The sequence below is a fragment of the Streptomyces sp. NPDC059534 genome (genome assembly GCF_042743475.1).
GTDB lineage: Bacteria > Actinomycetota > Actinomycetes > Streptomycetales > Streptomycetaceae > Streptomyces.
In genome coordinates, this window is the sequence record NZ_JBHWAQ010000007.1 from 56,832 (window position 1) to 104,367 (window position 47,536).

A 47,536-nucleotide genomic window follows, 5' to 3' on the forward strand; every position below is an offset into this window, starting at 1 on the left:
CGCCCGTGGCGACACCCGGGCAGGCAGCCGGTTCCCCGGGGGTGTCCTGGCGGTCAGGCCGCTTCGTCCCGCACGGCCGGCTGCCGGCCCTCCTCGGCCCATGTGCTCTCCTCGGCCTCGGCCGGCGGAGTCGAGAGCGCCCGGGCGGCCGCGCAGGACGCCAGCAGCTCACTCATCGAGACGTGGTCCCGGCTGGGTTCCGCGCGCTCCGGCGTCGCCATGCATGCCTCCCGTAGGTTAGGTGCACCTAACCAGCTCGTGCATCCATGTGACCACGGCTCGTACGACCCACGCAACACCTTGCCGACACGTTGTCGGAACCTACGGGCGGCCCCCGGCCGTACGGCCCACGCCGTTCAGAGCGCGGCCAGCTCCTCGCCGGCCCAGCGCGCGCCGATCCCGCGCAGCACGACCGTGCGCCGGTCGTCGTCGGTGTCGCCGGTCACCCGGTGGATGAGGAGGTGCAGCCGGTCGTCGGTGAGGTCCTCGACCTTGCCGTCGCCCCATTCGACGACCACCACGGACTCGGGCAGCGAGACGTCGAGGTCGAGGTCCTCCATCTCGTCCAGTCCGCCGCCGAGGCGGTACGCGTCCACGTGCACCAGGGCCGGGCCGCCGACCAGGGACGGGTGGACGCGGGCGATGACGAAGGTCGGGGAGGTGACGGCGCCGCGCACCCCCAGCCCCTCGCCGAGGCCGCGGGTCAGCGTGGTCTTCCCGGCGCCGAGCTCGCCGGTGAGCATGACGAGGTCGCCGGGACGGAGGATCTTCGCGAGCCGGCGGCCGAGCTCCTGCATCCGCTGGGGGGAGTCGACGGAGAGAGTGGCGCCGGAGACGGGCGGGTGCGCTGCTTCCATACCCGCCAACCTAGCTGTTGCGGCCGTCCGTCCTCACCGCGGCCGTCGCCGTCTCCGGGACCGCGCCCGCCCGTACGAGGAGGTCGGCCAGCCGGTCGGTGACCGCCTCGGGGTGCTCCAGCATCACCAGATGACCGCCGTCGGGGACGATGACCAGCTCCGCGTCCGGGAGCAGGTCGCCGATGGCCTCGGTGTGGGAGCTGGGGGTCACCAGATCGTTGTCGCCGGCGAGCGCGAGCACCGGCAGGCCGTGGAAGGCGGCGAGGGCGGCGGCCTTGTCGTGCTCGGCGAAGGCCGGGTAGAACGCGGCGACCACGTCGATCGGGGTCGACTCGATCATCCGCTCGGCGAACCGGGCCACCGCCGGATCCACGTCCTTCGAGGAGAACGAGTACTTCTTGATCAGCCCGGCGAAGAGGTCGGCGGTCGCCCGCCGACCTCGCTCGACCAGCTCCGCCTGGGACCCCAGCGCCCGCAGGACCCCCGGCAGGACCCGCCGGACGGCGTTGACCCCGGCGATCGGCAGCCCGTACGAGACCTCGGCCAGGTTCCCGGCCGAGGTGCCGACGAAGGCGACGCCGGCCACCCGGTCGCGGATCAGTTCCGGATACCGCTCGGCGAGCGCCATCACCGTCATGCCGCCCATCGAGTGCCCGACCAGGACGAGCGGGCCCTCGGGAGCGGCCGCGTCGAGGACGGCCCTGAGGTCGCGGCCCAGCTGGTCGATGGAGACGGGCACCGCGTCGGGACCCGTCTGGGCCACTCCCTGGCCCGAGCGGCCGTGGCTGCGCTGGTCCCAGTGGACGCTCCGGACGAGACCGCGCAGCGCGGCCCGCTGGAAGTGCCAGGAGTCCTGGTTGAGGCAGTAGCCGTGGCTGAAGACGACGGTGACGGGGGCGGGTTCCTTCCGGCCGAAGAGCCGCCGGCGGCGGCCGGCCGGCGCGTCCGGCTCGACCTCGTCCACCTCGTAGTACAGGACGGTCCCGTCGTCGGCGGTCGCCCGTCCCGGGGTGCCGCGCAGACCGCCGTACGGGCCGGTGGCGTCCAGGGCGAGCCGCGCCTTCTGCCGTACGGAACGGCCGACGGTGAGCCGCTCGACCGCGACCCCGGCGGCCGCGCCGGCGGCCAGGACGCCTAGCGCGGCACCGGCGAACCCGGCCCGCCGCCAGCTGCTGGACTCGCCCACGCCTTCCCCCTTGTGCGTCTCTACACGTCCAGATAGACGCGCGGGACGCGCGCGCCGATCCGGGTGACGATCTCGTACGCGATGGTGTCGGCGGCCACCGCCCAGTCCTCGGCGGTGGGCTCGCCCCGCTCCCCGGAGCCGAAGAGCACGGCCTCGGTGCCCGGCTCGGGGGTGTCGCCGCCGAGGTCGACGACGAACTGGTCCATGGCGACCCGCCCGGCGACCATGCGGACCGTGTCGCCGACGAGGACGGGCCCGCGGCCCGACGCGTGCCGGGGGACGCCGTCGGCGTACCCGAGCGGAACGAGACCCAGGGTGGTCTCGTGCTCGGTGACGTAGTGGTGCCCGTAGCTCACCCCGTGCCCGGCCGGCACTTCCTTGACCAGCGCGATGCTGCCCTTCAGCGACATGACCGGCCGCAGGCCCAGCTCGGCGGAGGTGCCGAGCTCCGGGCTGGGCGACACGCCGTACAGGGCGATGCCGGGCCGGACCAGGTCGAAGTGGGCCTCGGGCAGGGTGAGGGTGGCCGGCGAGTTGGCGATGTGCCGGACCTCGGGCTCGACGCCCGCCTTCTCCGCGTGGTCCAGCATCGACCGGAAGACGTCGAGCTGGGCGGCGATCGACGGGTGGTGGGGCTCGTCGGCGCACGCGAAGTGCGACCAGAGCCCCGTGACCTTGACGAGGCCCTGCGCCTCGGCCTTGAGGGCCTCGGTGACGAGCTCGGGCCAGTCGGCGGGCTGGCACCCGTTGCGCCCGAGCCCGGTGTCGGCCTTGAGCTGGATCCGCGCGCGCCTGCCGGTCGCCTCCGCGGCGGCGACGACCTCCCGCAGGGCCCACATGCCGCTCACGGACATGTCCAGACCCGCCTCGATGCCCTGGTCCCAGGGGTCGCCGGGCGTCCAGAGCCAGCACATCACCGGCACGTCCGTGATCCCGGCGGCGCGCAGCGCCAGCGCCTCCTGCGGGGTGGCCGTACCCAGCCAGTCCGCCCCCGCCTCCAGCGCGGCCCGGGCGCAGGGCACGGCGCCGTGTCCGTACGCGTCGGCCTTGACCACGGCCATGATCCGGACGTGGGGGGCGACGCGGGCGCGCAGCGTGCGGACGTTCGCACGCAGCGCACCGAGGTCGATCTCGGCGCGGGCTCTGCGGGGCGGCGGTGTCTCAGTCATCGCGCCCAGTCTCTCAGGTGTCAGCTCCCGGGCCGCTTTCCCCAGATGTAGACCCGGTCACCCTTCCGAAGGACGCCCCAGAGTTTCTCCGCGTTCCGGTAGCTCAGATTCACACATCCGCGGCTGCCGGTCGGCGTGGCGAGCTGCCCGTAGACGGCGTGGAACGCCTGGCCCCCGTCGAAGAACTGCGCGAACGGCATAGGGCTGTTGTAGATGGACGACCAGTGGTTCTTGTGACGCCAGTAGACGGTGTGCCAGCCGGTCCGGGTGGCGTAACCGGCGCGCCCGCTCCGCATGTTCACCACCGCATACGTCACTTTCCTCCCCTTCTGCACCCACATCAGCTGCCGGTCCAGATCCACACACGCCACCGGGTACTTCTTCACCGGGCACCGCTTCCCCGGATCCAGCGTCTTCCGCGCCGCCAGCAGCTCGGCCCTCGCCCACGTCACCGGCCCCGCATACCCGTTCGCGGGCTTGATCTTCTGCTTCACCTGGAACGCCCGGATCGCCGTGCAGTCGGCCACCGACTGCTTCCCGTCCGCCTTCAGTCCCAGCAGCTTCTCCACCCGCCGCTGGTACCTCCCCGTGCTCGCCGTACAGGCCGCCCCCACCGCACTGCGCGGCATGTACTCCACCTCCCCCTCGGCGGTCACCTCGGGCTCCGGTACCGGCACCTCCCCCTCCGGCTGCAACGGCGGCAGCACCTGATCCGGGGTGTCCATCGGATACTCCGGACGCCCTCCCCCCACCACCCCGGGCACCAACGGCTCCACGGGCCCGGGCCCCTCCCCCTCGGGCCCGACGGCCACCGGCGCCGCCGCGACGGCCCCCGCGGGCCCCAGGGCCAGAACAGCGGCCAGGACGGACAGCATCGGCGCTCTACGACTTCTCGCATTGATCACCCCACCCACCCAATCCCCGCCCCGCCGTCCCTGCGCGCCGGACCCCACCACTGGCCCAACGACTTCCCCCAACCGGGCCCCACCCCCCGAGGGGTGGGGGTCGTCGGACGGCGTCACGCCGGCGACGACACGTCCCGCCAGGCGGCCCGCAGCGAGTCGGCGACCTCGGTCGCGGTGACGGGAGCGGAGCCGGAGGCCGCCCGGCGGGCGGCGAGACCGTGGAGGTAGGCGCCGCAGGAGCCCGCGTCGAGGGCGGGGAGCCCGGCCGCCAGGAGCGAGCCGGAGAGGCCGGACAGGACGTCACCGCTGCCGGCGGTGGCGAGCCAGGAGGTGCCGGTCGGGTTGACCCGTACGGGACCGGCGGCCGGCCCGCACACCAGCGTCGTCGAACCCTTCAGGAGGACCGTCGCCCCGAAGCGGGCCGCCAGCGCGCGGACCGCGTCGAGCCGCCCCGCCTCCACCGTCTCCCGCGAGACACCGAGCAGCGCCGCCGCCTCGCCCGCGTGCGGGGTGAGGAGGGTGGGCGCGGTGCGGGCCCGTACGGCGGCGGGGTCCAGGCCCCGCAGCCCGTCGGCGTCGACGAGGACCGGGACGTCGGCGGCGAGGACCTCGGCGACGACGCCGGTGTCGTCGCCGATGCCGGGGCCGACGACCCATGCCTGGACCCGCCCGGCCTTCGCCGGCGGCCCCGGGTGGACCAGGGTCTCGGGGTGCGCGGCGATCACCGCGCCGTCGGCGGGCCCGACGTACCGGACGGCCCCCGCGCCGCCCCGCAGCGCCCCCGCCACGGCGAGGACGGCCGCGCCGGGATAGCGGGCGGAGCCGGCGACGACACCCAGGACACCGCGCCGGTACTTGTCGCTCCCGGCGCCCGGCACCGGCAGCAGCCGGGCGACGTCCTGGTGCTGGAGCGCCTCCAGGTCGGGGACGCCGGGAAGGACCGGACCGAGGCCGATGTCCACGAGCCGCAGCGCCCCCGCGTACTCCCGTGCGGGGTCGACGAGCAGCCCGGGCTTGTACGTGCCGAAGGTGATCGTCGCGTCGGCCCGCAGCGCCTCCCCCGTGACCTCGCCCGTGTCGGCGTCGACGCCGCTGGGAAGGTCGACGGCGACGACGACCGCGCCGGAGCCGCGCGCGGCCCGGGCGACGGGGACGGCGTCGGGGCGCAGCCCGCCGCGTCCGCCGATGCCGGTGATGCCGTCGAGGACGAGGTCGGCGACGGCGAGCGCGTCGAAGGGGTCGTCGGTGATCCGGCCGCCCGCCGCGCGGAAGGCCGCCAGGCCGCCCGGGTGGGCCCGCGCCCCGAGCAGTACGGCCGTGACGCCCGCGCCGCGCCGGGCGAGCCGCGCCCCGGCGTACAGCGCGTCGCCGCCGTTGTCGCCGCTGCCGACCAGGAGCACGACCCGCGCCCCGTACACCCGCCCCTTCCCGAGGAGCGAGCAGCAGGCGGCGGCGAGCCCGGCGGCGGCCCGCTGCATGAGGGCGCCTTCGGGCAGGCGGGCCATGAGGGCGGCTTCGGCGGCCCGTACGGTCTCGACGCGGTGAGCGGTTCGCATGTCCGCAGTCTGCCGCAGCCCCCCTGCACCCGCCCGGAAGCGAACCCCGACACCGCCCCGCCGGGTTGGCCACGTCCCGCAGTGCCCCGCCGGAACGCCCACGCCCAGGGGCCCGCCCCGCCGGGACGCCCACGCCCAGGGGCCCGGCCGTCCTGTGGCGGCCGGGCCCCTGGGGGTCGTGCGTCGGGCTCGCCGCCGCCGTCACGCCTCGGCGATCACCACGGCGGAGGCCACCCCCGCGTCGTGGCTCAGCGAGACGTGCCAGTGCTTCACGCCGAGTTCCGCGGCGCGGGCGGCCACGGTCCCCCGGACGCGCAGCCGCGGCTGACCGGTCCCCTCGACGTACACCTCGGCGTCCGTCCACAGCAGCCCGCCGGGCGCGCCGAGCGCCTTCGCGAGCGCCTCCTTCGCGGCGAACCGCACCGCGAGCGACGCCGGCCCGCGCCGCTCGCCGCTCGCGAGCAGCAGCTCGCTCTCGACGAAGAGGCGCTGGAGCAGCCCCGGCGTCCGCTCGATCGACACGGCGAAACGGTCGATCTCCGCCACGTCGATCCCCACCCCGATGATCATCTGTTACCTCACTCCACGGTCACGGATTTGGCCAGGTTGCGCGGCTGGTCCACCTCGTTGCCCCGCGCGGTGGCGAGCTCGCAGGCGAAGACCTGGAGCGGCACCGTGGAGACCAGCGGCTGGAGCAGCGTAGGCGTGGCCGGGATCCGGACGAGGTGGTCGGCGTACGGGACGACGGTCTCGTCGCCCTCCTCCGCGATCACGATGGTGCGCGCACCGCGGGCCCGGATCTCCTGGATGTTGGAGACGATCTTGTCGTGGAGGACGGAACGGCCCTTGGGCGAGGGGACGACCACGACGACGGGCAGGTCCTCCTCGATGAGCGCGATCGGCCCGTGCTTGAGCTCTCCCGCGGCGAAGCCCTCGGCGTGCATGTACGCGAGTTCCTTGAGCTTCAGGGCACCCTCCAGCGCCACCGGGTATCCGACGTGCCGGCCGAGGAAGAGGACGGTGTCCTTGTGGGCGAGGGAGCGGGCGAGGGCCCGGACGGGCTCCATCGTCTCCAGGACCCGTTCGACCTCGTCGCCGATCCGGGCGAGCTCGCGGACGACGGCGTGGATCTCGTCGCCCCACTTGGTGCCGCGCACCTGTCCGAGGTAGAGGGCGAGCAGGTAGCAGGCGACGAGCTGGGTGAGGAACGCCTTCGTGGAGGCGACGGCGACCTCGGGCCCGGCGTGGGTGTACAGCACGGCGTCCGATTCCCTGGGGATCGTCGAGCCGTTGGTGTTGCAGACGGCGAGCACCTTGGCGCCCTGCTCGCGGGCGTGCCGGAGCGCCATCAGGGTGTCCATGGTCTCGCCGGACTGGGAGATGGCGATGACCAGGGTGCGCCGGCCGAGGATCGGGTCCCGGTAGCGGAACTCGCTGGCGAGCTCGACCTCGCAGGGGATGCGGGTCCAGTGCTCGATGGCGTACTTGGCGATCATCCCGGCGTGGAAGGCGGTGCCGCACGCGATGATGACGATCTTGTCGGCCTCGCGGAGCACGGTGTCCGGGATGCGCACCTCGTCGAGGGTGAGCCGGCCGGCGCCGTCGATCCGGCCGAGGAGGGTGTCGGCGACGGCCCGGGGCTGCTCGGCGATCTCCTTGAGCATGAAGTAGTCGTAGCCGCCCTTCTCGGCGGCGGAGGCGTCCCAGTCCACGTGGTAGGCCCGTACGTCGGCGGGCGCCCCGTCGAAGTCGGTGACGGTGACGCCGTCCCGGGTGAGCTCGACGACCTGGTCCTGGCCGAGTTCGATCGCCGACCGGGTGTGGGCGATGAAGGCGGACACGTCGGAGGCGAGGAAGTTCTCGCCCTCGCCGACGCCGACGACGAGCGGCGAGTTCCGGCGGGCGCCGACGACCACGTCCGGCTGGTCGGCGTGGACCGCGACGAGCGTGAACGCCCCGTCGAGCCGACGGCACACCAGGCGCATGGCCTCGGCCAGGTCCCCGGCGGAGGAGAACTCCTCGGCGAGGAGGTGGGCGACGACCTCGGTGTCCGTCTCGGAGAGGAGGTCGTGGCCGCGGTCGGCGAGCTCCTCGCGCAGGGCGGCGAAGTTCTCGATGATGCCGTTGTGGACGACGGCGACGCGCCCCGCGTTGTCGAGGTGCGGGTGCGCGTTGGCGTCGGTCGGCCCGCCGTGGGTGGCCCAGCGGGTGTGCCCGATGCCCACGGAGCCGCCGGCCAGCGGCCGGTCCACGAGCTCCTTCTCCAGGTTGACGAGCTTGCCCGCCCTCTTGGCCGCGGCGATCCCTCCGTCGGAGAGCACCGCGACACCGGCCGAGTCGTAACCCCGGTATTCGAGCCGCTTGAGGCCCGCGACCACTACGTCAAGTGCCGACTGCCCGCCGGCATATCCCACGATTCCGCACATGGCGGCAGCCTAGGACGGAAGCCGGCCGGAGGGCCGGAGTCAGCCCGGTTCGACGGCCGCGCGTCGGCGCGCGCCGGGCCCGGGTCCCCAGCTCCCCCCGGGGCGACACCACCTAGCCCAGCTTGGCGGCCTGCGCCGTGACGACGGGCGTCGGCAGCTCCTTGACGCCGCCGGGCGCGAAGCTGATGGTCGAGAACGAGGCGAGCGCGTTGCCCTGACGGAAGACGACGAGCTTGCTGACGAACGGCTCGCCCTCCATGTCGGTGGTGACGGTGAAGGCGACGGCCTCGTCCCCGGCGGTGACGCTCTCGGGGGCGACCTTGTCGATCCTGGTCTTCTCGGCGCCCTGGACCACGGTGAAACCGCCGGCGCACCCGGTGCCGGCCGCCTTCACCGAGGCGAAGGCGTCCTGGGCGCCCTGTCCGTCGTACGAACCGAGCGTCACCGCCGTCATCTGGACGCCGAGCGCCCCCAGGAGCGCGTCCTCCGGGGCGGTCGACGCGCCCTTCTTCGGCTCGGCGAGCACCTGGCGCTGCGCCGACGCGGCGGGCGAACCGGGCGAGACGGAGGACATGGCGTGGGCGATCGGCGCGCAGGCGGCCTTGTCGGCGGTGACCTGGTCCGCCGTCACGATGTCCTCGGCCTTCTGCACCTGGTAGCCCTTGAGGTCGGCCGTTCCGACGATCAGCTTGTCCAGCTCGGCGGCGGACAGCGCCCGGGCCGGGGGCGCGGCGGCGGTGGAGGCGGCGGCGCTGGGCGCGGCGGTCTTCCCGGCCTCCTTGCCGTCGCTCTTCCCGCCGCCGCAGGCGGTGGCGAGCAGGGCGACGGAGACGGCGGTGGCGGCGACGGCGGCGCTTCTCATGGACGTACGCATCTGAGGTGGCTCTCTGTTTCTCTTCGTGTTCCCTGCGTGCCGCCGACGGCGGCTCCCCCCGCGTGAAGGGCGGAAGGCCACGCGGCACCAGCATGATCGCCCCGGGGCGGGGGCCGGGCAACGGCTTTTGTCACGTGACCGACCCCACCACCCACGGAGGCCGCCGACCCCCGACAATGGCGGGGTGATCACTTCGCCGCCACGAAGCTCCAACGGAGACGGTCGCCGCAACGGCGCCGGGAACGGCACCGGCCACCGCCGGCCGTCCGAGGCAACGCCGTACGTCGACTTCACCCGGGCCGAGTGGAGCGCCCTGCGTGACAAGACGCCGCTGCCGCTCACCGCCGACGAGGTCGAGCGGCTGCGCGGCCTGGGCGACGTCATCGACCTCGACGAGGTCCGTGACGTCTATCTGCCGCTGTCCCGGCTGCTCAACCTGTACGTCCAGGCCACCAGCGGTCTGCGCGGCGCCCTCAACACCTTCCTCGGCGAGAGCGCCGAGCAGCGCGGCACGCCGTTCGTCATAGGGGTCGCCGGTTCGGTGGCCGTCGGCAAGTCGACGGTCTCCCGGCTCCTCCAGGCGCTGCTCGCCCGCTGGCCGGAGCACCCCCGGGTGGAGCTGGTGACCACGGACGCCTTCCTCTATCCGATGGAGGAGCTGAAGGCGCGCGGCCTGATGTCCCGGAAGGGTTTCCCCGAGTCGTACGACCGCCGGGCGCTGACCCGGTTCGTCGCGGACATCAAGGCGGGCAAGGAGGAGGTCACGGCACCGGTCTACTCGCACCTGATCTACGACCGGGTGCCCGACGAGCGGCTCGTCGTGCGCCGCCCCGACATCCTCATCGTGGAGGGCCTGAACGTCCTCCAGCCGGCGCTGCCCGGCAAGGACGGCCGCACCCGGGTGGGCCTGGCCGACTACTTCGACTTCTCGGTGTACGTGGACGCGCGGGCGGAGGACATCGAGCGGTGGTACCTCAACCGCTTCCGCAAGCTCCGTGACACCGCCTTCCAGAACCCGTCCTCGTACTTCCAGCGCTACACCCAGGTCTCCGAGGAGGAGGCCCTCGACTACGCCCGCACCATGTGGCGGACCATCAACAAGGTGAACCTGCTGGAGAACGTGGCCCCGACCCGGGGCCGCGCGACGCTCGTCGTCCGCAAGGGCTCCGACCACAAGGTGCAGCGGCTGAGCCTCCGCAAGCTCTGACCTCCGTAAGCTCGGGGGATGCTGCACTTGCGGATGATCGTCCCGCCGGACCGCACCGCGGCCGCGGTCGCGCTGATCGAGTCGACGGTCGGCACCACGCACCTCGTCGTGCTGCCGGGCGCCGCCAGGGAACCCGTCGGCGACCTGGTCCTGTGCGACACGGCCCGCGAGGCGGCCGACGAACTGCTGCACGGACTGCGGGACATGAGGATCGATCAGGACGGGTCGATCGCGGTGGAGAACATCGACCTGTCGATGTCCACGCGGGCGGACACGGCCGAGGAGGAGGCTCCGGGCGAGGGCGCGGACGCCGTGATCTGGGAGCAGCTGGCGGAGGCGACCCACGAGGAGTCGACGCTCTCCTTCACGTATCTCTCCTTCATGGGCCTCGCGACGATGATCGCGGCCTGCGGTGTCGTCCTGGACAACGCGATCCTGATCGTGGGCGCCATGGCGGTCGGCCCGGAGTTCGGCCCGCTCGCCGGGGTGTGCACGGCGATCGTGCAGCGGGCGCCGAAGCTGGCGGCCCGTTCGCTGACCGCGCTGCTGATCGGCTTCGCGTCGGCGATCCTGGCGACGACCCTGTTCAGCCTGGTCATGGACTTGCTGGGCCTGTTCCACGATTCCATGCTGGAGGCGGAGCGGCCGCAGACCGACTTCATCTGGCAGCCGGACCCGTTCTCCTTCGTGGTGGCGCTCCTCGCGGGCGCGGCCGGCACCCTCTCCCTGACGTCGTCCAAGTCGGGTGCCCTGGTGGGCGTGGCGATCTCGGTGACCACGGTCCCGGCGGCGGCGAACGCGGCGGTGGCGCTCAGCTACGGCGAGTTCGCACAGATGGGGGGATCGATCGGGCAGCTGCTGCTCAACCTGCTGGGGATCATGCTGGCGGGTACGGCGACCCTGATGCTCCAGCAGCGACTGTGGCGGACCCAGCGCGGGCGTCTGAAGCGCCGGCTGCGGAGGGGCTGACCCCTCCGGGGGCGCCGAGGCCCCCTCGTACGAAAGGGCCCGCCGCACCGGAATCCGGTGCGGCGGGCCCTCACGCGTCTGCATGACGATGCCTCAGAAAGGCTATCCCAGCGCGGACTTCACGGCGTCCGCGAGGCGCTGCGCGACGGCGCGGGCCTGCTCGATGTCGGCGGCCTCGACCATGACGCGGACGAGCGGCTCGGTGCCGGAGGGGCGCAGCAGGACGCGGCCGGTGGCGCCGAGCTCCTGCTCGGCGGCGGTGACGGCGGCGGCGAGGTCCCCGGAGGTCCTGACCCGGGACTTGTCCACGTCGGGGACGTTGATGAGGATCTGCGGCAGCCGCTCCATCACGCCGGCGAGGTCCGCGAGGGACTTGCCGGTGGCCGCGATGCGGGCGGCCAGCATGAGGCCGGTGAGGGTGCCGTCGCCGGTGGTGGCGTGGTCGAGCACGATGACGTGCCCGGACTGCTCGCCGCCGAGCGCGTAGCCGTGCTCCTTCATGGACTCCAGGACGTAGCGGTCGCCGACCGCGGTCTGGACGAGGGTGAGGCCCTCGCGCTCCATGGCGAGCTTGAAGCCCAGGTTCGACATGACGGTCGCGACGACGGTGTCGCCGCGCAGCGTGCCGGCCTCGCGCATGGCGAGCGAGAGGACGGCGAGGATCTGGTCGCCGTCGACCTCGTTGCCCGCGGCGTCCACGGCGAGGCAGCGGTCGGCGTCGCCGTCGTGGGCGATGCCCAGGTCGGCGCCGTGCTCGATGACGGCGGCCCGGAGCAGCCCGAGGTGGGTGGAGCCGCAGCCGTCGTTGATGTTGAGGCCGTCCGGCTCGGCGCCGATGGTGACGACCTGGGCGCCGGCCCGGACGAACGCCTCGGGCGAGACGCGGGCGGCGGCGCCGTGGGCCTCGTCGAGGACGATCTTGAGGCCGTCGAGCCGGTTGGGGAGGACGGACATCAGGTGGGAGACGTACGTCTCGAAGCCCTCGTCGTAGTCGCGCACGCGGCCGACGCCGGCACCGGTCGGGCGCTCCCAGGGGGCGCCGGTGCGGTGCTCCTCGTACACGCCCTCGATCTTGTCCTCCAGTTCGTCGGCCAGCTTGTGGCCGCCGCGCGCGAAGAACTTGATGCCGTTGTCGGGCATGGCGTTGTGGCTGGCGGAGAGCATCACGCCGAGGTCGGCGCCGAGGACGCCGGTGAGGTGGGCGACGGCCGGGGTGGGCAGCACTCCGACGCGCAGCACGTCGACTCCGGCGCTGGCGAGACCCGCCACGACGGCCGCCTCCAGGAACTCTCCGGAGGCGCGGGGGTCACGCCCGACCACGGCGGTCGGCCGGTGCCCCTCGAAGGTGCCCGCCTCGGCCAGCACGTGCGCCGCCGCGACCGACAGGCCGAGCGCGAGCTCCGCCGTCAGGTCCGCGTTGGCAACGCCGCGTACGCCGTCCGTGCCGAAGAGTCGTCCCACAGCTGTCCTCCGAGAAATACGTGCCCAAGCTGATGAAAGAGGTTATGAAAAAACGTACGCCCCGACGGCACGTGCAGTGCCGCCGGGGCGTACGACAAACAGTCCGAGCAGGCGATTAACGCTTGCTGTACTGCGGGGCCTTACGGGCCTTCTTGAGACCGGCCTTCTTGCGCTCGACCGCACGGTCGTCGCGGGAGAGGAAGCCGGCCTTCTTCAGCGCCGGGCGGTTGTTCTCGACGTCCGCCTCGTTCAGCGCACGGGCCACACCGAGGCGCAGGGCGCCGGCCTGGCCGGAGACACCGCCACCCGCGATGCGGGCGATGACGTCGTAGCGGTTGTCGAGCTCGAGCACCTTGAAGGGCTCGTTGACTTCCTGCTGGTGCACCTTGTTGGGGAAGTAGTCCTCAAGGGTGCGACCGTTGATCTTCCACTTGCCGGTGCCCGGAACGATCCGGACGCGGGCGATGGCGTTCTTGCGACGGCCCAGGCCGGCGGCCGGCTGCGGGTCGCCGAAGCGGGACGCGAGCGACTCGGAGGTGTACTCACCCTCGACGAGCTCGGTCTCGGTGGTGTACTCCTCAACGCCCTCGAACTCGTCGACGGGGGTTTCGGGGGTGGTCTCGGCCACGATTCTCCTCAGATTTCTTTCGTTCTTAGGGGGTGTGGCCGGAACTACTGCGCGACCTGGGTGATCTCGAACGGAACCGGCTGCTGCGCAGCGTGCGGGTGGTTCTCGCCCGCGTAGACCTTCAGCTTCGAGATCATCTGACGGCCCAGGGTGTTCTTGGGGATCATGCCCTTGATGGCCTTCTCGACGGCCTTCTCGGGGTTCTTGGCCAGCAGCTCGTCGTAACGGACGGAGCGCAGACCACCCGGGAAGCCGGAGTGGCGGTACGCCAGCTTCTGGGTCTTCTTGTTGCCGGACAGGTGCACCTTGTCAGCGTTGATGATGATGACAAAGTCGCCCATGTCCATGTGCGGGGCGTAGACGGGCTTGTGCTTGCCTCGGAGGAGGTTCGCAGCCGTGGTCGCCAGACGGCCCAGGACGATGTCCTGCGCGTCGATGATGTGCCACTGGCGAGTGACATCGCCGGGCTTGGGGCTGTACGTACGCACTTCGTAGCCTTCGCTTCTTCAGTGGATGGAGTCCAGACACACCTGAAGCGATCATGCAGCTGGGGCCGCACTGCCGGGAACACCGCCCGTATGCGAGCCACTGGTAACTGCTCCAGGGAACCTGCGTAAAGGCCCTTCGCGTGAAAACGACGAAGCCAAGACGCATAACAAACCGCAACACTACCCGCGCCGCCCCCGACGGGTCAAAACGCCGCGGGACACCAGGTCAGCGCGCCCGCTCCACCCGCCGCTCGTCCCACACCGGCTCGGTCGTCTCGCGCACCACGCCGTCGGAGCCGAACACCAGGAACCGGTCGAAGCTCTTCGCGAACCAGCGGTCGTGCGTGACCGCCATCACGGTCCCGTCGTACGACTCCAGCCCGTCCTGGAGGGCCTCGGCCGACTCCAGGTCCAGGTTGTCCGTCGGCTCGTCCAGCAGCAGCGCCGTGGTGCCGGCGAGCTCCAGGAGCAGGATCTGGAAACGGGCCTGCTGACCGCCCGAGAGCTTGTCGAAGGGCTGGTCGCCCTGGCGCTCCAGCTCGTAGCGGCGCAGCACGGACATCGCCTGGCCGCGGTCCCTGGCGTGCTCCGTCCACAGGATGTCGACGAGCGGCCGCCCCGCCAGCTCCGGGTGCGCGTGGGTCTGCGCGAAGTGCCCCGGCACGACCCGTGCGCCGAGCTTCCAGTCGCCCGTGTGGGCGACCGACGGGTCCCCCGCCAGAAGCCGCAGGAAGTGTGACTTACCCGACCCGTTCGAGCCGAGGACGGCGACCCGCTCCCCGTAGAAGATCTCCAGCGAGAACGGCTTCATCAGACCGGTCAGCTCAAGGTTCTCGCAGGTCACGGCACGCACACCGGTCCGGCCGCCGCGCAGCCGCATCCGGATGTCCTGCTCGCGCGGCGGCTCCGGCGGCGGCCCCGCCTCCTCGTACTTCCGCAGCCGGGTCTGCGCCGCCGCGTACCGGGAGGCCATGTCGTGGCTGACCGCCGCCGCCTGCCGCAGGGTGAGGACCAGCTTCTTCAGCTGGGCGTGCTTCTCCTCCCAGCGCCGCTTCAGCTCCTCGAAGCGCGCGAAACGCTCCCGCCGCGCCTCGTGGAAGGTGTCGAAGCCGCCACCGTGCACCCACACGTCCGAACCGGCGGGGCCGGGCTCGACCGCGACGATCTTCTGCGCGCCCCGGGAGAGCAGCTCCCGGTCGTGAGAGATGAACAACACGGTCTTACGGGTCTCCCGCAGCCGCTCCTCCAGCCACCGCTTGCCGGGCACGTCGAGGTAGTTGTCCGGCTCGTCGAGGAGCAGCACCTCGTCGGGGCCGCGCAGCAGCGACTCCAGGACCAGCCGCTTCTGCTCGCCGCCGGACAGCGTCCGCACCTGCCGGAACTGCGCCTTCTCGTACGGGACGCCGAGCGCGGCCATGGTGCAGATGTCCCAGACGGTCTCCGCCTCGTACCCCTGCACCTCGGCCCAGTCGCTGAGGGCCTGCGCGTACTTCATCTGCGCGGCCTCGTCGTCGACCGTCATGATCAGGTGCTCGGCCGCGTCGACCGCCTTCGCGGCCTCCCGGATCCGCGGCTGGGCCACCGAGACCAGCAGGTCGCGGACGGTGGACTCGTCCCGTACGGAACCGACGAACTGCGGCATCACGCCCAGGCCGCCGCTCACCTTGACGGTGCCGCCGTGCGGCTGGAGCTCCCCGGAGATCAGCCGGAGCAGTGTGGTCTTGCCGGCGCCGTTGGCCCCGACGAGAGCGACGACGGCCCCCTCCCCGACCCGGAAGGAGGCGTCCCCGAGCAGGACCCTCCCGTCGGGAAGGTAGTACTCAAGATGCGCGGCCTCGACATGTCCCATGGGGTGCATTGTCACCGCACGCGTCCCCTCCGCCCAACCGGATTAGGATGCGCGGCATGAGCTTTGGGGGACCGCAGTGGCCGCAGGAGCCGCAGCAGCAGGGGCAGCAGGGGTACGGACAGCAGCCCGGACACGGACAGCAGCAGGGGTACGGGCAGCAGCAGCCGTACGGCGGGCAGCAGGGCTTCGGGCAGCCGAACCCCTTCCCGGGCGCGCAGGAGCCCTTCCCGGGCGCCCAGGGCGGCGGTCAGACCCCTGACTGGGGCGCCCTCGCCGCCGCCTCCGCGAACAGGAGCCGCCGCAAGCGCTGGCTGCTGATCGGCGGCGGGGTCCTGGCCACCCTGGCGGTCGGCGCGATCGTCGCCACCGCCGTCGTGGCCACGAACAAGAACAACGACGAGTCGAAGAACGGCGGCGGGACCCCCACCGGCACGGTCTCCCCCACCGGCACGCCCACCCCCGAGCCGACCTTCTCCTCGGTGGCGCCGCCGCCCCCGCCGAACCCGATGGACTACATCTCGGACCCGAGGAAGGACAAGGCCCCGCTCTCCGCCGAGGGCCTCTTCCCGGGCAAGCAGCTGACCATGAACAAGCGCCCCTACAAGAAGGGCGCGACCTCCGCGACGAACAACTGCGCGTCCGTCACCCAAGGCGGCCTCGGCGCCGTCCTGAAGAAGAACGGCTGCCAGCGGGTCCTGCGCGCCACCTACGTGAAGGACGGCGTGGCGATCACCGTCGGCGTCGCCGTCTTCCCGTCCGAGGCCGCGGCCCTCAAGGCGAAGACCCAGGCCACCGGCGGCATCGCCCCCCTCGTCGGCGCGGGCGTGGGCGACTTCTGCCACGCCACGGTCTGCCTGCGCCGCTCGAACTCGATCGGCCGGTACGCGTACTTCACCCAGGCCGGGTTCGCCAACGGCAAGAAGGTCACCAAGGCCGACCAGGCCGTCTTCCAGGGCAGCGACGACCTCGGCACCTTCGCCTTCAACCAGATCTACGCCCGCGGCCGCGCCCAGGCGTCAGCAGCAGCCGGAGCTCCCGGGGAGTGACCGCTTGTTCCTGGCCTCCACGCTGCGGGCGGCCAGGAGCTCGTCGGCCGGGTAGCCGACCTCTTCGAGGGTGAGGCCGTGCGGCCGTACGACGTGCACGGCCGAGTCCCGGACCCCGGCGGCGAGCACCTTGCCCGGCCAGTCCACCGGCCGGTGGCCGTCGCCGACGAACAGCATCGCGCCGACCAGCGAGCGGACCATGTTGTGGCAGAAGGCGTCCGCCTTCACGGTCGCTTCGAGGACGCCGTCGGACCGCCGCTCCCAGCGCAGCTGCTGCAGGGTCCGGATGGTCGTCGCCCCCTCGCGGCGCTTGCAGTACGCGGCGAAGTCGTGCTCCCCCACCAGCGCGGCCGCCGCCTCGTTCATGGCGTCCATGTCGAGGGCCCAGTCGTGCCAGAGGACATGCCCGCGCAGCAGCGGGTCGACCCCGCCGGGGTTGTCGGTGACCCGGTAGGCGTACCGGCGCCAGATCGCGGAGAAGCGGGCGTTGAAGCCGGCGGGCGCCTCCTCCACCTTCCACACCCGGACATCGTGGGAGAGCCGCCCCGCCAGCCGCCGCAGCAGCTTGTCGTGGTGCTCGGCCCACAGCTCCGCGGGCAGGTCGACGTGGGCGACCTGGCCGCGCGCGTGCACCCCGGAGTCGGTCCGGCCGGCGACGGTCAGCTCGTACGTCTCCTTGGAGCGGGTCACGGTCCGCAGGGCGTCCTCGATGTCCCCCTGCACGGTCCGCCGCCCCTGCGCCTGCTTGGCCCAGCCGGAGAAGTCCTTGCCGTCGTACGAAAGGTCCAGCCGTACCCGTACGAATCCGTCCTGCACGTCGTCGCTCACGCGGAAATCCTCTCAAACACACGGGAGCGGGCCCGCACCCCAGGGGGTACGGGCCCGCACACGAGAACAGTCGGCGAGAACGCTTACGCGTCCTTCGACTCCTCGGCCGGAGCCTCGGCGGCCGCGTCGGCCTCCTTGACGGCGCGCACGGTGGCGGCCTCGGCCTCGGCGACGGTCGCCTTCTTGGCGATCTCGCCCTCGACCAGCTCGATCACGGCCATCGGGGCGTTGTCGCCACGACGGTTGCCGATCTTGGTGATACGGGTGTAGCCACCGGGACGCTCCGAGTAACGCGGGGCGATCTCGGTGAAGAGGGTGTGGACGATCCCCTTGTCGGTGATCGACTGCAGCACCAGGCGACGGTTGTGGATGTCGCCCTTCTTCGCCTTGGTGATCAGGCGCTCGGCGACCGGACGCAGGCGACGGGCCTTGGCCTCGGTCGTGGTGATGCGGCCGTGCTCGAAGAGCGACTTCGCCAGGTTGGCGAGGAGCAGCTTCTCGTGCGCGGCGGAACCGCCGAGGCGGGCACCCTTCGCGGGACGCGGCATGGTGTTTCTCCTTGATGTCTGCACCGGCCGTATGAGGTACCGATGTCAGTGTCCGAGCGGGCGGTCACCCGTCGAAGACCCCGCGCCCCCTGAGGGACGCGGGGAACTGCACGACCGGCCGGAACCGGTCTGCAGACGATCTACTAGTACTGCTCGGTCTCGACGAAGCCCGCGTCCGCGTCGTCGTCGGCGCCGAAGGCGTCGGCGGCGGCGGTCGGGTCGAATCCGGGCGGGCTGTCCTTGAGGGCCAGGCCCATGCCGGCCAGCTTCGCCTTGACCTCGTCGATCGACTTCGCACCGAAGTTGCGGATGTCGAGCAGGTCGGCCTCGGAACGCGCCACGAGCTCACCCACGGAGTGGATGCCCTCGCGCTTGAGGCAGTTGTACGAACGAACGGTGAGCTCGAGCTCCTCGATCGGCAGCGCCAGGTCGGCGGCAAGGGCGGCGTCCGTCGGGGACGGGCCCATGTCGATGCCCTCGGCGTCGATGTTGAGCTCGCGCGCCAGACCGAACAGCTCGACCAGGGTCTTGCCGGCGGACGCCATGGCGTCACGCGGGCGCATGGCCTGCTTGGTCTCGACGTCGACGATCAGCTTGTCGAAGTCGGTGCGCTGCTCGACACGGGTCGCCTCGACCTTGTACGTGACCTTGAGCACCGGCGAGTAGATGGAGTCGACCGGGATACGGCCGATCTCCTGGCCCACCTGCTTGTTCTGCACGGCGGAGACGTAGCCGCGACCGCGCTCGACGGTCAGCTCCATCTCCAGCTTGCCCTTGCCGTTGAGCGTGGCGAGGACGAGGTCGGGGTTGTGCACCTCGACACCGGCCGGGGGCGCGATGTCGGCGGCGGTGACCAGACCCGGGCCCTGCTTGCGCAGGTACATCACGACCGGCTCGTCGTGCTCCGAGGAGACGACCAGCTGCTTGATGTTGAGGATGAGGTCGGTGACGTCCTCCTTGACGCCCGGCACGGTGGTGAACTCGTGCAGGACACCGTCGATGCGGATGCTGGTGACAGCGGCACCCGGGATCGAGGAGAGGAGGGTACGGCGGAGGGAGTTGCCGAGGGTGTAGCCGAAGCCCGGCTCCAGCGGCTCGATCACGAACCGGGAGCGGAACTCGTCGACGACCTCTTCGGTCAGCGACGGACGCTGAGCGATCAGCATGTCTCTTTGTCCTTCAGTCGTGGACGCCCACTATTTGACGCCCTACGGATCACTTCTGTACTGCAAGGGTACGGGCGGCACGGTCCGAAGAGCCGTACCGCCCGAAGTCCTGAACAAGCAGCCGTGCGTCAGACGCGGCGGCGCTTGGGGGGACGGCAGCCGTTGTGCGGCGTGGGGGTGACGTCCTGGATCGAACCGACCTCGAGGCCCGTGGCCTGGAGGGAGCGGATCGCGGTCTCGCGGCCGGAGCCCGGACCCTTCACGAAGACGTCGACCTTGCGCATGCCGTGCTCCTGCGCGCGACGGGCAGCCGACTCGGCGGCCATCTGCGCGGCGAACGGAGTGGACTTGCGCGAGCCCTTGAAGCCGACGTGGCCGGCGGAGGCCCAGGAGATCACGTTGCCCGAGGGGTCCGTGATCGAGACGATCGTGTTGTTGAACGTGCTCTTGATGTGCGCGTGGCCGTGAGCGACGTTCTTCTTTTCCTTGCGGCGCACCTTCTTGGCAGCGCCCTGACGACCCTTGGGGGGCATCTATATCTCCTACGGGAGGTGGTCGGTCCTACAGCGAAGACCGCTTGGTCAAGCGTCCGCTGAGGACTACTTCTTGCCCGGCTTCTTCTTGCCGGCGATGGCGCGACGCGGGCCCTTGCGGGTACGAGCGTTCGTGCTGGTGCGCTGGCCGCGGACGGGCAGGCCACGACGGTGGCGGAGGCCCTGGTAGCAGCCGATCTCGACCTTGCGGCGGATGTCGGCGGCGATCTCGCGACGGAGGTCACCCTCGGTCTGGAGGTTGGCGTCCACGTACTCGCGGATCTTGACGAGGTCTTCCTCGGCAAGGTCGCGGACACGGGTGGACGGGTTCACGCCGGTCGAGGCGAGGATCTCCTCGGACCGGGTACGCCCGATGCCGAAGACGTAGGTGAGTGCGACCACCACACGCTTTTCGCGCGGGATGTCAACACCGGAAACGCGTGCCATTCAATGGCTCCTGTGTTCTCGGGGGTCTGCTGCAGAACCGCTCCCGACCGCCGACCGCTCCAGTCGGAGCAGTGGTACGTCCGGGTCCCCGGCCCCCGCCGGAGGTGCCGTCAACCGTGGATCACGGCCCGACGGGCTCTGCGTATGTACGTATTGCTATGCGTCGCGCGAAGAACTGCGAAATGCAGGTCGGTCGGCGTGCGTCAGCCCTGGCGCTGCTTGTGGCGCAGGTTGTCGCAGATGACCATGACCCGGCCGTGACGGCGGATCACCTTGCACTTGTCGCAGATCTTCTTGACGCTCGGCTTGACCTTCATGGGATGTGAGGTTCTCCGGGTCAGTGCCACCACCCGCGCGCGAAGGCGGGGTGCGGGCAAGATCTACTTGTACCGGTAGACGATCCGGCCACGCGTCAGGTCGTACGGAGAGAGCTCCACGACGACCCGGTCGTCCGGAAGGATTCGGATGTAGTGCATCCGCATCTTGCCGGAGATGTGCGCGAGGACCTTGTGACCGTTCTGGAGTTCCACCTTGAACATGGCGTTCGGGAGGGACTCGATCACGGTGCCCTCGATTTCGATGGCACCTTGCTTCTTGGCCACGCTTCGCCTTTCGAATCGGCTACCTTGATCGACTCTCGGCGCCGCATGCGGACACACGGGTACACGAGAGCCGACGCATCAGTCTACGTCAGGCCCCAGGAAAAGACGAATCGGGAAAGTGTGCCCACCCCGAAAGATCCTTACGCAAGCAGCCACGCCGCAGAATCGCCTGCTCCGCAGGCCCCGTCCGCCGCGGCGGACGGGCTACGCCAGCGGGTCCTGCGCCCCCGGCCGACCGCTACGCCAGCGGGTCCGGCGCCGCCGTGACGCCCAGCTCCGCCAGCTTCGCCTTGCCGCCGTCGACCGCGGTCAGGACCAGGGGGCCCTCCTCCGTCAGCGCGATGGAGTGCTCCCAGTGGGAGGACCAGGTGTTGTCGGTGGTGATGACGGTCCAGTCGTCCTTGAGGACCTCGGTGTGCGGGGTGCCGAGGGAGACCATGGGCTCGATGGCGAGGCAGAGGCCGGGGACCAGCTTGGGGCCCTTGCCGCGCTTGCGCGAGACGTAGTTCAGCAGGTGCGGGTCCATGTGCATCTCGGTGCCGATGCCGTGGCCGCCGTAGTCCTCGATGATCCCGTACCGGCCGAGGCTGTGGTCGCCGACCGCGGGGCGGGGCTGACGCTTGATGTACGTCTCGATCGCCTTGGAGATGTCGACGAGGCGGTTGCCGAGCTTCATGGCCGCGATGCCGGCCCACATCGACTCCTCGGTCACCCGGGAGAGCTCGACGAGCTCGGGCGCGTGCCCGGTGCCCACGAAGGCCGTGTAGGCCGCGTCGCCGTGCCAGCCGTCCACGATCGCGCCGGCGTCGATGGAGATGATGTCGCCGTCCTTGAGGACGGTCTTGTCGTCGGGGATGCCGTGGACGACGACCTCGTTCACCGAGGTGCAGATCGTCGCGGGGAAGCCGCCGTAGCCGAGGAAGTTCGACTTCGCCCCGTGGTCGGCGATGACCTTCCGCGCGACCTCGTCCAGGTCCTTGGTCGTGGCGCCCGGCACGGCCGCCTCGCGGGTCGCCGCGTGGATGGCGGCGACGACCAGGCCCGCCTCGCGCATCTTCGCGATCTGCTCGGGGGTCTTGATCTGCACCATCTGGCCGCGGCCTTTCCATCGAGAACGGGGAACAGAACAACGATACGGCCGCGGCGCCCCTGAGGGGCACCGCGGCCGTATCGAACGAACCAGGGTTACTTCTTGAGCGCGGCCATCGCCTTCGCCGTGACCTCGTCCACCTTGCCGAGCGCCGAGATCGTCACGACCAGGTTCTGCGCCCGGTAGTAATCGATGATCGGCTCGGTCTGCGTGTGGTAGACCTCCAGGCGCTTGCGGACCGTCTCCTCGGAGTCGTCCGCACGCTGGTACAGCTCGCCGCCGCAGGCGTCGCAGACACCCTCGGCCTTCGGCGCGTTGTACTCCACGTGGAAGACGTGCGCGCTGTCGTTGCGGCAGATGCGGCGACCCGCGATCCGCTTCACGACCTCGTCCTCGGGGACCTCCAGGTCCAGCACCGCGTCGAGCTGCATGTCCTCGGCCTTCAGGACCACGTCCAGGGCCTCGGCCTGAGCCACGTTGCGGGGGAACCCGTCCAGCAGGAAGCCGTTGGCGGCGTCCGGCTGCTCCATCCGGTCCTTGGCCATCCCGATGGTCACCTCGTCGGGCACCAGGTCGCCGGCGTCCATGAACGCCTTGGCCTTGAGACCCAGCTCCGTGCCCTGAGAGATGTTGGCGCGGAACAGGTCGCCCGTGGAGATGTGCGGGATGTCCAGGTTCTTGGCAAGGAACGCAGCCTGCGTTCCCTTGCCGGCACCGGGCGGTCCGACGAGGACGATTCGCATCAGCGGAGGAACCCTTCGTAATTGCGCTGCTGGAGCTGGCTCTCGATCTGCTTCACGGTCTCCAGCCCCACACCCACGATGATGAGGATGCTCGTCCCACCGAAGGGGAAGTTGGCATTGGCGCCACCGAAGCCTGCCAACGCCATCGTCGGCACAAGAGCGATCAGACCCAAGTACAGCGAGCCCGGCCAAGTGATCCGGTTGAGCACGTAGCTCAGATACTCGGCAGTAGGTCGACCAGCCCGGATACCCGGGATGAAGCCACCATACTTCTTCATGTTGTCGGCGACTTCCTCGGGGTTGAACGAGATCGCCACGTAGAAGAAGGCGAAGAACACGATCAGGAGGAAGTACGCGGCGATGTAGTAGGGGTGGTCACCCTTGACGAAGTGGGCTTCGATCCAGGTCTTCCACCCTGCGGTGGAGTTCGAGAACTGCGCGATCAAGGCCGGGATGTACAGCAGCGACGACGCGAAGATGACAGGAATCACACCCGCCTGGTTCACCTTCAGCGGGATGTACGTGGACGTACCGCCGTAGGAGCGCCGGCCGATCATGCGCTTCGCGTACTGCACCGGGATGCGGCGCTGGGCCTGCTCGACGAAGACGACGAGCGCCACCATGACGAAGCCGATGAGGATGACGGTGCCGAACTCGATCCAGCCCTTGGCGAGCTTGCCGCTCTCCTTGATGGCCCACAGGGCACCCGGGAAGCCGGCGGCGATCGAGATGAACATCAGGATCGACATGCCGTTGCCGATGCCGCGGTCGGTGATGATCTCACCGAGCCACATGACGATGCAGGTACCGGCGGTCATCGTGATGACCATCGTGGCGATGGTGAAGATCGACGGGTCCGGGACGACCTGATCGGCCACCGAGCAGCCGCTGAAGAGCGCGCCGCTCTTGGCGGTGGCGACGAGACCGGTGCCCTGGAGGACGGCGAGGGCGACCGTCAGGTACCGGGTGTACTGCGTGATCTTGGCGGTACCGGACTGACCCTCCTTCTTCAGGGCCTCGAGGCGCGGGATCACGACGGTCAGCAGCTGCAGGATGATGCTCGCCGTGATGTACGGCATGATGCCGAGCGCGAAGATGGTGATCTGCAGCAGCGCCCCGCCACTGAACATGTTGACCAGGCCGAACAGGCTGTTGTTGCCCTCGCTGGCCTGCTTGACACACTGCTGGACGGCCTCGTAGCTGACGCCGGGGACCGGGATGTGGGCCCCGAGGCGGTACAGCACGATGATGCCGAGCGTGAAGAGCAGCTTCTTGCGCAGGTCGGGCGTCTTGAACGCCCGGGCGAACGCGGTGAGCACGGTGCCTCCTGCGACCCCCGCGCTATGCGTCAAGGGTGACGGTCTTGAGGTTCGACGATTGGGTATCGGTCATCAATTCCGTGCGGGCATACCGCACGGAGCCTAGACAGTGCACGCCACCTTACCGGCGACCGTGCCCCCCTAGGAACGACCAATCGGGGATGCCCCTTTTGAGAGGCATCCCCGATCGGATGTTCAAGCCATCGAGTCGTCTTAGACGAGCTCGGTGACGGTGCCGCCGGCAGCGGCGATCTTCTCCTTGGCGGAGCCGGAGACGGCGTCAACCGAAACCTGCAGCGCCACGGTGATCTCGCCGGTGCCGAGCACCTTGACGAGCTGGTTCTTGCGAACCGCGCCCTTGGCGACCAGGTCGGCCACCGTGACCTCTCCACCCTCGGGGTAGAGAGCGCCGAGCTTGTCCAGGTTCACGACCTGGAACTCGGTGCGGAACGGGTTCTTGAAGCCCTTGAGCTTCGGCAGACGCATGTGGAGGGGCATCTGCCCACCCTCGAAGCGCTGCGGAACCTGGTAACGGGCCTTCGTGCCCTTGGTACCACGACCGGCCGTCTTACCCTTCGACGCCTCACCGCGACCCACACGGGTCTTCGCGGTCTTGGCACCGGGGGCGGGACGGAGGTTGTGGGCCTTCAGCGGGTTGTTCTCCGCCATGTCAGTCAACCTCCTCGACCGTCACGAGGTGGCGGACGGTGTGCACCATGCCGCGGAACTCGGGGCGGTCCTCCTTGACAACCACGTCGTTGACCTTCTTGAGGCCAAGCGAGCGCAGGGTGTCGCGGTGGTTCTGCTTGCTGCCGATGTACGACTTCGTCTGCGTGACCTTGAGGCGAGCCATTAGGCACCCGCCCCAGCACGCGCACGGAGAAGAGCCGCGGGGGCGACGTCCTCGAGGGGCAGACCACGGCGAGCCGCGATCTCCTCGGGACGCTGCAGGCCCTTGAGGGCCGCCACGGTCGCGTGCACGATGTTGATCGCGTTGTCGGAGCCGAGCGACTTCGACAGGATGTCGTGAACGCCGGCGCACTCGAGCACGGCGCGCACCGGGCCACCGGCGATAACGCCGGTACCGGGGGAAGCCGGCTTGAGCAGGACGACGCCCGCGGCCTTCTCGCCCTGGATCGGGTGAGGGATGGTGCCCTGGATGCGGGGAACCTTGAAGAAGTTCTTCTTGGCTTCCTCGACACCCTTGGCGATGGCCGCGGGAACTTCCTTGGCCTTGCCGTAACCGACACCTACGGTGCCGTCACCGTCGCCCACCACGACCAGCGCGGTGAAGCTGAAGCGACGACCACCCTTGACAACCTTGGCGACGCGGTTGATCGCGACAACGCGCTCAACGTACGCGGTCTTCTCGGCGGCAGGGCCACCGTCGCGGCCCTTCCGGTCCCGCCGCTCGCCGCCACCGGCACCGCTTCCGCGGCGCTGGGGTCCAGCCATTGGATTACCTCTCTCTGTTACGTCCGTTAGTCCCGGAACCGGGGCTTAGAACTTCAGCCCGGCTTCGCGGGCGGCGTCAGCCAGAGCGGCAATGCGCCCGGCGTACCTGTTGCCACCACGGTCGAACACGACAGCCTCGACACCGGCGGCCTTGGCGCGCTCGGCGACGAGAGCGCCGACCTGCTTGGCCTGCGCGGACTTGTCACCCTCGCCGCCACGGATCGACGCGTCCAGGTTCGACGCGGACGCAAGGGTGTGACCCTTGAGGTCGTCGATGACCTGAGCGGTGATACCGCGGTTCGAACGCGTCACGACGAGGCGCGGACGCTCCGCCGTACCCGACACGTTCTTGCGGATGCGGATGTGGCGGCGCGCCTTGGCGGCACGCTTGTAAGCGTCGCCCTTGGCGATCTTCACACCGTATGCCATGGCTTACTTACCAGCCTTTCCGACCTTGCGGCGGATGACCTCGCCGGCGTACTTGACGCCCTTGGCCTTGTACGGGTCGGGCTTCCGCAGCTTGCGGATGTTCGCCGCGACCTCGCCGACCTTCTGCTTGTCGATGCCCTCGACCGAGAACTTGGTCGGGGACTCGACCTTGAACGAGATGCCCTCGGGCGCCTCGATCAGGATCGGGTGGCTGTAGCCGAGCTGGAACTCCAGGCTGGAGCCCTTCGCGGCCACGCGGTAACCGACACCGCTGATCTCGAGCGCCTTCACGTAACCCTGGGTCACACCGGTGATCATGTTGGCCACCAGCGTGCGGGACAGGCCGTGAAGGGCCTTGTTCTGACGCTCGTCGTTCGGACGGTTGACGTTCAGAACGCCATCCTCGCCCTTAACGATCTCGATCGGCGCGGCGACGGTGTGGCTCAGGGTGCCCTTGGAACCCTTCACCGTGACCGTGCGGCCCTCGATGGTGACGTCCACGCCGGCGGGAACCTGGATAGGCAGCTTGCCAATACGCGACATTAGCTATTCCTCCGTTCCCGACTACCAGACGTAGGCGAGGACTTCCCCACCTACGCCCTTCTTGCCTGCCTGCTGGCCGGTCAGGAGGCCGTGGGACGTGGAGATGATCGCCACGCCCAGGCCGCCGAGAACCTTCGGCAGGTTGGTGGACTTCGCGTAAACCCGGAGACCGGGCTTCGAGATCCGCTTGATGCCCGCGATGGAGCGCTCACGGTTCGGACCGAACTTGAGCTCGAGGACGAGGTTCTTGCCGACCTCGGCGTCCTCGACCTTCCAGCCCGTGATGAAGCCCTCCTGCTGGAGGATTTCCGCGATGTGAGACTTGATCTTGCTGTGCGGCATCGTCACGGAGTCGTGGTATGCCGAGTTCGCGTTACGCAGACGAGTCAGCATGTCCGCGATCGGATCAGTCATGGTCATGAATTGGCCTTCGGCCTCTCTCGCCGGGGTTTCCAGTGCGCCATCCCTCTCCCCACACAGGGGCGGGACGGGTGCGGCGCGGGGACCTACGGCGTAGTAAGTCGTACGGGCGTCGGACGCCCAACCCTCCTAGCCTAAGCCATGAAGGGATGGGCGACCGACAACCCAGTGCTTACCGAGAGACTCCGGTCATCCCAACTAAGGGATTACCAGGAGCTCTTGGTCACGCCCGGCAGCTCGCCACGGTGAGCCATCTCACGAAGGCACACGCGGCACAGGCCGAACTTGCGGTACACGGAGTGGGGACGACCACAACGCTGGCAGCGCGTGTAGCCACGCACGCCGAACTTGGGCTTGCGGGCAGCCTTCGCGATGAGAGCCTTCTTCGCCATCTCGCTTACGCCTCCTTGAAGGGGAAGCCGAGGTGACGCAGAAGGGCTCGGCCCTCGTCGTCGTTGGTCGCCGTGGTCACCACGGTGATGTCCATACCCCGGACACGGTCGATCTTGTCCTGGTCGATCTCGTGGAACATGACCTGCTCCGTGAGACCGAAGGTGTAGTTGCCACGCCCGTCGAACTGCTTGGGGGACAGACCACGGAAGTCGCGGATGCGCGGAAGCGCGAGCGACAGGGTGCGGTCCAGGAACTCCCACATGCGGTCGCCACGGAGGGTGACGTGCGCACCGATCGGCTGGCCCTCACGCAGCTTGAACTGCGCGATGGACTTGCGAGCCTTGGTGACGGCCGGCTTCTGACCGGTGATCGTGGTCAGGTCGCGGACGGCACCGTCCATGAGCTTCGAGTCACGGGCGGCGTCGCCGACACCCATGTTCACCACGATCTTCACGAGGCCGGGAATCTGCATGACGTTCTCGTAGGAGAACTCCTCACGCAGCTTGCCCGCGATCTCCTCGCGGTACTTCGTCTTGAGACGCGGAGTGGTGGTAGCCATCAGATGTCCTCACCCGTCCGCTTGGCAACGCGGATCTTGTTGCCCTCGTCGTCGAAGCGGTAACCGACACGCGTGACGACCTTCTTGCCGTCCTTCTCCACCACGAGCTGAACGTTGCTCACGTGGACAGGGGCCTCGGTCGTGACGATGCCACCGGCCTGCGACGGGCCGGCCTTGGTGTGCTTCTTGACCCGGTTGACACCCTCGACCAGGACGCGGTTCTCGCGGGGGAAGGCCGTGATGACCTTGCCCTGCTTGCCCTTGTCCTTACCGGTGATGACCTGAACCAGGTCGCCCTTCTTGATCTTCATGCTTACAGCACCTCCGGCGCGAGCGAGATGATCTTCATGAACTTCTTCTCGCGCAGCTCACGGCCGACCGGGCCGAAGATACGGGTGCCACGAGGGTCGCCGTCGTTCTTGAGAATGACAGCGGCGTTCTCGTCGAAGCGGATGTACGAGCCGTCCTGGCGGCGGCGCTCCTTGACGGTGCGAACGATGACCGCCTTGACGACGTCACCCTTCTTCACGTTGCCACCGGGGATCGCGTCCTTGACGGTGGCGACGATGACGTCACCGATGCCCGCGTAGCGGCGACCCGAGCCACCGAGAACACGGATGCAAAGGATCTCCTTGGCACCAGTGTTGTCGGCGACACGCAGTCGCGACTCCTGCTGGATCACGTCTATCTCCTGATTTGTCTGCCGGTTCCCGGCCGGGGCTTCCGAAGAAGCCCCGGCCGAGCCTGGCGGAACCGACCTGAGGGAAACCCCTCAGGCTGAACATTCGGATTTCCCTTGCGGGAAAATCCTTACTTGGCCTTCTCGAGGATCTCGATGACGCGCCAGTGCTTCGTCGACGACAGCTTCCGGGTCTCCATCAGGAGGACGCGGTCACCGATGCCGGCAGCGTTCTGCTCGTCGTGAGCCTTGAGCTTGTTCGTACGGCGGATGACCTTGCCGTACAGCGCGTGCTTGACGCGGTCCTCGACAGCGACGACGACGGTCTTGTCCATCTTGTCGCTGACGACCAGGCCCTCGCGGACCTTGCGAGCGTTGCGCTCGGTCTTCTCAGTCACGTTGCTCTCGCTCATCAGGCGTTCTCCACCGTCTCGATGCCCAGCTCACGCTCACGCATCAGGGTGTAGATCCGGGCGATGTCCTTACGGACGGACTTGAGCCGGCCGTGGTTCTCGAGCTGGCCCGTCGCCGCCTGGAAGCGGAGGTTGAACAGCTCTTCCTTGGCCTCGCGGAGCTTGTTGAGAAGCTCCTCGTTGCCCAGCTCGCGCAGCTCGGACGCCTTGGTACCGGCCGACATCACAGCTCACCTGCTTCGCGCTTTACGATCTTGCACTTCATCGGCAGCTTGTGGGCCGCACGGGTCAGGGCCTCGCGCGCGATCTTCTCGTTCGGGTAGGACAGTTCGAACATCACCCGACCCGGCTTGACGTTCGCGATCCACCACTCGGGAGAACCCTTACCGGAACCCATGCGGGTCTCGGCAGGCTTCTTCGTCAGGGGGCGGTCCGGGTAGATGTTGATCCAGACCTTGCCGCCACGCTTGATGTGGCGGGTCATCGCGATACGAGCAGCCTCGATCTGGCGGTTCGTCACGTACGCCGGCGTGAGGGCCTGAATGCCGTACTCGCCGAACGCAACCTGCGTACCACCCTTGCTCATACCCGAGCGCTTGGGGTGGTGCTGCTTGCGGTGCTTGACCCTACGGGGGATCAGCATTTCGGTCAGGCCTCCGTTCCGGTGCTCTCAGCCGGAGCGGCAGCGGCGGCGGGAGCGTCGGCCTTGGGGGCCTCGGCAGCCGGCGCGGACTGCTGCTGCGGCTTGCGGCCGCGGCCGCCACGCTCGCCACCGCGGCCACCACGGCCGGCCGGGCGGTCGCCAGCGCCTGCACCACGGGCCGGGCGGTTACCCGCACGGGCCGCAGCGTTCTCGGCGCGGACCTCGGCGATGTTCTTGACGTCGCCCTTGTAGATCCAGACCTTGACGCCAATACGACCGAAGGTCGTCTTGGCCTCGAAGAAGCCGTAGTCCACGTTCGCGCGGAGCGTGTGCAGCGGCACACGACCCTCGCGGTAGAACTCCGAGCGGGACATCTCGGCGCCGCCGAGACGACCGCCGCACTGGATCTTGATGCCCTTGGCGCCGGCCTTCATCGTGCCCTGCATGCTCTTACGCATGGCGCGACGGAAGGAGACGCGGGAGGAGAGCTGCTCGGCAACGGCCTGAGCAACCAGCTGAGCGTCCATCTCGGGGTTCTTGACCTCGAGGATGTTCAGCTGGACCTGCTTGCCCGTGAGCTTCTCGAGGTCGCCGCGGATGCGGTCGGCCTCGGCGCCACGGCGGCCGATGACGATGCCGGGACGCGCGGTGTGGATGTCCACCCGCACGCGGTCACGGGTGCGCTCGATCTCAACCTTCGAGATGCCGGCGCGCTCCATGCCGGACGTCATCATCCGACGGATGGCGACGTCTTCCTTGACGTAGTCCTTGTACAGCTTGTCGGCGTACCAGCGGGACTTGAAGTCCGTGGTGATGCCGAGCCGGAACCCATGCGGGTTAACCTTCTGGCCCATTACCGGGTTCCTTCCTTGCTGCTGACGACCACGGTGATGTGGCTGGTCCGCTTACGGATCCGGTAGGCACGGCCCTGAGCACGCGGACGGAACCGCTTCAGGGTCGGGCCCTCATCCACGTACGCCTCGCTGATGACCAGCGAAGAGGCGTCAGTGTGGTCGTAGTTGTGTGCAGCGTTGGCAATGGCGCTGTCCAGCACCTTGCCAACCGGCACGCTCGCGGCCTGCGGGGCGAAACGCAGGACCGCCTGAGCCTCCGTGGCGTCCATGCCACGGATAAGGTCCACCACTCGGCGGGCCTTCATGGGCGTGACGCGGATGTACCGCGCCTGGGCCCTGGCTTCCATGGTTGTCCTTCCAGTGTCTGTCATGGTCATTCCACCCCGCTACTAGCGGCGCTTCGACTTCCGGTCGTCCTTCACGTGACCCCGGAAGGTGCGCGTCGGCGAGAACTCGCCGAGCTTGTGGCCGACCATCGACTCGGTGACAAACACCGGAATGTGGGTCTTGCCGTTGTGCACCGCGATCGTGTGGCCGAGCATGGCCGGGATGATCATCGAGCGACGGGACCAGGTCTTGATGACGTTCTTGGTACCGGCTTCGTTCTGGGCGTCCACCTTCTTGACGAGGTGGCCGTCGACGAAGGGTCCCTTCTTGAGACTGCGCGGCATCTAAACCCGCTCCTAGCGCTTCTTGTTCGTCTTGCGGCGGCGGACGATGTACTTGCTCGAAGCCTTCTTCGGCGAGCGAGTACGACCCTCCTTCTGACCCCACGGGGAGACCGGGTGACGACCACCGGAGGTCTTGCCCTCACCACCACCGTGCGGGTGGTCAACCGGGTTCATCGCCACACCGCGGACGGTCGGGCGAACGCCGAGCCAGCGCTTGCGGCCGGCCTTGCCCCAGTTGATGTTCGACTGCTCGGCGTTGCCGACCTCGCCGATCGTGGCGCGGCAGCGGGCGTCGACGAGACGGATCTCACCGGACGGCATACGAAGGTGGGCCATCGTGCCCTCCTTCGCCAGCAGCTGCACGGAGGCACCAGCGGAGCGCGCGAACTTGGCGCCGCCACCGGGACGGAGCTCGATCGCGTGGATCGTGGTACCGACCGGGATGTTGCGGAGCGCCAGGTTGTTGCCGGGCTTGATGTCAGCGCCGGGGCCGTTCTCGACGCGGTCACCCTGCGTCAGACCCTTGGGGGCGATGATGTAGCGCTTCTCGCCGTCCACGTAGTGGAGCAGCGCGATGCGCGCCGTGCGGTTCGGGTCGTACTCGATGTGCGCGACCTTGGCCGGCACGCCGTCCTTGTCGTGACGACGGAAGTCGATCACGCGGTAGGCGCGCTTGTGTCCGCCACCCTGGTGGCGAACGGTGATCCGACCGGTGTTGTTACGGCCGCCCTTGCTGTGCAGGGGGCGAACCAGCGACTTCTCCGGCGTGGACCGCGTGATCTCGACGAAGTCGGCAACGGAGGAGCCACGGCGGCCCGGCGTTGTCGGCTTGTACTTGCGGATTCCCATTTCTCAGTCCTCGTCCGATTCCGGACGATCCAGACCGCCCTTAGGCGGTCGGACCGCCGAAGATGTCGATACGGTTGCCCTCGGCAAGGGTCACGATGGCGCGCTTGGTGTCCTTGCGCTTACCGAAACCGGCCTTGGTGCGCTTGCGCTTGCCCTGGCGGTTGATCGTGTTGACCCCGGTGACCTTGACCGAGAAGACCGCCTCGACGGCCTGCTTGATCTGGGTCTTGTTGGAGCCAGGCGCGACGATGAACGTGTACTTGTTCTCGTCCAGCAGGGCGTAGCTCTTCTCCGAGACGACCGGCTTGACGAGAATGTCGCGCGGGTCCGAGAAGGTCTTGCTGGTGACGACGGCCTCAGTCATCAGGCGTCGCTCCCTTCGGTCTCAGCGGTCTGGGGGCCAGACACGAAGGACTCGAGGGCGGCCTGGGTGAAGACCACGTCGTCAGAGACGATCACGTCGTACGTGTTGAGCTGGCCCGGCTCCAGGATGTGCACCTGGGGCAGGTTACGAGCGGACAGCCACGCGGCCTCGTCGGAGCGCTCGACGACCAGGAGCAGGTTCTTGCGCTCCGAGATCTTGCCGAACAGCGTCTTCGCGGCCTTGGTGGAGACGTCACCCTCGACCACGCCGGTGACGACGTGGATGCGGGAGTGGGTGGCCCGGTCCGACAGGGCACCGCGGAGGGCGGCGACCTTCATCTTCTTCGGGGTCCGCTGCGAGTAGTCACGCGGCTGGGGGCCGTGCACGACGCCACCACCGGCGAACTGCGGGGCGCGGGTCGAACCCTGACGGGCGCGGCCGGTGCCCTTCTGGCGGTAAGGCTTCTTGCCACCACCACGGACTTCGCCACGACGCTTGGTCTTGTGCGTGCCCTGACGGGCCGCGGCCAGCTGCGCGACGACGACCTGGTGGATCAGCGGGACGCTGACCTTGGCGCCGAAGATCTCCTCGGGGAGCTCGACGGTCCCGGTCTTCTCGCCTGCCGGCGAAAGGATGTCAATGGTGCTCATCGGTTCCTCAAACCCCCTTGGCCGCGGTGCGGACCAGGACGAGGCCACCGTTGGGGCCGGGGACGGCGCCCTTGATGAGCAGCAGACCCTTCTCGGCGTCAACGGCGTGGACGGTCAGGTTCTGGGTGGTCACACGCTCGTTGCCCATGCGACCAGCCATCTTCATGCCCTTGAAGACACGGCCCGGGGTGGCGCAGCCACCGATGGAACCGGGCTTGCGGTGCACGCGGTGGGCACCGTGCGACGCCTTGCCACCACGGAAGTTGTGGCGCTTCATGACGCCGGCGAAGCCCTTGCCCTTGCTCTTCGCGGTGACGTCGACCTTCACGCCGGCCTCGAAGAGGTCGGCGGTGATCTCCTGGCCGAGCGTGTACTCGGAGGCGTCAGCGGTGCGGAGCTCCACGAGGTGGCGGCGCGGGGTGACGTCGGCCTTGGCGAAGTGACCCTTGAGGGGCTTGTTCACCTTGCGCGGGTCGATCTCGCCGAAGGCGATCTGGACCGACTCGTAGCCGTCGACGTCGTTCGTACGCACCTGGGTCACGACATTGGGGCCGGCCTTGACGACGGTCACCGGGACGACCCGGTTGTTCTCGTCCCAGACCTGCGTCATGCCGAGCTTCTCGCCCAGGATGCCCTTGATGTTCTTAGCCATCTCGCGCGCCCTCAGAGCTTGATCTCGATGTCAACGCCCGCCGGGAGGTCGAGACGCATGAGCGAGTCAACCGTCTTCGGCGTGGGGTCGAGGATGTCGATGAGGCGCTTGTGCGTGCGCATCTCGAAGTGCTCGCGAGAGTCCTTGTACTTGTGCGGCGACTTGATGACGCAGTACACGTTCTTCTCAGTGGGCAGCGGCACCGGGCCCGCGACCGACGCACCAGTGCGGGTCACCGTCTCGACGATCTTCTTCGCCGAGGAGTCGATGACCTCGTGGTCGTAGGCCTTGAGCCGGATGCGGATCTTCTGTCCCGCCATGGCTACTAGTAGTCCTTTGTCTCGTAACGCTCTGGCATTCCGGTCGGTTCGCGTTTCACCTCCGACCCACGCGGTCGGGCGTGTCGCACTCCCTCTACGCAGAAATCCCTGAGGATTTCCCAACCAAGGGGGTGCGGTCACCATGACCGCGAGTCGGGGGTGGAACACCCACCGGGAGCCTGGCCTGCACCCCGCTCACGCTTCCCAGAAGATTCCCGTACGTCCGCCCCTGAAAAGAGACGACGAGTACTGTGGGACTCGCTTCCGGTCCTCCCGACGGGAGGCGCGCAGCATCGGCACTCAACCGAGCAACCCCGACAGTCTGCCATACGCGGCCTTCTCGCCGCCAATCGGGAGCGAAGACTGTACCCCACGTCACGTAGAGGCAAGCGCCGAGGCGCACCCGCGTCGCCCGGACCCCGCCTCAGCCCAGCCGCCGCGCCCGCTCCGTCAGATGCCGGCGCTCCGGCGCGCTCGTCGTCAGGCGGGCCGCCTCGCGGTACGCGGCGGCCGCCGACTCCAAGTCGCCGAGGAGTTCGAGGAGATGGGCGCGGGTGGCCGGCAGCCGGTGGTTCCGGGACAGCCGCGGGTCCGCCGCCGCCTCCTCCAGCAGGTCGAGGCCGGCCCGCGGGCCGTGGACCATCGCGACCGCGACCGCCCGGTTGAGGGTGATCATGGGGTTCGGCCCGGTGCGTTCGAGGAGCTCGTAGAGGGCGAGGATCTGGGGCCAGTCGGTGGCCTCCGCCGACTCGGCCTCGTCGTGGACGGCCGCGATCGCCGCCTGCAGCTGGTACGGGCCGACCCGGCCCCTGGGCAGGGTCCGGCTGATCAGCTCGACGCCCTCCGCGACGAGCCGGGCGTCCCAGCTCCCCCGGTCCTGCTCCGCGAGCGGGACCAGCTCGCCGTGCGCGCCCGTGCGGGCCGGGCGGCGGGCGTCGGTGAGGAGCATCAGGGCGAGCAGGCCGGCCGTCTCGGGGTCCTCGGGGACGAGCCGGTGGAGGAGCCGGGTGAGCCGGATCGCCTCGGTGGACAGCTCGGGCGCGGTGAGCGCGTCGCCGCCGCTGGCCGTGTAGCCCTCGTTGAAGACGAGGTACAGCACGTGCCGCACCTCGGCGAGACGGGCCGTGCGGTCCTCGCCCTCGGGCTGTGCCAGCGACCATCCGGCGGCCTTGATCGCCTGCTTCGCCCGGCTGATCCGCTGCGCCATGGTCGGCTCGGGCACGAGGAAGGCCGCGGCGATCTGCGCGGTGGTGAGGCCGCCGACGGCGCGCAGGGTGAGCGCGATCCGGCTGGGCGGCTTCAGGTCCGGGTGGCAGCAGAGGAAGAGCAGCGACAGGGAGTCGTCCCGGTCGGTCCCCGTGGCGTCGTCCGCGGCGGGGGCGAGGAGCGCGGAGTCCGGGGTGGCGAGCGCGACGGCGTCCTCGCGTCGGCGCCGGGCGGCCTCGCTGCGCACCAGGTCGACGTACCTCCGGGCGGCGACGGTCAGCAGCCAGCCGCGCGGGTGGCCGGGGATCCCGTCCGCGGGCCACTGCTGGGCGGCGGCGAGCAGCGCCTCCTGGACGGCGTCCTCGCAGAGGTCGAAGTCGCCGTACCGCCGGACGAGCGCGCCGAGGACCCGCGGCGCGCAGGCGCGCAGCAGGTCCTCGACCTCGGTGGGGCCGCTCACACGTCCGCCGCGGACTCGTGCAGGACCGGCCACAGTTCGACGGGGTCGACGTCCGCGAAGGGCATGTCCGCGGCGATCTCCTGGGCCCGCTCCAGGCTGTCGCAGTCCAGCAGGTAGAAGCTGGCCAGGTACTCCTTGGTCTCCAGGTACGGGCCGTCGGTGACCGCGGGGACACCGCCCTCGCGGCGGACCAGCTGGGCGGCCGCCGCGTCGGCGAGTCCGTACGCGCCGACGAGTTCGCCGCTCTCCCGGTACGTGCGGTTGAAGGCGTCCTGCCGGGCGATCGCCTCGGGCCAGGCGTCGGCGGGGAAGGAGTCCCACTTGGCCTGGTTGCCGTAGATCATCGCGACGTACTTCATCTCGGGTGTCCTCCCCGTCCCGCGCGCCCCGCCGGCGCGCTGTCACCCCTGGGTCGGAGCCGGCGGCGCGGTCTCGACATCCGGCGGCGAACCTTTTCGGAGATCTTTTCGGAGATCTTTTCGGAGATCTTTTCGGAGATCTTTTCGGAGATCTTTTCAGACGATCCTCGCGGCGAAGCGTTTCTTCGTACACAACCACGAGTGCCGGATATCCGTCTTGCAGAAGACCGATGCACCGAGGGGACGGACCGCGCACGTGACCACAGCTCCACGCCGTCGGACGGTGCTCGCCACCGCCCTCGCGGTCACCGCGGCCGCCGCCGGCTGCTCCGTGCCGGAACCGCGCCGGACCGCCCCCACCGCCGATCCGGCGCCGGGCAAGCCGATCGCGGAGGCCCGGGAACGGCGGGCGCTGCTCATGCAGTTCTCCGCGCACCCCGACGACGACCTGTACTTCATGAACCCGGACACGCAGCGGCTGCTCGACTCCGGGGTCCCGCTCGTCTCCGTGTACGTGACGGCGGGCGAGCACACCGGCCGGAACCGGATCGCGGGGATGCCCAGCGCTCCCCCGGACCGCGCCGCCTACTCCGCCGCCCGCCACCAGGGCCTGCGCCAGGCGTACGCCGCCGCGCTGGGCCTTCCGGTGTTCACGCCCTGGCGCCGGGAGGCGCTCGCGCTGCCCGGCGGGCGGCTCGCGGAGGTCGACACGCTCGCGCACGGCCCGCGCCGGGTCGAGCTGGTCTTCCTGAACCTGCCGATGCACACCACCCGCCGCTTCATGGCGATGCCCGCGCTCTGGCACGACCGGGCCCTGGAGCTGCGGACCCATCTGCCGGCCGGTTCGCCGGTGACCCGTGCGGACACGTACGACTACGACCGGATGACCGGCGTCCTCGTGGACCTCCTGCGCCGCCACCGGCCGACCGTGGTGCACACGCTGGACCCGGATCCGGACATCCAGCGCAGCGACGAGGCCACCCGGCAGCGGGACTCCGAGCAGCCGGGGTACGCGGATCACGGCGACCACACGGCGGTCGCGTCCTTCACCTGGGCCGCGCTGAGCCGCTGGGTCACCGACGCGGTCCGGGACGGCGGTCCGATACCGGCGTTCACGGCGACCGCCTTCCGCGGCTACTACAACCGGCACTGGCCCAAGAACCTCCCCCCGCAGGTCCTGAAGGAGAAGGCCGCGCGGCTCGTCCCGTACGGCGGGGACCCCTCCTGGCCCTGCGGGAACCCCTCGGGCTGCGGCGACTACGGCGTCGGCGGCGACCGGCCGCTCACCAACCGCAAGGGCTGGGTCCGCTCCACCCACCACCGGTGGCCGGGCGCCCGCCCGGTGCTCGCCGAGGAACCGGGCGGCCGCCTCGCCGCGTACGGCGTCCTCGGTCTGCGCGCGGTCCGCTGGCGGGAGTCCGGCCCGGCCGGCGGTACGACGGGAACGCGGGCGCCCGGCGGCACCCGGGGCGCGTCGGCGCCCGGCGGCGGTGGCTGGGGCGAGCCGGAGGACCTCGGCGGCGGGCCGCTCGCCCCGGCGCTGGGGTCGGCGGTGCTCGGCGACGGCCGGGTGCTGCTCTTCGGGGTGCGGTTCGCCGCGCTCGACGGCCACGGCGGGTCGAACCGGCGTGAGGTGGTGCTCCTGGAGCAGCGCTCCCCCGGCGGGCCGTTCCTCGCCTGGCGCGGGCTCGGGAACCCGGAGCGCGGGGACGACCGGGGGCGCCGGATCGGTGCGCCGGTGGCCGTCGCGGCCCCGGACGGCCGGGTCCACCTCTTCGTACGGAACGCGGCCCAGGGCGTCTCGACCCGGGTCCGGGCGGCCTGGGACGGGTCCTGGGGGCCCTGGCGGGTGCTCCCGGGGGACGCCGAGGTCCAGGACGGCCTCGCCGTCTCGCTGGACGCGGCGGGCCGGGTGCACCTGTACGCGGCGGGGCGGGAGTCCGTGCGGCACTGGGTGGACGGGGCGGAGCGGCCGGAGCGGCTGCCGCTCTCCGGGTCGACGGTGGCCTCGGCGGGGGGCGAGCTGTTCCACCGGCCGCCGGCGGCCGGCGAGCTGCGCGGCCCGGCGGGCGACGCCGGACTCGACGGGTACGGGGACGTGGTCGCCGCGCGGTCGGCGGCGCTCGGCACGGTGCTGCTCGGCACCGACGCGGCAGGCCGGGTCCAGGTGCGGGCCGGCGGCCGGCTGCGCACCCGGACGGAGGGGGCGGCCGCGGTGTCGGCGGCGCTGCACCTGGGCGCGCGCGGGGCGACCGTGGTGGGCCTCGGCGCGAACGGGCACCCCTGGAGCTGGCGGCCGTAGGAGGCGTCCTGCCGGCCCGGCCGGCAGACCGGCCGGGAACGCCGCGCCGGGAAACGCGAGAAGGCCCCGCACCTTACGGTGCGGGGCCTTCCCTTACTGCTCAGCAGCTCGTAGGAGCTACCAGGTCAGTTCAAGATCAGGCAGTGATCTTGACGACCTGGCCGGCGCCGACGGTCCGGCCACCCTCACGGATGGCGAACTTGAGGCCCTCCTCCATGGCGATGGGCTGGATCAGCTCAACGCTCATGGCGGTGTTGTCGCCCGGCATGACCATCTCGGTGCCCTCGGGGAGGGTCACGACGCCGGTCACGTCCGTGGTACGGAAGTAGAACTGCGGGCGGTAGTTGTTGAAGAACGGGGTGTGACGGCCACCCTCGTCCTTCGACAGGATGTAAGCCTGGGCCTCGAAGTTCGTGTGCGGCGTGACCGAACCCGGCTTGATGATGACCTGGCCGCGCTCGACGTCCTCGCGCTTGATGCCACGGAGGAGCAGACCGACGTTCTCACCGGCCTGGCCCTCGTCGAGCAGCTTGCGGAACATCTCGATACCGGTGACCGTGGTGGTGGTCTTCTCGGTCTTGATGCCGATGATGTCGACGGTCTCGTTGACCTTCAGGACACCGCGCTCGATACGACCGGTGACGACGGTGCCACGACCGGTGATCGTGAAGACGTCCTCGATCGGCATGAGGAACGGCTTGTCGACCTCACGCTCGGGCTGCGGGATGGACTCGTCCACGGCGTGCATGAGGCCGAGGAGCTTCTCGCCCCACTCCTTGTCGCCCTCGAGCGCCTTGAGCGCCGAGACGCGGACGACCGGAAGGTCGTCGCCCGGGAAGTCGTACTCGGAGAGGAGCTCACGGACCTCGAGCTCGACGAGCTCCAGGATCTCCTCGTCGTCCACCATGTCGGCCTTGTTCAGGGCGACGACGATGTACGGAACGCCGACCTGGCGGGCCAGGAGCACGTGCTCCTTGGTCTGCGGCATCGGGCCGTCGGTGGCGGCGACCACGAGGATGGCGCCGTCCATCTGCGCGGCACCCGTGATCATGTTCTTGATGTAGTCAGCGTGACCGGGGCAGTCGACGTGCGCGTAGTGACGCGACTCCGTCTGGTACTCGACGTGCGCGATCGAGATCGTGATACCGCGCTGGCGCTCCTCGGGAGCCTTGTCGATCTGGTCGAAGGCCGAGGCCTCGTTCAGGTCCGGGTACGCGTCGTGCAGCACCTTGGTAATGGCGGCCGTGAGGGTCGTCTTACCGTGGTCGATGTGACCGATGGTGCCGATGTTGACGTGCGGCTTAGTCCGCTCGAACTTTGCCTTCGCCACTGAATCCTCCTGCGGAGTGGTTCTGTACGCCTTGCTTCATCGGCGCCAGGTGATCTTTGCTGGGATGCCAAGTCGCCGGGGCCCGATCCTCGGGGTTCCGGGGCGAAACCCCGGCGACTGGTGTCAAGCCTAAAGCGTGAACTCGGGAGAGTTACTCGCCCTTGGCCTTCGCGATGATCTCCTCGGCGACGTTCCGCGGAACCTCGGCGTAGGAGTCGAACTGCATCGAGTAGCTTGCGCGACCCGAGGTCTTGCTGCGGAGGTCGCCGACGTAGCCGAACATCTCCGAGAGGGGCACGAGGCCCTTCACGACGCGGGCGCCGCTGCGCTCCTCCATGGCCTGGATCTGGCCACGGCGGGAGTTGATGTCGCCGATGACCTCACCCATGTAGTCCTCGGGCGTGGTGACCTCGACGGACATCATGGGCTCGAGGATGACCGGCGAAGCCTTCCGCGCGGCCTCCTTGAAGGCCTGCGAACCGGCGATCTTGAACGCCAGCTCGGAGGAGTCGACCTCGTGGTAGCCACCGTCGAGAAGGATGACGCGGACGCCAGTCATCTCGTAGCCGGCCAGGATGCCGAACTGCATGGCCTCCTGCGCACCCGCGTCGACCGAAGGGATGTACTCCTTCGGGATGCGGCCACCGGTGACCTTGTTCACGAACTCGTACGAGGCGTCGCCGCCCTCGATGGGCTCGATCGCGATCTGCACCTTGGCGAACTGACCGGTACCACCGGTCTGCTTCTTGTGGGTGTAGTCAAGTCGCTCGACGGCCTTGCGGATCGTCTCGCGGTACGCGACCTGCGGCTTGCCGACGTTCGCCTCGACCTTGAACTCGCGACGCATACGGTCGACGAGGATGTCGAGGTGAAGCTCGCCCATACCACCGATGATGGTCTGGCCGGTCTCCTCGTCCGAGTGCACCTGGAAGGAGGGGTCCTCCTCCGCGAGACGCTGGATGGCGACACCCAGCTTCTCCTGGTCACCCTTGGACTTGGGCTCGATGGCGACCTGAATGACCGGCGCCGGGAAGTCCATGGACTCCAGGATGACCGGGTTCTTCTCGTCGCACAGCGTCTCACCGGTGGTGGTCTGCTTGAGGCCCATGACGGCGACGATGTCGCCGGCGCCCACCGAGTCGATCTCCTCACGCTTGTTCGCGTGCATGCGGTAGATCTTGCCGATGCGCTCCTTCTTGCCCTTGACGGAGTTCAGCACCGCGGTGCCGGCCTCCAGGCGACCGGAGTAGATCCGGACGAAGGTGAGCTTGCCGAGGTGCGGGTCGCTCGCGATCTTGAACGCGAGGGCCGACAGCGGCTCGTCGTCGGACGGCTTGCGCTTGACGACCTCCTCCGGGTCCTTCACGCCGTGGCCCTCGATGGCCTCGACGTCCAGGGGGGAGGGGAGGTAGCGCACGACCGCGTCGAGCAGGGGCTGGACGCCCTTGTTCTTGAACGCGGTGCCACAGAAGACGGGGGTGATCGTCTTCTCGCCGCCACCCTTGCCGGAGGCAATGGTGATGCGACGGACGGCGGCGTAGAGCTGCTCCTCGGTGGGCTCGACGCCCTCGAGGAAGAGCTCCATGAGCTGCTCGTCGTTCTCGGAGACGGTCTCGACCAGCTTGGCGCGCCATTCCTCGGCGAGCTCGGTGTGCGAGGCCGGGATGTCGACGACGTCGTACATCTCACCCTTGCTGGCCTCGGCGGACCAGACAAGAGCCTTCATGCGGACGAGGTCGACGACGCCCTGGAAGTCCATCTCGGAACCGATGGGCAGCTGCATGACGATCGGGACGGCGCCGAGGCGGTCCACGATCATGTCGACGCAGCGGAGGAACTCGGCGCCCGTACGGTCGAGCTTGTTGACGAAGCAGATACGCGGAACGCCGTAGCGGTCCGCCTGACGCCAGACAGTCTCGGACTGGGGCTCGACGCCGGCCACACCGTCGAACACGGTGACAGCACCGTCGAGCACGCGCAGCGAACGCTCCACCTCGACGGTGAAGTCGACGTGGCCCGGCGTGTCGATGATGTTGATCGTGTGATCGACATTCTCGAGCGGCCAGTGGCAGGTCGTCGCGGCGGACGTGATCGTGATGCCGCGCTCCTGCTCCTGCTCCATCCAGTCCATCGTGGCAGCGCCGTCGTGGACTTCACCGATCTTGTACGAGACGCCGGTGTAGAACAGGATCCGCTCGGTGGTGGTCGTCTTGCCCGCGTCGATGTGCGCCATGATGCCGATGTTGCGCACCTTGGCAAGGTCAAGCGAAGTGGTAGCCATATCGGCTCAGTCTTCTCTCGGTCTCGATGTGGGTTGCGACTACCAGCGGTAGTGCGCGAAGGCCTTGTTGGACTCGGCCATCTTGTGCGTGTCCTCGCGCTTCTTGACGGCCGCACCGAGGCCGTTCGAGGCGTCGAGGAGCTCGTTCATGAGGCGCTCGGTCATGGTCTTCTCGCGACGGGCGCGGGAGTAACCCACGACCCAGCGGAGCGCCAGGGTCGCGGCGCGGCCCGGCTTGACCTCGATCGGCACCTGGTAGGTGGCGCCACCGACACGGCGGGACTTGACCTCGAGCGACGGCTTGACGTTCTCAAGCGCGCGCTTCAGCGTGATGACCGGGTCAGCGCCGGTCTTCTCGCGGAGGCCTTCCATCGCGCCGTACACGATGCGCTCGGCGGTGGAACGCTTGCCGTCAAGCAGGATCTTGTTGATCAGCGAGGTGACAAGAGGAGAGCTGTAGACCGGGTCGATGATGACCGGGCGCTTCGGGGCGGGGCCCTTACGAGGCATTCTTACTTCTCCTTCTTGGCGCCGTAGCGGCTGCGAGCCTGCTTACGGTTCTTGACGCCCTGCGTGTCGAGGGAACCGCGGATGATCTTGTAACGAACACCCGGCAGGTCCTTCACGCGGCCACCGCGCACGAGCACGATGGAGTGCTCCTGCAGGTTGTGACCCTCACCCGGGATGTAGGCCGTGACCTCGATGCCGGAGGTCAGACGCACACGCGCGACCTTACGGAGCGCCGAGTTCGGCTTCTTCGGGGTGGTCGTGAACACGCGCGTGCAGACGCCGCGACGCTGAGGGGAACCCTCGAGTGCGGGCGTCTTGTTCTTCTCGACCTTGTCCTGCCGGCCCTTACGGACCAGCTGCTGGATCGTAGGCACTACTTCTCCGGTTTCTGTGTGCCGTCGGTGAAACTAACCTGGAACATTCGCCGACCCACGCGGTCGGGTGTGTCGAATCTCGCGGACCCCCGCACGAGGCGGAGAAGGCGCGGATCACGGTGGCCGATATATGACTCGCCGTGCGGTTGAGGACACGCACACGAGCCCAGGCACACCCCAGGCACAAGGCATGAGCGTACCTATCGCATGGACTCCGGTCAAAACAAATGGCCACGCGCGCGGAGGACCGGCGGCCCCGGGGAGGGTCGCCGGTCACGTCCGGTGGCGGCCCGTCGCGGTCAGTCGCGGGCGGTGCGCCTCGGTTCGACGGCGGCGGGGCCGTCCGCGGGCTCGGCGTCGGGCTCCAGGAACTGGTTCACGACCTTGACGAAGACGCCCAGGCGCTCGTCGGGCACGCCGAGCCAGCGGGCGAAGTCCTCCATGGTCGGCTGCCAGTCGCTGGGCGGCAGCAGGTCCGCGGCCAGCGGAAGCTCCTCGGGGCTCACCCGGCCGGACCGGATGAGCATGTCGCGGACGGAGACGCCGAGCAGCGGGGCGATCCTGCGCATGGTCTCCAGGTCAGGCATGCTCTGCCGCTGCAGCAACCGCGTGACGGCGGCGCGGTGCACCCCGGCCTCGTCGGCGATGCGGGACTTCCCGCCGCCGCGGGGACTGTCGATGTCGTATCCGCGCGCCCGCATCAGGCCCTCGACCCAGCCTGCGAACTCGTCGAGCCCTTGACTGCTCATGTGTGTACCGCTCCTCGCTCCCCCACCCTCCGGATCCCATACCTTAGCGTGCTTGCGCGCACGGAATTACGTGCTTTCGGGCACGCAATCGTGTCGAATCGGTGAAGGGGGGCTCACGGCGGTCCCGATTCTTGTTGCGCGCTCGCACGCAACGTGTAAGTCTGGCTCGCCGCCGCACTCGTCGGCCCCCTGAGCCCCAGGAGCCCCACCGGCCCCATGGAGCCCGGGTGGGCCCCGGACCGTGGAGAACTCCCTTGTTCCGTCCCGACCCGTCCCCCTGGCAGGCCGCCGCCGCGTGCGCTGGCCTCTCCCCGTCCGTCATCTTCGCCCGCCGCGCCAAGGAGGCGGCCCCGGCTCTGCGGGCCTGCGCCGACTGCCCCGTCCGCCGCGAGTGCGAATCGGCGGTGGCCCCGGCCGAGAGCTACTTCGACGGCGTCTGCGCGGGCCGCCTCTGGCGCAACGGCCGCCCGGCGGACGCCCAGCGCGTGGCGAAGGCGGTCGCGCTGGTGGGGAGCGGCCGCCGTGGCTGACCGCACCGAAGGCACCGACAGCACGGGAAGCACCGGAAGCACCGGAAGCACCGGAAGCACCGGACGATCTGAACGCACCGCACTCACCGCACGCACCGAAGAGGCCGACGGCTCGGGCGGCGCCCACCGCCCCGGCACCGCCCGTCCCGCCCCGGCCGCCGCCGCCGGCCGGACCGTCGAGCTCGTGCTGCGCGACATCACGCTCTGGACCGCCTCGCTCGTACGCCAGTTCCCCGAGCTGTCCGAGGAGTTGGCGCCCGGCCGCCGTTCCCCCGCCGGAACCGCGCCCACCGCTCCGCACCCGGGCCGCGACGAGCTGATCCGCGAGGAGCGGCGCGAGGCGCTGCTCCTCGAACAGCGGCACGGCCTCTCCGTCCCCGGACACGGCGCCGCCCCGATCCGGCTGCACATCTCCGACGCCATCCGGGACATCACCGACGGCGTGGTGGAACTGGAGGAGGCGGTCTGCGCCCGGCTCGCGCTGCCGCGGCCGCGCCGGGCCGGGGTGATCGAGCGGCTGCGCCGGATCGTCGGGCTGCTCGACGCCGTCGCCGGGCACCCGGACCTCGCCCGGCACGTCCGGGACGAGATCCGGCGGATGGCCCGTCGGTGCGCCCGGACGCTGGGCGACGCGGAGACGGTCGTCCGGGTGTCGGGGCGCTGCCCCTGGTGCGACTCGGTGTCACTGCGGGCGTTCCCCGACCGGCGGGCGGTGCTGTGCGTGAACCCGGCGTGCGTGTGCACGGACGCGGCGTGCGGCTGCCAGGACGACCCCGCCTACCGGCACCTGTGGCCGGAGGACCGATGGGGGGAGCTGTCGGACGCCTCGGGGACCCGTACCGAGGAGATCGAGGCGGCGATGGACGACACGAAGGAGACCTCATGCTGAGCTCGCCCGCACTGCCCTCGCTGATCCCGGGGCCGCTCGCCGCCGAGGAGGCGGGGGTCGCGCCCGCGACGATCCGCAAGTGGGTCCAGCTGGGTCATCTGCGGGCGGCGGGCCGGGCGGGCCGGGCCCAGCTCTTCCGCCTGGAGGACGTGTTCGCGGCCGAGCGGCTGGCCCGCCGCCGCACCCGTACCGCCTGATCCTCAGCCCGGCGCCCGCCCCACCGAAGCGCCCCGCACCCGCCCCACCCGAAGCGCCCCGCGTCCTCTCCGGACGCGGGGCGCTTCGTCATGCCGCCAGGAAGGCGCGGAGGGAGCCGACCAAGGCGTCGGCGAAGCGCTCGCGCACGGGCTCGGGGACGCGGTCGAGGGAGAGGTACGGGTTGAGGTCCTCCAGTTCGACGAGGAGCAGCCCGCCCTCGGGGGCGCGGCAGGCGTCGACGCGCTGGATGCCGTGGTCGAGGGTGTTCCACGCGATGAAGCGGCGGGCGAACGCGAGGTCCTCGGCGGTCGGTTCGTACGGTTCGAGGACCCAGCGGCGCTCGGGGTCGGGGGCGTACAGGGCGTACTGGAAGAGGTCGTCGACGAAGTAGAAGGAGACCTCGTACCGGAAGTCGACGCGCGGCTGGACGAGGAGGTCGCCGTAGGCGAGGCCGGCGAGTTCCTCGTACGGCAGGAAGCGCAGTCCTATGGAGTCGGCGCCGGCCTTGGGCTTGACCGCGTACCGCTCGGCCTCGGGCAGCCGGTGCAGGTCCTCGGGGCGGTCGGCGGTGGGGATGACGGGGTACCCGGCGGCCGTCAGGTCGAGGAGGTACTGCTTGCCGGCCATGTCGCCGCGGCCGTGCAGGGGGTTGTAGACGCGGGTGCCGAGTGCGGTGGCCCGCTCGCGGAAGGCGTCGTACTCCTTGCGGTAGCCGAGGACCGGGCCGCTGTTGCGGACGACGACGGCGTCGAAGTCGGTCATGAGCGCGGCCGCGTCGAGCGGGTGGCAGAGGGCCAGGTCGAAGTCGGCGCGCAGCCGGGCGGTGAGGTGGATGTCCTCGTCGCAGTAGCGCCGCCCCCGCGCCGGGTAGGCGAGGTCGGTCACGTAGAGCAGGTGGGGGCGGTCGGCGGTCATGGCGGCTCCCTGGGGTCGGTGACGCCCAACCTATCCAGGGGGTGTTTCCGCGGTCCCGGCGCATCGGCTTCCGAATTAGTTGCGTGCGCGCACGCTCTCTGTCACAGTTGGTGCAGCGGCGGAGCTGCGCCCGCAGGACGGGCGGCGGCCTCCGCCGTTCGCCGTCCGGGCGCGCTGCCGCGCCCCGCCCCCTCCCGCCGGAGCGCCCCGGGCGGCACCCCGTCCCGCACCCGTCCCCTCTCCCGAGGAGAACCGTCATGACCACTCCCCCGAGTGCTTTCCCGGACGTCGAGAAGCTGGTCGTCGACGTCCTCAAGGCCGACCCCGCCCTCGCCGGCGTCACCGTCGCCGCCAACGCGCCGGCCGGCTTCGACGGCACCCAGAGCGCCGTCCTGGTCAACCGCCGCGGCGGCGCCTGGATCGGCGACCAGCACGTCGACATGCCGCTGATCGAGTTCGAGGTGTACGGGCCGAGCAAGACCGCCGCCCACGTCCTCGCCAACGCGGCCCGGCGGGCGCTGCTCGCCACCATCGGCAAGCAGCTCGGCGCCAACAACGTCGTGCACGACGTCGAGGAGCAGGACGGGCCGCGCTGGATGCCCGACTACCTCTACCGGGGCGCCAACCGCTACCTCTGCGTCATCCGCCTCTCCCTGAGCGTCTTCTGAGCCGCTCGGACCGCTGAGCGCCGCCCCGGCCGCTCGGACCCCCCGAGCGTCTTCCGAGCCGCTCGCACCCCGAGCGCCCACCCGGCCGCTCGCACCCCCGAGCGCCCCGAGCCCGCACGGCTCCCCGACGGGCGCTCGCCCACAGACCAGGCCCCGCCGTCCGGCGGGGCCTTTGCCGTACCCGGACCCCATGTCCGGGGCGGTCATCCCCTCCCAACCCAAGGAGAAACCCCACCATGGCTGGTAACAACTCTGCCGAGATCCGCGTTGCCGGTACCGGCAAGCTCTACGTGGCCGACGCCGGCACCTCCGCCCCGGCCGCCTTCGGCACGGACCCCGCCGCCGACTGGACCGGCGCGGGCTGGAAGGACCTCGGCTTCACCTCCGGCGACGGCGTCACCTTCTCGAAGAAGGACAAGCTGGAGGCCATCGACTCGTGGCAGTCGGTCTCCCCGATCCACTACATCTACTCGAGCCGTGACCTCTCGCTGAAGTTCTCGCTGCTCCAGTTCAACGAGGACACCCTGCCCTTCTTCATGGGCGGCGACGCCGTCAAGGCGGAGCCGACGCCGGCCGTCGACACCTACCGGTACGAGATCGCCGAGCGTCCGTTCGCCGACGTGCGCGCCCTCGGCCTGGAGTTCACCGACGTCAAGGCCGGCGGCACGACCGCGGTGCGCTACCGCTTCATCATCCCGCGCGGTCAGGTCACGGCCACGGACGACATCAAGCTGGCCCGTAAGGCGGCGTCCCAGCTGGGCGTCACCTTCACCGCCATGTCGAAGGGCGACGGCAAGCCGCTGGCGACCTTCCTCATGAAGGACAGCCAGTACTCCGCGACCGTCTGATCCCTCTCCACCCGGGGCGGGGGGGGGCGCCCCCCCCCCCCCCCCCCCCCCCCCCCACCCCCCCACCCCCACCCCCCACACGACAACAAAAACCCCGGACACAAGAACACCCCCCCCCCCCCCCCC

The 47,536-nt window shown here is 69.9% G+C and carries 61 protein-coding genes; 9 read left to right on the top strand and 52 right to left on the bottom strand.

Annotation, left to right across the window (positions count from 1 at the left end; translation table 11 throughout):
• Positions 1-53: 53 nt before the first annotated feature.
• From ACFVZH_RS10930 to ACFVZH_RS10970, 9 genes are all read right to left on the bottom strand, one after another.
• Positions 54-221 carry a hypothetical protein gene (locus ACFVZH_RS10930; RefSeq protein WP_384895525.1) on the bottom strand — a complete coding sequence of 56 codons (168 nt, stop codon included), beginning with the start codon at positions 219-221 and terminating at the stop codon, positions 54-56.
• Between the two features lie 135 nt (positions 222-356).
• Positions 357-857 carry a tRNA (adenosine(37)-N6)-threonylcarbamoyltransferase complex ATPase subunit type 1 TsaE gene (gene tsaE / locus ACFVZH_RS10935; protein ID WP_384895527.1) on the bottom strand — a complete coding sequence of 167 codons (501 nt, stop codon included), beginning with the start codon at positions 855-857 and terminating at the stop codon, positions 357-359.
• 10 nt (positions 858-867) lie between these two features.
• On the bottom strand, positions 868-2,043 hold the full coding sequence (locus ACFVZH_RS10940; protein ID WP_384895529.1) for an alpha/beta fold hydrolase: 1,176 nt from the start codon (positions 2,041-2,043) through the stop codon (positions 868-870).
• A 20-nt stretch (positions 2,044-2,063) separates the two neighbouring features.
• On the bottom strand, positions 2,064-3,212 hold the full coding sequence (gene alr, locus ACFVZH_RS10945; RefSeq protein WP_384895531.1) for an alanine racemase: 1,149 nt from the start codon (positions 3,210-3,212) through the stop codon (positions 2,064-2,066).
• A 20-nt stretch (positions 3,213-3,232) separates the two neighbouring features.
• Complete coding sequence (locus tag ACFVZH_RS10950) at positions 3,233-3,937, bottom strand: L,D-transpeptidase family protein (RefSeq protein ID WP_384895533.1); 705 nt, start codon at positions 3,935-3,937, stop codon at positions 3,233-3,235.
• Positions 3,938-4,230: 293 nt separating this feature from the next.
• Positions 4,231-5,673, bottom strand: coding sequence for an NAD(P)H-hydrate dehydratase (locus tag ACFVZH_RS10955; RefSeq protein WP_384895535.1), 1,443 nt, complete (start codon positions 5,671-5,673; stop codon positions 4,231-4,233).
• 201 nt (positions 5,674-5,874) lie between these two features.
• On the bottom strand, positions 5,875-6,243 hold the full coding sequence (locus tag ACFVZH_RS10960; protein WP_384895537.1) for a holo-ACP synthase: 369 nt from the start codon (positions 6,241-6,243) through the stop codon (positions 5,875-5,877).
• 8 nt (positions 6,244-6,251) lie between these two features.
• The gene (glmS, locus tag ACFVZH_RS10965; RefSeq protein WP_384895539.1) at positions 6,252-8,099 is read right to left on the bottom strand and encodes a glutamine--fructose-6-phosphate transaminase (isomerizing); all 1,848 of its coding nucleotides are present in this window, start codon (positions 8,097-8,099) and stop codon (positions 6,252-6,254) included.
• A 112-nt stretch (positions 8,100-8,211) separates the two neighbouring features.
• Positions 8,212-8,961, bottom strand: a complete 750-nt coding sequence (locus tag ACFVZH_RS10970; protein ID WP_384895541.1) for a sensor domain-containing protein — start codon at positions 8,959-8,961, stop codon at positions 8,212-8,214.
• A gap of 196 nt (positions 8,962-9,157) precedes the next feature.
• Here ACFVZH_RS10970 and coaA point away from each other — a divergent pair, with 196 nt between their 5' ends.
• Positions 9,158-10,180, top strand: coding sequence for a type I pantothenate kinase (coaA, locus tag ACFVZH_RS10975; RefSeq protein ID WP_384895543.1), 1,023 nt, complete (start codon positions 9,158-9,160; stop codon positions 10,178-10,180).
• Between the two features lie 18 nt (positions 10,181-10,198).
• Positions 10,199-11,149: a DUF389 domain-containing protein gene (locus ACFVZH_RS10980; protein WP_384895545.1), complete on the top strand. Its 951-nt coding sequence runs from the start codon at positions 10,199-10,201 to the stop codon at positions 11,147-11,149.
• Between the two features lie 102 nt (positions 11,150-11,251).
• Here the strand turns inward: ACFVZH_RS10980 and glmM are convergent, their stop codons facing one another.
• From glmM to ACFVZH_RS11000, 4 genes are all read right to left on the bottom strand, one after another.
• A complete protein-coding gene (gene glmM / locus ACFVZH_RS10985; RefSeq protein ID WP_384895547.1) occupies positions 11,252-12,610 on the bottom strand; it encodes a phosphoglucosamine mutase in 1,359 nt (452 codons plus the stop codon).
• 115 nt (positions 12,611-12,725) lie between these two features.
• Complete coding sequence (rpsI, locus tag ACFVZH_RS10990; RefSeq protein ID WP_015035601.1) at positions 12,726-13,238, bottom strand: 30S ribosomal protein S9; 513 nt, start codon at positions 13,236-13,238, stop codon at positions 12,726-12,728.
• A gap of 44 nt (positions 13,239-13,282) precedes the next feature.
• Positions 13,283-13,726 carry a 50S ribosomal protein L13 gene (gene rplM / locus ACFVZH_RS10995; RefSeq protein ID WP_189511777.1) on the bottom strand — a complete coding sequence of 148 codons (444 nt, stop codon included), beginning with the start codon at positions 13,724-13,726 and terminating at the stop codon, positions 13,283-13,285.
• Positions 13,727-13,952: 226 nt separating this feature from the next.
• Positions 13,953-15,575, bottom strand: a complete 1,623-nt coding sequence (locus tag ACFVZH_RS11000; RefSeq protein WP_384895549.1) for an ABC-F family ATP-binding cassette domain-containing protein — start codon at positions 15,573-15,575, stop codon at positions 13,953-13,955.
• A gap of 56 nt (positions 15,576-15,631) precedes the next feature.
• Between ACFVZH_RS11000 and ACFVZH_RS11005 the strand changes: the two genes are divergently transcribed.
• Positions 15,632-16,621: a hypothetical protein gene (locus tag ACFVZH_RS11005; protein WP_384895551.1), complete on the top strand. Its 990-nt coding sequence runs from the start codon at positions 15,632-15,634 to the stop codon at positions 16,619-16,621.
• Here the strand turns inward: ACFVZH_RS11005 and truA are convergent.
• From truA to ACFVZH_RS11170, 33 genes are all read right to left on the bottom strand, one after another.
• The gene (gene truA / locus ACFVZH_RS11010) at positions 16,592-17,449 is read right to left on the bottom strand and encodes a tRNA pseudouridine(38-40) synthase TruA (RefSeq protein ID WP_384895553.1); all 858 of its coding nucleotides are present in this window, start codon (positions 17,447-17,449) and stop codon (positions 16,592-16,594) included. The genes ACFVZH_RS11005 and truA overlap by 30 nt on opposite strands.
• An 83-nt stretch (positions 17,450-17,532) precedes the next feature.
• Positions 17,533-17,997 carry a 50S ribosomal protein L17 gene (gene rplQ / locus ACFVZH_RS11015; protein ID WP_017239591.1) on the bottom strand — a complete coding sequence of 155 codons (465 nt, stop codon included), beginning with the start codon at positions 17,995-17,997 and terminating at the stop codon, positions 17,533-17,535.
• 143 nt (positions 17,998-18,140) lie between these two features.
• Positions 18,141-19,163 (bottom strand): DNA-directed RNA polymerase subunit alpha, encoded by a 1,023-nt coding sequence (locus tag ACFVZH_RS11020; protein WP_003966937.1) that lies wholly within the window; start codon positions 19,161-19,163, stop codon positions 18,141-18,143.
• 128 nt (positions 19,164-19,291) lie between these two features.
• A complete protein-coding gene (rpsK, locus tag ACFVZH_RS11025) occupies positions 19,292-19,696 on the bottom strand; it encodes a 30S ribosomal protein S11 (RefSeq protein WP_003956432.1) in 405 nt (134 codons plus the stop codon).
• A gap of 66 nt (positions 19,697-19,762) precedes the next feature.
• Positions 19,763-20,143, bottom strand: coding sequence for a 30S ribosomal protein S13 (gene rpsM / locus ACFVZH_RS11030; RefSeq protein WP_017239590.1), 381 nt, complete (start codon positions 20,141-20,143; stop codon positions 19,763-19,765).
• A gap of 203 nt (positions 20,144-20,346) precedes the next feature.
• Positions 20,347-20,460 carry a 50S ribosomal protein L36 gene (gene rpmJ / locus ACFVZH_RS11035; RefSeq protein WP_003956441.1) on the bottom strand — a complete coding sequence of 38 codons (114 nt, stop codon included), beginning with the start codon at positions 20,458-20,460 and terminating at the stop codon, positions 20,347-20,349.
• 63 nt (positions 20,461-20,523) lie between these two features.
• Complete coding sequence (infA, locus tag ACFVZH_RS11040; protein ID WP_003956442.1) at positions 20,524-20,745, bottom strand: translation initiation factor IF-1; 222 nt, start codon at positions 20,743-20,745, stop codon at positions 20,524-20,526.
• Between the two features lie 238 nt (positions 20,746-20,983).
• Positions 20,984-21,835 carry a type I methionyl aminopeptidase gene (gene map, locus ACFVZH_RS11045; RefSeq protein ID WP_189800374.1) on the bottom strand — a complete coding sequence of 284 codons (852 nt, stop codon included), beginning with the start codon at positions 21,833-21,835 and terminating at the stop codon, positions 20,984-20,986.
• Between the two features lie 95 nt (positions 21,836-21,930).
• Positions 21,931-22,578 carry an adenylate kinase gene (locus ACFVZH_RS11050; protein WP_384895555.1) on the bottom strand — a complete coding sequence of 216 codons (648 nt, stop codon included), beginning with the start codon at positions 22,576-22,578 and terminating at the stop codon, positions 21,931-21,933.
• Positions 22,578-23,897, bottom strand: a complete 1,320-nt coding sequence (secY, locus tag ACFVZH_RS11055; protein WP_376486757.1) for a preprotein translocase subunit SecY — start codon at positions 23,895-23,897, stop codon at positions 22,578-22,580. The genes ACFVZH_RS11050 and secY overlap by 1 nt, the downstream gene beginning before the upstream one ends.
• Before the next feature lie 213 nt (positions 23,898-24,110).
• The gene (gene rplO / locus ACFVZH_RS11060) at positions 24,111-24,566 is read right to left on the bottom strand and encodes a 50S ribosomal protein L15 (protein WP_384895557.1); all 456 of its coding nucleotides are present in this window, start codon (positions 24,564-24,566) and stop codon (positions 24,111-24,113) included.
• 1 nt (position 24,567) lies between these two features.
• The gene (gene rpmD, locus ACFVZH_RS11065) at positions 24,568-24,750 is read right to left on the bottom strand and encodes a 50S ribosomal protein L30 (protein WP_015035589.1); all 183 of its coding nucleotides are present in this window, start codon (positions 24,748-24,750) and stop codon (positions 24,568-24,570) included.
• A complete protein-coding gene (gene rpsE / locus ACFVZH_RS11070) occupies positions 24,750-25,352 on the bottom strand; it encodes a 30S ribosomal protein S5 (RefSeq protein WP_254372698.1) in 603 nt (200 codons plus the stop codon). Before rpsE ends, rpmD begins: the two co-directional genes overlap by 1 nt.
• 45 nt (positions 25,353-25,397) lie before the next feature.
• Positions 25,398-25,781: a 50S ribosomal protein L18 gene (gene rplR, locus ACFVZH_RS11075; protein WP_015035587.1), complete on the bottom strand. Its 384-nt coding sequence runs from the start codon at positions 25,779-25,781 to the stop codon at positions 25,398-25,400.
• Positions 25,782-25,784: 3 nt separating this feature from the next.
• Positions 25,785-26,324, bottom strand: a complete 540-nt coding sequence (rplF, locus tag ACFVZH_RS11080; protein ID WP_384895559.1) for a 50S ribosomal protein L6 — start codon at positions 26,322-26,324, stop codon at positions 25,785-25,787.
• A gap of 21 nt (positions 26,325-26,345) precedes the next feature.
• Positions 26,346-26,744 (bottom strand): 30S ribosomal protein S8, encoded by a 399-nt coding sequence (rpsH, locus tag ACFVZH_RS11085; protein WP_015035585.1) that lies wholly within the window; start codon positions 26,742-26,744, stop codon positions 26,346-26,348.
• Positions 26,745-26,950: 206 nt separating this feature from the next.
• Complete coding sequence (locus tag ACFVZH_RS11090; RefSeq protein ID WP_003948630.1) at positions 26,951-27,136, bottom strand: type Z 30S ribosomal protein S14; 186 nt, start codon at positions 27,134-27,136, stop codon at positions 26,951-26,953.
• Positions 27,137-27,141: 5 nt separating this feature from the next.
• The gene (rplE, locus tag ACFVZH_RS11095; protein ID WP_351793114.1) at positions 27,142-27,699 is read right to left on the bottom strand and encodes a 50S ribosomal protein L5; all 558 of its coding nucleotides are present in this window, start codon (positions 27,697-27,699) and stop codon (positions 27,142-27,144) included.
• Positions 27,696-28,007, bottom strand: coding sequence for a 50S ribosomal protein L24 (gene rplX, locus ACFVZH_RS11100; RefSeq protein WP_015035583.1), 312 nt, complete (start codon positions 28,005-28,007; stop codon positions 27,696-27,698). The genes rplE and rplX overlap by 4 nt, the downstream gene beginning before the upstream one ends.
• A 2-nt stretch (positions 28,008-28,009) precedes the next feature.
• Positions 28,010-28,378: a 50S ribosomal protein L14 gene (gene rplN / locus ACFVZH_RS11105; protein WP_003956455.1), complete on the bottom strand. Its 369-nt coding sequence runs from the start codon at positions 28,376-28,378 to the stop codon at positions 28,010-28,012.
• 128 nt (positions 28,379-28,506) lie between these two features.
• Positions 28,507-28,788 carry a 30S ribosomal protein S17 gene (rpsQ, locus tag ACFVZH_RS11110; RefSeq protein ID WP_030318650.1) on the bottom strand — a complete coding sequence of 94 codons (282 nt, stop codon included), beginning with the start codon at positions 28,786-28,788 and terminating at the stop codon, positions 28,507-28,509.
• Positions 28,788-29,012: a 50S ribosomal protein L29 gene (gene rpmC, locus ACFVZH_RS11115; RefSeq protein ID WP_017239580.1), complete on the bottom strand. Its 225-nt coding sequence runs from the start codon at positions 29,010-29,012 to the stop codon at positions 28,788-28,790. The genes rpsQ and rpmC overlap by 1 nt, the downstream gene beginning before the upstream one ends.
• Positions 29,012-29,431, bottom strand: coding sequence for a 50S ribosomal protein L16 (gene rplP / locus ACFVZH_RS11120; protein ID WP_015035580.1), 420 nt, complete (start codon positions 29,429-29,431; stop codon positions 29,012-29,014). Before rplP ends, rpmC begins: the two co-directional genes overlap by 1 nt.
• Before the next feature lie 5 nt (positions 29,432-29,436).
• A complete protein-coding gene (gene rpsC / locus ACFVZH_RS11125; protein ID WP_017239578.1) occupies positions 29,437-30,285 on the bottom strand; it encodes a 30S ribosomal protein S3 in 849 nt (282 codons plus the stop codon).
• Positions 30,285-30,632, bottom strand: a complete 348-nt coding sequence (gene rplV, locus ACFVZH_RS11130; protein ID WP_004571827.1) for a 50S ribosomal protein L22 — start codon at positions 30,630-30,632, stop codon at positions 30,285-30,287. The genes rpsC and rplV overlap by 1 nt, the downstream gene beginning before the upstream one ends.
• A 42-nt stretch (positions 30,633-30,674) precedes the next feature.
• Positions 30,675-30,956, bottom strand: coding sequence for a 30S ribosomal protein S19 (gene rpsS, locus ACFVZH_RS11135; protein ID WP_015035577.1), 282 nt, complete (start codon positions 30,954-30,956; stop codon positions 30,675-30,677).
• Between the two features lie 12 nt (positions 30,957-30,968).
• Positions 30,969-31,805 carry a 50S ribosomal protein L2 gene (rplB, locus tag ACFVZH_RS11140; protein WP_030318653.1) on the bottom strand — a complete coding sequence of 279 codons (837 nt, stop codon included), beginning with the start codon at positions 31,803-31,805 and terminating at the stop codon, positions 30,969-30,971.
• Between the two features lie 40 nt (positions 31,806-31,845).
• The gene (rplW, locus tag ACFVZH_RS11145; RefSeq protein ID WP_024755407.1) at positions 31,846-32,169 is read right to left on the bottom strand and encodes a 50S ribosomal protein L23; all 324 of its coding nucleotides are present in this window, start codon (positions 32,167-32,169) and stop codon (positions 31,846-31,848) included.
• Entirely contained in the window at positions 32,169-32,819 is a 651-nt protein-coding gene (gene rplD / locus ACFVZH_RS11150) for a 50S ribosomal protein L4 (RefSeq protein ID WP_384895561.1), read from the bottom strand. The genes rplW and rplD overlap by 1 nt, the downstream gene beginning before the upstream one ends.
• Positions 32,820-32,826: 7 nt before the next feature.
• Positions 32,827-33,471 (bottom strand): 50S ribosomal protein L3, encoded by a 645-nt coding sequence (rplC, locus tag ACFVZH_RS11155; protein ID WP_384895563.1) that lies wholly within the window; start codon positions 33,469-33,471, stop codon positions 32,827-32,829.
• An 11-nt stretch (positions 33,472-33,482) separates the two neighbouring features.
• On the bottom strand, positions 33,483-33,791 hold the full coding sequence (gene rpsJ, locus ACFVZH_RS11160; RefSeq protein WP_003948644.1) for a 30S ribosomal protein S10: 309 nt from the start codon (positions 33,789-33,791) through the stop codon (positions 33,483-33,485).
• A gap of 424 nt (positions 33,792-34,215) precedes the next feature.
• Positions 34,216-35,457 (bottom strand): RNA polymerase sigma factor, encoded by a 1,242-nt coding sequence (locus ACFVZH_RS11165; RefSeq protein ID WP_384895565.1) that lies wholly within the window; start codon positions 35,455-35,457, stop codon positions 34,216-34,218.
• Positions 35,454-35,816: a YciI family protein gene (locus tag ACFVZH_RS11170; protein WP_384895567.1), complete on the bottom strand. Its 363-nt coding sequence runs from the start codon at positions 35,814-35,816 to the stop codon at positions 35,454-35,456. Before ACFVZH_RS11170 ends, ACFVZH_RS11165 begins: the two co-directional genes overlap by 4 nt.
• 256 nt (positions 35,817-36,072) lie before the next feature.
• On the opposite strand from ACFVZH_RS11170, the gene ACFVZH_RS11175 reads away from it, so the two are divergent.
• Entirely contained in the window at positions 36,073-38,118 is a 2,046-nt protein-coding gene (locus ACFVZH_RS11175; protein WP_384895569.1) for a PIG-L family deacetylase, read from the top strand.
• A 136-nt stretch (positions 38,119-38,254) separates the two neighbouring features.
• On the opposite strand, the gene tuf is transcribed toward ACFVZH_RS11175, so the two are convergent.
• The 5 genes from tuf to ACFVZH_RS11200 form a co-directional block, all read right to left on the bottom strand.
• Positions 38,255-39,448, bottom strand: coding sequence for an elongation factor Tu (gene tuf / locus ACFVZH_RS11180; RefSeq protein WP_266895417.1), 1,194 nt, complete (start codon positions 39,446-39,448; stop codon positions 38,255-38,257).
• A gap of 151 nt (positions 39,449-39,599) precedes the next feature.
• Positions 39,600-41,729 (bottom strand): elongation factor G, encoded by a 2,130-nt coding sequence (gene fusA, locus ACFVZH_RS11185; protein WP_384895572.1) that lies wholly within the window; start codon positions 41,727-41,729, stop codon positions 39,600-39,602.
• A 39-nt stretch (positions 41,730-41,768) separates the two neighbouring features.
• Positions 41,769-42,239 (bottom strand): 30S ribosomal protein S7, encoded by a 471-nt coding sequence (gene rpsG, locus ACFVZH_RS11190; protein ID WP_018101248.1) that lies wholly within the window; start codon positions 42,237-42,239, stop codon positions 41,769-41,771.
• Between the two features lie 2 nt (positions 42,240-42,241).
• Positions 42,242-42,613 (bottom strand): 30S ribosomal protein S12, encoded by a 372-nt coding sequence (gene rpsL / locus ACFVZH_RS11195; RefSeq protein ID WP_003948652.1) that lies wholly within the window; start codon positions 42,611-42,613, stop codon positions 42,242-42,244.
• A gap of 299 nt (positions 42,614-42,912) precedes the next feature.
• Positions 42,913-43,362: a helix-turn-helix domain-containing protein gene (locus ACFVZH_RS11200; RefSeq protein WP_384895574.1), complete on the bottom strand. Its 450-nt coding sequence runs from the start codon at positions 43,360-43,362 to the stop codon at positions 42,913-42,915.
• A gap of 254 nt (positions 43,363-43,616) precedes the next feature.
• On the opposite strand from ACFVZH_RS11200, the gene ACFVZH_RS11205 reads away from it, so the two are divergent.
• Genes ACFVZH_RS11205 through ACFVZH_RS11215 form a run of 3 tightly spaced genes read left to right on the top strand, consistent with a single transcriptional unit; the run spans position 43,617 to position 44,978 of the window.
• Positions 43,617-43,892 (top strand): WhiB family transcriptional regulator, encoded by a 276-nt coding sequence (locus ACFVZH_RS11205; protein ID WP_384895576.1) that lies wholly within the window; start codon positions 43,617-43,619, stop codon positions 43,890-43,892.
• Positions 43,885-44,781 carry a hypothetical protein gene (locus ACFVZH_RS11210; RefSeq protein WP_384895578.1) on the top strand — a complete coding sequence of 299 codons (897 nt, stop codon included), beginning with the start codon at positions 43,885-43,887 and terminating at the stop codon, positions 44,779-44,781. The genes ACFVZH_RS11205 and ACFVZH_RS11210 overlap by 8 nt, the downstream gene beginning before the upstream one ends.
• Positions 44,775-44,978, top strand: a complete 204-nt coding sequence (locus tag ACFVZH_RS11215; protein ID WP_384895580.1) for a hypothetical protein — start codon at positions 44,775-44,777, stop codon at positions 44,976-44,978. The genes ACFVZH_RS11210 and ACFVZH_RS11215 overlap by 7 nt, the downstream gene beginning before the upstream one ends.
• A gap of 88 nt (positions 44,979-45,066) precedes the next feature.
• Here the strand turns inward: ACFVZH_RS11215 and ACFVZH_RS11220 are convergent, their stop codons facing one another.
• A complete protein-coding gene (locus tag ACFVZH_RS11220) occupies positions 45,067-45,894 on the bottom strand; it encodes a hypothetical protein (protein ID WP_384895582.1) in 828 nt (275 codons plus the stop codon).
• Positions 45,895-46,151: 257 nt separating this feature from the next.
• On the opposite strand from ACFVZH_RS11220, the gene ACFVZH_RS11225 reads away from it, so the two are divergent.
• Both ACFVZH_RS11225 and ACFVZH_RS11230 read left to right on the top strand, forming a co-directional pair.
• Positions 46,152-46,562, top strand: a complete 411-nt coding sequence (locus ACFVZH_RS11225) for a hypothetical protein (protein WP_384895584.1) — start codon at positions 46,152-46,154, stop codon at positions 46,560-46,562.
• A 236-nt stretch (positions 46,563-46,798) separates the two neighbouring features.
• Entirely contained in the window at positions 46,799-47,410 is a 612-nt protein-coding gene (locus ACFVZH_RS11230; protein ID WP_384895586.1) for a phage tail protein, read from the top strand.
• Positions 47,411-47,536 lie beyond the last annotated feature (126 nt).

Bases quoted from the DNA above. Each gene is read 5' to 3' on its own strand.
- rplD (WP_384895561.1), bottom strand. From the start codon at position 32,819: ATGAGCACCATTGACATCCTTTCGCCGGCAGGCGAGAAGACCGGGACC.
- map (WP_189800374.1), bottom strand. From the start codon at position 21,835: ATGGTGCAGATCAAGACCCCCGAGCAGATCGCGAAGATGCGCGAGGCG.
- rpmJ (WP_003956441.1), bottom strand. From the start codon at position 20,460: ATGAAGGTCAAGCCGAGCGTCAAGAAGATCTGCGACAAGTGCAAGGTG.
- ACFVZH_RS11215 (WP_384895580.1), top strand. From the start codon at position 44,775: ATGCTGAGCTCGCCCGCACTGCCCTCGCTGATCCCGGGGCCGCTCGCC.
- glmS (WP_384895539.1), bottom strand. From the start codon at position 8,099: ATGTGCGGAATCGTGGGATATGCCGGCGGGCAGTCGGCACTTGACGTA.
- rpsC (WP_017239578.1), bottom strand. From the start codon at position 30,285: ATGGGCCAGAAGGTTAACCCGCATGGGTTCCGGCTCGGCATCACCACG.
- rplC (WP_384895563.1), bottom strand. From the start codon at position 33,471: ATGGCTAAGAACATCAAGGGCATCCTGGGCGAGAAGCTCGGCATGACG.
- rpsQ (WP_030318650.1), bottom strand. From the start codon at position 28,788: ATGAGCGAGAGCAACGTGACTGAGAAGACCGAGCGCAACGCTCGCAAG.
- rpsK (WP_003956432.1), bottom strand. From the start codon at position 19,696: ATGCCCCCCAAGGGTCGTCAGGGCGCTGCCAAGAAGGTGCGCCGCAAG.
- rplR (WP_015035587.1), bottom strand. From the start codon at position 25,781: ATGGCATACGGTGTGAAGATCGCCAAGGGCGACGCTTACAAGCGTGCC.
- ACFVZH_RS11050 (WP_384895555.1), bottom strand. From the start codon at position 22,578: ATGCGAATCGTCCTCGTCGGACCGCCCGGTGCCGGCAAGGGAACGCAG.
- rpsM (WP_017239590.1), bottom strand. From the start codon at position 20,143: ATGGCACGCGTTTCCGGTGTTGACATCCCGCGCGAAAAGCGTGTGGTG.
- rplW (WP_024755407.1), bottom strand. From the start codon at position 32,169: ATGACTGAGGCCGTCGTCACCAGCAAGACCTTCTCGGACCCGCGCGAC.
- ACFVZH_RS11170 (WP_384895567.1), bottom strand. From the start codon at position 35,816: ATGAAGTACGTCGCGATGATCTACGGCAACCAGGCCAAGTGGGACTCC.
- alr (WP_384895531.1), bottom strand. From the start codon at position 3,212: ATGACTGAGACACCGCCGCCCCGCAGAGCCCGCGCCGAGATCGACCTC.
- ACFVZH_RS11220 (WP_384895582.1), bottom strand. From the start codon at position 45,894: ATGACCGCCGACCGCCCCCACCTGCTCTACGTGACCGACCTCGCCTAC.
- ACFVZH_RS10980 (WP_384895545.1), top strand. From the start codon at position 10,199: ATGCTGCACTTGCGGATGATCGTCCCGCCGGACCGCACCGCGGCCGCG.
- rplF (WP_384895559.1), bottom strand. From the start codon at position 26,324: ATGTCGCGTATTGGCAAGCTGCCTATCCAGGTTCCCGCCGGCGTGGAC.
- ACFVZH_RS10960 (WP_384895537.1), bottom strand. From the start codon at position 6,243: ATGATCATCGGGGTGGGGATCGACGTGGCGGAGATCGACCGTTTCGCC.
- ACFVZH_RS11090 (WP_003948630.1), bottom strand. From the start codon at position 27,136: ATGGCGAAGAAGGCTCTCATCGCGAAGGCTGCCCGCAAGCCCAAGTTC.
- ACFVZH_RS11020 (WP_003966937.1), bottom strand. From the start codon at position 19,163: ATGCTGATCGCTCAGCGTCCGTCGCTGACCGAAGAGGTCGTCGACGAG.
- ACFVZH_RS11230 (WP_384895586.1), top strand. From the start codon at position 46,799: ATGGCTGGTAACAACTCTGCCGAGATCCGCGTTGCCGGTACCGGCAAG.
- ACFVZH_RS11225 (WP_384895584.1), top strand. From the start codon at position 46,152: ATGACCACTCCCCCGAGTGCTTTCCCGGACGTCGAGAAGCTGGTCGTC.
- ACFVZH_RS10955 (WP_384895535.1), bottom strand. From the start codon at position 5,673: ATGCGAACCGCTCACCGCGTCGAGACCGTACGGGCCGCCGAAGCCGCC.
- tsaE (WP_384895527.1), bottom strand. From the start codon at position 857: ATGGAAGCAGCGCACCCGCCCGTCTCCGGCGCCACTCTCTCCGTCGAC.
- rpsS (WP_015035577.1), bottom strand. From the start codon at position 30,956: ATGCCGCGCAGTCTCAAGAAGGGACCCTTCGTCGACGGCCACCTCGTC.
- fusA (WP_384895572.1), bottom strand. From the start codon at position 41,729: ATGGCTACCACTTCGCTTGACCTTGCCAAGGTGCGCAACATCGGCATC.
- rpmD (WP_015035589.1), bottom strand. From the start codon at position 24,750: ATGGCTCGCCTCAAGGTCACGCAGACGAAGTCGTACATCGGCAGCAAG.
- rpsE (WP_254372698.1), bottom strand. From the start codon at position 25,352: ATGGCTGGACCCCAGCGCCGCGGAAGCGGTGCCGGTGGCGGCGAGCGG.
- rpsG (WP_018101248.1), bottom strand. From the start codon at position 42,239: ATGCCTCGTAAGGGCCCCGCCCCGAAGCGCCCGGTCATCATCGACCCG.
- rplB (WP_030318653.1), bottom strand. From the start codon at position 31,805: ATGGGAATCCGCAAGTACAAGCCGACAACGCCGGGCCGCCGTGGCTCC.
- ACFVZH_RS10970 (WP_384895541.1), bottom strand. From the start codon at position 8,961: ATGAGAAGCGCCGCCGTCGCCGCCACCGCCGTCTCCGTCGCCCTGCTC.
- rplQ (WP_017239591.1), bottom strand. From the start codon at position 17,997: ATGCCGCGTCCCGCGAAGGGTGCCCGCCTCGGCGGTTCCGCCGCGCAC.
- rpsJ (WP_003948644.1), bottom strand. From the start codon at position 33,791: ATGGCGGGACAGAAGATCCGCATCCGGCTCAAGGCCTACGACCACGAG.
- rplX (WP_015035583.1), bottom strand. From the start codon at position 28,007: ATGAAGATCAAGAAGGGCGACCTGGTTCAGGTCATCACCGGTAAGGAC.
- ACFVZH_RS10950 (WP_384895533.1), bottom strand. From the start codon at position 3,937: ATGGACACCCCGGATCAGGTGCTGCCGCCGTTGCAGCCGGAGGGGGAG.
- rpmC (WP_017239580.1), bottom strand. From the start codon at position 29,012: ATGTCGGCCGGTACCAAGGCGTCCGAGCTGCGCGAGCTGGGCAACGAG.
- ACFVZH_RS11005 (WP_384895551.1), top strand. From the start codon at position 15,632: ATGAGCTTTGGGGGACCGCAGTGGCCGCAGGAGCCGCAGCAGCAGGGG.
- rplO (WP_384895557.1), bottom strand. From the start codon at position 24,566: ATGGCGGAGAACAACCCGCTGAAGGCCCACAACCTCCGTCCCGCCCCC.
- ACFVZH_RS11200 (WP_384895574.1), bottom strand. From the start codon at position 43,362: ATGAGCAGTCAAGGGCTCGACGAGTTCGCAGGCTGGGTCGAGGGCCTG.
- ACFVZH_RS11000 (WP_384895549.1), bottom strand. From the start codon at position 15,575: ATGGGACATGTCGAGGCCGCGCATCTTGAGTACTACCTTCCCGACGGG.
- rplV (WP_004571827.1), bottom strand. From the start codon at position 30,632: ATGGAAGCCAGGGCCCAGGCGCGGTACATCCGCGTCACGCCCATGAAG.
- ACFVZH_RS10930 (WP_384895525.1), bottom strand. From the start codon at position 221: ATGGCGACGCCGGAGCGCGCGGAACCCAGCCGGGACCACGTCTCGATG.
- rplP (WP_015035580.1), bottom strand. From the start codon at position 29,431: ATGCTGATCCCCCGTAGGGTCAAGCACCGCAAGCAGCACCACCCCAAG.
- rpsH (WP_015035585.1), bottom strand. From the start codon at position 26,744: ATGACCATGACTGATCCGATCGCGGACATGCTGACTCGTCTGCGTAAC.